Source organism: Spongiactinospora rosea, assembly GCF_003315795.1.
In the GTDB taxonomy this organism is placed as follows: Bacteria; Actinomycetota; Actinomycetes; order Streptosporangiales; family Streptosporangiaceae; genus Spongiactinospora; species Spongiactinospora rosea.
Window position 1 is genome coordinate 686,077 of sequence record NZ_QMEY01000003.1, and the last position, 55,455, is coordinate 741,531.

General features: G+C 72.0%; 55 protein-coding genes and 2 tRNA genes (1 of these 57 only partly in view). 27 read left to right on the forward strand and 30 right to left on the reverse strand.

Going from position 1 to position 55,455, the window contains the following annotated elements; genetic code table 11:
- The first annotated feature begins 192 nt into the window (after positions 1-192).
- Entirely contained in the window at positions 193-714 is a 522-nt protein-coding gene (locus DP939_RS46130) for a hypothetical protein (protein WP_158578543.1), read from the forward strand.
- A gap of 574 nt (positions 715-1,288) precedes the next feature.
- Here DP939_RS46130 and dhaM read toward each other — a convergent pair.
- Genes dhaM through dhaK form a run of 3 tightly spaced genes read right to left on the reverse strand, consistent with a single transcriptional unit; the run spans position 1,289 to position 3,327 of the window.
- Positions 1,289-1,693: a dihydroxyacetone kinase phosphoryl donor subunit DhaM gene (gene dhaM, locus DP939_RS11730; protein ID WP_225878174.1), complete on the reverse strand. Its 405-nt coding sequence runs from the start codon at positions 1,691-1,693 to the stop codon at positions 1,289-1,291.
- Positions 1,690-2,322: a dihydroxyacetone kinase subunit DhaL gene (gene dhaL / locus DP939_RS11735; protein ID WP_113980637.1), complete on the reverse strand. Its 633-nt coding sequence runs from the start codon at positions 2,320-2,322 to the stop codon at positions 1,690-1,692. Before dhaL ends, dhaM begins: the two co-directional genes overlap by 4 nt.
- A gap of 12 nt (positions 2,323-2,334) precedes the next feature.
- A complete protein-coding gene (dhaK, locus tag DP939_RS11740) occupies positions 2,335-3,327 on the reverse strand; it encodes a dihydroxyacetone kinase subunit DhaK (protein WP_113980638.1) in 993 nt (330 codons plus the stop codon).
- A gap of 112 nt (positions 3,328-3,439) precedes the next feature.
- On the opposite strand from dhaK, the gene DP939_RS11745 reads away from it, so the two are divergent.
- From DP939_RS11745 to DP939_RS11785, 9 genes are all read left to right on the forward strand, one after another.
- Entirely contained in the window at positions 3,440-4,225 is a 786-nt protein-coding gene (locus DP939_RS11745) for a cyclase family protein (protein WP_113980639.1), read from the forward strand.
- Positions 4,222-5,850 (forward strand): thiamine pyrophosphate-binding protein, encoded by a 1,629-nt coding sequence (locus tag DP939_RS11750; RefSeq protein WP_113980640.1) that lies wholly within the window; start codon positions 4,222-4,224, stop codon positions 5,848-5,850. The genes DP939_RS11745 and DP939_RS11750 overlap by 4 nt, the downstream gene beginning before the upstream one ends.
- A 27-nt stretch (positions 5,851-5,877) precedes the next feature.
- Positions 5,878-6,402: a GNAT family N-acetyltransferase gene (locus tag DP939_RS11755; RefSeq protein WP_113980641.1), complete on the forward strand. Its 525-nt coding sequence runs from the start codon at positions 5,878-5,880 to the stop codon at positions 6,400-6,402.
- 203 nt (positions 6,403-6,605) lie between these two features.
- Complete coding sequence (locus DP939_RS11760; RefSeq protein WP_113980642.1) at positions 6,606-7,766, forward strand: cytochrome P450; 1,161 nt, start codon at positions 6,606-6,608, stop codon at positions 7,764-7,766.
- Positions 7,767-7,827: 61 nt separating this feature from the next.
- Positions 7,828-8,568, forward strand: a complete 741-nt coding sequence (locus DP939_RS11765) for a lysophospholipid acyltransferase family protein (protein WP_113980643.1) — start codon at positions 7,828-7,830, stop codon at positions 8,566-8,568.
- Between the two features lie 57 nt (positions 8,569-8,625).
- Entirely contained in the window at positions 8,626-9,492 is an 867-nt protein-coding gene (locus DP939_RS11770) for a DUF4132 domain-containing protein (RefSeq protein ID WP_158578544.1), read from the forward strand.
- Positions 9,482-12,118, forward strand: coding sequence for a hypothetical protein (locus DP939_RS11775; RefSeq protein WP_147267957.1), 2,637 nt, complete (start codon positions 9,482-9,484; stop codon positions 12,116-12,118). Before DP939_RS11770 ends, DP939_RS11775 begins: the two co-directional genes overlap by 11 nt.
- A 66-nt stretch (positions 12,119-12,184) precedes the next feature.
- Positions 12,185-12,637, forward strand: a complete 453-nt coding sequence (locus DP939_RS11780; protein WP_113980756.1) for a helix-turn-helix domain-containing protein — start codon at positions 12,185-12,187, stop codon at positions 12,635-12,637.
- Between the two features lie 21 nt (positions 12,638-12,658).
- Positions 12,659-13,231, forward strand: coding sequence for a PIN domain-containing protein (locus tag DP939_RS11785; protein ID WP_113980646.1), 573 nt, complete (start codon positions 12,659-12,661; stop codon positions 13,229-13,231).
- Between the two features lie 70 nt (positions 13,232-13,301).
- On the opposite strand, the gene pruA is transcribed toward DP939_RS11785, so the two are convergent.
- Both pruA and DP939_RS11795 read right to left on the reverse strand, forming a co-directional pair.
- The gene (gene pruA, locus DP939_RS11790) at positions 13,302-14,927 is read right to left on the reverse strand and encodes an L-glutamate gamma-semialdehyde dehydrogenase (protein ID WP_113980647.1); all 1,626 of its coding nucleotides are present in this window, start codon (positions 14,925-14,927) and stop codon (positions 13,302-13,304) included.
- A 15-nt stretch (positions 14,928-14,942) separates the two neighbouring features.
- On the reverse strand, positions 14,943-15,869 hold the full coding sequence (locus tag DP939_RS11795) for a proline dehydrogenase family protein (protein WP_113980648.1): 927 nt from the start codon (positions 15,867-15,869) through the stop codon (positions 14,943-14,945).
- A gap of 81 nt (positions 15,870-15,950) precedes the next feature.
- On the opposite strand from DP939_RS11795, the gene DP939_RS11800 reads away from it, so the two are divergent.
- Positions 15,951-17,015 (forward strand): PucR family transcriptional regulator, encoded by a 1,065-nt coding sequence (locus DP939_RS11800; protein ID WP_225878175.1) that lies wholly within the window; start codon positions 15,951-15,953, stop codon positions 17,013-17,015.
- 19 nt (positions 17,016-17,034) lie between these two features.
- Here DP939_RS11800 and DP939_RS11805 read toward each other — a convergent pair whose 3' ends face one another.
- From DP939_RS11805 to DP939_RS11820, 4 genes are all read right to left on the reverse strand, one after another.
- The gene (locus tag DP939_RS11805) at positions 17,035-18,519 is read right to left on the reverse strand and encodes an AAA family ATPase (RefSeq protein WP_113980650.1); all 1,485 of its coding nucleotides are present in this window, start codon (positions 18,517-18,519) and stop codon (positions 17,035-17,037) included.
- A 98-nt stretch (positions 18,520-18,617) separates the two neighbouring features.
- Entirely contained in the window at positions 18,618-19,835 is a 1,218-nt protein-coding gene (locus DP939_RS11810) for a glycosyltransferase (RefSeq protein WP_225878176.1), read from the reverse strand.
- 166 nt (positions 19,836-20,001) lie between these two features.
- Complete coding sequence (locus tag DP939_RS11815) at positions 20,002-20,349, reverse strand: STAS domain-containing protein (RefSeq protein WP_113980652.1); 348 nt, start codon at positions 20,347-20,349, stop codon at positions 20,002-20,004.
- Positions 20,350-20,526: 177 nt separating this feature from the next.
- Positions 20,527-22,404: a SpoIIE family protein phosphatase gene (locus tag DP939_RS11820; protein WP_113980653.1), complete on the reverse strand. Its 1,878-nt coding sequence runs from the start codon at positions 22,402-22,404 to the stop codon at positions 20,527-20,529.
- Between the two features lie 108 nt (positions 22,405-22,512).
- On the opposite strand from DP939_RS11820, the gene DP939_RS11825 reads away from it, so the two are divergent.
- Positions 22,513-23,235, forward strand: a complete 723-nt coding sequence (locus DP939_RS11825) for an ANTAR domain-containing response regulator (protein ID WP_113980654.1) — start codon at positions 22,513-22,515, stop codon at positions 23,233-23,235.
- 10 nt (positions 23,236-23,245) lie between these two features.
- On the opposite strand, the gene DP939_RS11830 is transcribed toward DP939_RS11825, so the two are convergent.
- Positions 23,246-23,629 (reverse strand): STAS domain-containing protein, encoded by a 384-nt coding sequence (locus DP939_RS11830; protein ID WP_113980655.1) that lies wholly within the window; start codon positions 23,627-23,629, stop codon positions 23,246-23,248.
- Between the two features lie 275 nt (positions 23,630-23,904).
- Here DP939_RS11830 and DP939_RS11835 point away from each other — a divergent pair, with 275 nt between their 5' ends.
- From DP939_RS11835 to DP939_RS11850, 4 genes are all read left to right on the forward strand, one after another.
- The gene (locus tag DP939_RS11835; protein WP_113980656.1) at positions 23,905-24,690 is read left to right on the forward strand and encodes a SigB/SigF/SigG family RNA polymerase sigma factor; all 786 of its coding nucleotides are present in this window, start codon (positions 23,905-23,907) and stop codon (positions 24,688-24,690) included.
- Between the two features lie 164 nt (positions 24,691-24,854).
- Positions 24,855-25,277 (forward strand): ATP-binding protein, encoded by a 423-nt coding sequence (locus tag DP939_RS11840; protein WP_225878177.1) that lies wholly within the window; start codon positions 24,855-24,857, stop codon positions 25,275-25,277.
- Positions 25,278-25,318: 41 nt separating this feature from the next.
- A complete protein-coding gene (locus tag DP939_RS11845; protein WP_113980658.1) occupies positions 25,319-25,564 on the forward strand; it encodes a WhiB family transcriptional regulator in 246 nt (81 codons plus the stop codon).
- Positions 25,548-26,918 (forward strand): NAD(P)/FAD-dependent oxidoreductase, encoded by a 1,371-nt coding sequence (locus DP939_RS11850; protein WP_113980659.1) that lies wholly within the window; start codon positions 25,548-25,550, stop codon positions 26,916-26,918. The genes DP939_RS11845 and DP939_RS11850 overlap by 17 nt, the downstream gene beginning before the upstream one ends.
- Positions 26,919-27,036: 118 nt before the next feature.
- Here the strand turns inward: DP939_RS11850 and DP939_RS11855 are convergent, their stop codons facing one another.
- The 3 genes from DP939_RS11855 to DP939_RS11865 are packed head-to-tail and all read right to left on the reverse strand — an operon-like array spanning position 27,037 to position 28,694.
- Complete coding sequence (locus DP939_RS11855) at positions 27,037-27,234, reverse strand: hypothetical protein (RefSeq protein WP_113980757.1); 198 nt, start codon at positions 27,232-27,234, stop codon at positions 27,037-27,039.
- 53 nt (positions 27,235-27,287) lie between these two features.
- The gene (locus tag DP939_RS11860; RefSeq protein ID WP_147267958.1) at positions 27,288-27,971 is read right to left on the reverse strand and encodes a hypothetical protein; all 684 of its coding nucleotides are present in this window, start codon (positions 27,969-27,971) and stop codon (positions 27,288-27,290) included.
- A gap of 6 nt (positions 27,972-27,977) precedes the next feature.
- Complete coding sequence (locus tag DP939_RS11865; protein ID WP_225878178.1) at positions 27,978-28,694, reverse strand: hypothetical protein; 717 nt, start codon at positions 28,692-28,694, stop codon at positions 27,978-27,980.
- 151 nt (positions 28,695-28,845) lie between these two features.
- On the opposite strand from DP939_RS11865, the gene DP939_RS11870 reads away from it, so the two are divergent.
- Complete coding sequence (locus DP939_RS11870; RefSeq protein ID WP_113980661.1) at positions 28,846-29,184, forward strand: DUF6458 family protein; 339 nt, start codon at positions 28,846-28,848, stop codon at positions 29,182-29,184.
- Positions 29,185-29,199: 15 nt separating this feature from the next.
- Here the strand turns inward: DP939_RS11870 and DP939_RS11875 are convergent, their stop codons facing one another.
- The gene (locus DP939_RS11875) at positions 29,200-29,640 is read right to left on the reverse strand and encodes a helix-turn-helix domain-containing protein (protein WP_113980662.1); all 441 of its coding nucleotides are present in this window, start codon (positions 29,638-29,640) and stop codon (positions 29,200-29,202) included.
- A 217-nt stretch (positions 29,641-29,857) separates the two neighbouring features.
- On the opposite strand from DP939_RS11875, the gene DP939_RS11880 reads away from it, so the two are divergent.
- Positions 29,858-29,932, forward strand: a tRNA-Pro gene (locus DP939_RS11880).
- A 69-nt stretch (positions 29,933-30,001) separates the two neighbouring features.
- Here DP939_RS11880 and DP939_RS11885 read toward each other — a convergent pair.
- From DP939_RS11885 to DP939_RS11900, 4 genes are read right to left on the reverse strand one after another with little or no spacing between them, the layout of a single operon-like run.
- Positions 30,002-31,291, reverse strand: a complete 1,290-nt coding sequence (locus DP939_RS11885; RefSeq protein WP_113980663.1) for a site-specific integrase — start codon at positions 31,289-31,291, stop codon at positions 30,002-30,004.
- Positions 31,288-31,737, reverse strand: coding sequence for a hypothetical protein (locus DP939_RS11890; RefSeq protein WP_113980664.1), 450 nt, complete (start codon positions 31,735-31,737; stop codon positions 31,288-31,290). Before DP939_RS11890 ends, DP939_RS11885 begins: the two co-directional genes overlap by 4 nt.
- Positions 31,734-32,021 carry a helix-turn-helix domain-containing protein gene (locus tag DP939_RS11895; protein WP_225878179.1) on the reverse strand — a complete coding sequence of 96 codons (288 nt, stop codon included), beginning with the start codon at positions 32,019-32,021 and terminating at the stop codon, positions 31,734-31,736. Before DP939_RS11895 ends, DP939_RS11890 begins: the two co-directional genes overlap by 4 nt.
- Positions 32,018-32,461 (reverse strand): hypothetical protein, encoded by a 444-nt coding sequence (locus tag DP939_RS11900; protein ID WP_113980666.1) that lies wholly within the window; start codon positions 32,459-32,461, stop codon positions 32,018-32,020. Before DP939_RS11900 ends, DP939_RS11895 begins: the two co-directional genes overlap by 4 nt.
- 42 nt (positions 32,462-32,503) lie before the next feature.
- On the opposite strand from DP939_RS11900, the gene DP939_RS11905 reads away from it, so the two are divergent.
- Positions 32,504-32,800 (forward strand): hypothetical protein, encoded by a 297-nt coding sequence (locus DP939_RS11905; RefSeq protein WP_113980667.1) that lies wholly within the window; start codon positions 32,504-32,506, stop codon positions 32,798-32,800.
- Between the two features lie 158 nt (positions 32,801-32,958).
- Here DP939_RS11905 and DP939_RS11910 read toward each other — a convergent pair whose 3' ends face one another.
- The 5 genes from DP939_RS11910 to DP939_RS11930 form a co-directional block, all read right to left on the reverse strand.
- Positions 32,959-34,176 (reverse strand): AAA family ATPase, encoded by a 1,218-nt coding sequence (locus DP939_RS11910; RefSeq protein WP_199565088.1) that lies wholly within the window; start codon positions 34,174-34,176, stop codon positions 32,959-32,961.
- A gap of 91 nt (positions 34,177-34,267) precedes the next feature.
- Positions 34,268-34,456: a hypothetical protein gene (locus tag DP939_RS11915; protein WP_113980668.1), complete on the reverse strand. Its 189-nt coding sequence runs from the start codon at positions 34,454-34,456 to the stop codon at positions 34,268-34,270.
- Complete coding sequence (locus DP939_RS11920; protein WP_113980669.1) at positions 34,449-34,967, reverse strand: HNH endonuclease; 519 nt, start codon at positions 34,965-34,967, stop codon at positions 34,449-34,451. Before DP939_RS11920 ends, DP939_RS11915 begins: the two co-directional genes overlap by 8 nt.
- A complete protein-coding gene (locus DP939_RS11925; protein WP_113980670.1) occupies positions 34,967-35,293 on the reverse strand; it encodes a hypothetical protein in 327 nt (108 codons plus the stop codon). The genes DP939_RS11920 and DP939_RS11925 overlap by 1 nt, the downstream gene beginning before the upstream one ends.
- Positions 35,293-35,625 carry a hypothetical protein gene (locus DP939_RS11930; RefSeq protein ID WP_113980671.1) on the reverse strand — a complete coding sequence of 111 codons (333 nt, stop codon included), beginning with the start codon at positions 35,623-35,625 and terminating at the stop codon, positions 35,293-35,295. Before DP939_RS11930 ends, DP939_RS11925 begins: the two co-directional genes overlap by 1 nt.
- A 1,335-nt stretch (positions 35,626-36,960) precedes the next feature.
- On the opposite strand from DP939_RS11930, the gene DP939_RS45400 reads away from it, so the two are divergent.
- Complete coding sequence (locus tag DP939_RS45400) at positions 36,961-37,470, forward strand: hypothetical protein (RefSeq protein ID WP_147267959.1); 510 nt, start codon at positions 36,961-36,963, stop codon at positions 37,468-37,470.
- Positions 37,471-39,566: 2,096 nt separating this feature from the next.
- Positions 39,567-39,626: transfer RNA gene (locus DP939_RS46135), tRNA-OTHER, on the forward strand.
- A gap of 47 nt (positions 39,627-39,673) precedes the next feature.
- Here the strand turns inward: DP939_RS46135 and DP939_RS11935 are convergent.
- On the reverse strand, positions 39,674-40,654 hold the full coding sequence (locus DP939_RS11935; RefSeq protein WP_113980672.1) for a TAXI family TRAP transporter solute-binding subunit: 981 nt from the start codon (positions 40,652-40,654) through the stop codon (positions 39,674-39,676).
- Positions 40,651-42,639, reverse strand: a complete 1,989-nt coding sequence (locus DP939_RS11940) for a TRAP transporter permease (protein ID WP_113980759.1) — start codon at positions 42,637-42,639, stop codon at positions 40,651-40,653. The genes DP939_RS11935 and DP939_RS11940 overlap by 4 nt, the downstream gene beginning before the upstream one ends.
- A gap of 291 nt (positions 42,640-42,930) precedes the next feature.
- Between DP939_RS11940 and DP939_RS11945 the strand changes: the two genes are divergently transcribed.
- Together DP939_RS11945 and DP939_RS11950 are read left to right on the forward strand one after the other, a co-directional pair.
- Positions 42,931-43,602 (forward strand): response regulator transcription factor, encoded by a 672-nt coding sequence (locus DP939_RS11945; RefSeq protein WP_225878180.1) that lies wholly within the window; start codon positions 42,931-42,933, stop codon positions 43,600-43,602.
- A complete protein-coding gene (locus DP939_RS11950; protein ID WP_158578545.1) occupies positions 43,593-44,567 on the forward strand; it encodes a TAXI family TRAP transporter solute-binding subunit in 975 nt (324 codons plus the stop codon). Before DP939_RS11945 ends, DP939_RS11950 begins: the two co-directional genes overlap by 10 nt.
- Here the strand turns inward: DP939_RS11950 and DP939_RS11955 are convergent.
- The 5 genes from DP939_RS11955 to DP939_RS11975 all read right to left on the reverse strand — a co-directional run bounded on the left by DP939_RS11955 (position 44,503) and on the right by DP939_RS11975 (position 49,996).
- Positions 44,503-45,945 carry a sensor histidine kinase gene (locus DP939_RS11955; protein ID WP_113980674.1) on the reverse strand — a complete coding sequence of 481 codons (1,443 nt, stop codon included), beginning with the start codon at positions 45,943-45,945 and terminating at the stop codon, positions 44,503-44,505. The two genes, DP939_RS11950 and DP939_RS11955, sit on opposite strands and share 65 nt — an antisense overlap.
- A 158-nt stretch (positions 45,946-46,103) precedes the next feature.
- Positions 46,104-46,865, reverse strand: a complete 762-nt coding sequence (locus DP939_RS11960) for a DUF4097 family beta strand repeat-containing protein (RefSeq protein WP_158578546.1) — start codon at positions 46,863-46,865, stop codon at positions 46,104-46,106.
- A gap of 189 nt (positions 46,866-47,054) precedes the next feature.
- Positions 47,055-47,339 (reverse strand): Fe-S cluster assembly protein HesB, encoded by a 285-nt coding sequence (locus DP939_RS11965; RefSeq protein WP_113980676.1) that lies wholly within the window; start codon positions 47,337-47,339, stop codon positions 47,055-47,057.
- Between the two features lie 121 nt (positions 47,340-47,460).
- Positions 47,461-48,774 carry an aKG-HExxH-type peptide beta-hydroxylase gene (locus DP939_RS11970; protein ID WP_113980677.1) on the reverse strand — a complete coding sequence of 438 codons (1,314 nt, stop codon included), beginning with the start codon at positions 48,772-48,774 and terminating at the stop codon, positions 47,461-47,463.
- 13 nt (positions 48,775-48,787) lie between these two features.
- Positions 48,788-49,996, reverse strand: coding sequence for an FxsB family cyclophane-forming radical SAM/SPASM peptide maturase (locus DP939_RS11975; protein WP_113980678.1), 1,209 nt, complete (start codon positions 49,994-49,996; stop codon positions 48,788-48,790).
- Between the two features lie 162 nt (positions 49,997-50,158).
- Between DP939_RS11975 and DP939_RS11980 the strand changes: the two genes are divergently transcribed.
- The 4 genes from DP939_RS11980 to DP939_RS11995 all read left to right on the forward strand — a co-directional run.
- On the forward strand, positions 50,159-50,368 hold the full coding sequence (locus DP939_RS11980; protein WP_113980679.1) for a hypothetical protein: 210 nt from the start codon (positions 50,159-50,161) through the stop codon (positions 50,366-50,368).
- A 126-nt stretch (positions 50,369-50,494) separates the two neighbouring features.
- Positions 50,495-54,136, forward strand: a complete 3,642-nt coding sequence (gene fxsT / locus DP939_RS11985) for an FxSxx-COOH system tetratricopeptide repeat protein (protein ID WP_113980680.1) — start codon at positions 50,495-50,497, stop codon at positions 54,134-54,136.
- A 25-nt stretch (positions 54,137-54,161) separates the two neighbouring features.
- Complete coding sequence (locus tag DP939_RS11990; RefSeq protein WP_113980681.1) at positions 54,162-55,151, forward strand: hypothetical protein; 990 nt, start codon at positions 54,162-54,164, stop codon at positions 55,149-55,151.
- Positions 55,135-55,455: the 5' end (the start) of a cation:proton antiporter gene (locus DP939_RS11995; RefSeq protein WP_158578547.1), read on the forward strand. The gene runs 855 nt beyond the window's last position; 321 of the gene's 1,176 nt are visible here — the first part of the coding sequence; it begins with the start codon at positions 55,135-55,137; the stop codon falls past the right edge of the window. Before DP939_RS11990 ends, DP939_RS11995 begins: the two co-directional genes overlap by 17 nt.

Sequence of the window (55,455 nt, forward strand, 5' to 3'; positions counted from 1 at the left end):
GGCGGTGATCGGAGGGGCCGGGCCCACCGGATGTTCGGTGGGGCCGGCCCCTCCGCGTTTTTCGGTGCCGACGCCGTTGCCGGGCGTGTCCGTGCCCCCGTGGAACGGACCTGGCCACGTCACCGGTGCGCCGGATCTGTGTCCGGCCCGGTCGGTGTCGGCCGGCTCGGCGAGTGCCGATTTCATCTGCGGGTGTGCGCTCGGCGGGCGCCCGGCGCCGGGGCGGCCCGCGCCCGGGCGCCCGGCCGAGCCGCCGGTGACTACATGGCCGCGACGACGTCGCGCGTCATGCCGGGCCGGTCGTGGCCACCGGCCCGCCGGGTGACCCTGGTGCCCCCGCAGGTGACCCGGGTACCCGACGCCATGGTGTTCTGGCAGGTAACGAGTGTTCCGCGCATGGTCCAACTGGTGGACGCGCCGCAGGTGACGCGGGTGCCCCGGCGGTGCCTGGTCCAGCTCGTGGACGCCATGGTCCAGCTCGTGGACCGGGGGGCGCCGGCGGTCACCCGCGTGCCCCGCATGGTCCAGCTGGTGGAGCCGCCGCAGGTGACGCGGGTGCCCCGGCGGTGCCTCGTCCAACTGGTGGACGCGGTCACCCTGGTGCCCCCACGGGTGACGCGAGTGCCCGACGACACCGCCCCGGTGTACTGCTGCCTCTGTACGGATTCCCCCGTGATACTCACGATCTACCCCTTGTTCAGCTCGTTGTTATAGATAATATGTTCGATAGGATGAGCGCGCGGATTCCAGGGTCGCCGGAACCCGGCGCGTTCGGGTGGAGGGTCGTCCGCGGCGATGGCGGTCGCGTCCGGAGGACGCGACGGCTCATGCCCGCGGGCCGCCCCCGTGGCAGGCTGTGGTGGTGAGTGCGCCGCCGGCGCAGGGCGTCTTCGCCGGCCCTGCCGTACCGCGTGGCGCGTGTCCCCAGCGGGTCCCACGGCCTGGTGTGGCCGTGGGCCGATGATGTGGCCCGCTGCTCGCCCGTACCGGCGGCGAAGGCCGGTCGTGGTCGGTCAGCGGTCGATCGGCGTCATTCGCTGCCTCGCGTCCGATCGCCGTCGGTGTGCTCGCAAGCGGTCCCCCGACCGCTTCCGGGAAAGACTCCCCCGTCCCCCGGTGAACCCATCCGAACCGGTCGGCTCCTGCTCGGCCATCCGAATCGCCCCCTGTAGGTCACTCTCACCCCCTGCCGGCTTACATATGGTTCGACGCGGGCGACCGCGGGTTTGTTCGCCGAATCCGGCCGCCAATTTGATCAATATGTTCCCGGGCCCCGGGAGAGGGGCGGTCAGAGCTTGCGGAAGTCCCGGGCCTCCTCGGCCGCCGCCAGGACGTCGGCGAGCGCGGCCCCGCCGCCCGCCGTGGCCGCGGCGGCCACCGCGCCCTCCACGAACGGGGCGTCGGCGACCACGACGGAGCCGTGTTCCTCCATCAGGCGCGCGGTCAGCACCGAGCTTCCGATGTCGGGGATGAGCACCACGCCGCCGCCCCGGTCCGCCTTCTCGATCGCGGCGGCGATGCGGTCGGCGCTCGTACCGAGCCCGCCGTCCTCGTCGCCCCCGGCCGCGGCCACCGTGACCTCGCCGCCGCAGATCTGCGCGGCCATCGCCGCCGCCGCCTCCGCCAGCCCCGCGCTGTGCGACACCAGCACGATCCCCACCATCGGCCCGCTCACCTCGCCTGCCCCGCTCATCGTGAACCGCTCGCCGAGATGTGCAGCGCGCGCATGATCAGGGCGCTGGAGGCCGCACCGGGGTCGAGGTGGCCCATGCTGCGCTCGCCGAGGTAGCTGGCCCGGCCCTTGCGGGCGCGCAGCGGGACCGTGGCCCTGGCCCCCTCCTCGGCCGCGCGGGCCGCCGCGTCGAACGCCTTGCGCCTGCCCGCGCCGTCCTGGAGCGCCTGTTCCAGGGCCCGCACCGCCGGGGTCAGGGCGTCGACCATGGTCTTGTCGCCCTGCTCGGCCGACCCGAGCGCGCGTACCGCGGCGAGCCCGTCCGTGAGCGCCGCCGCCAGCTCGGCCGGGCTGACCTCGGGGGAGTCGCCGAGGCTCTTGCCCGCCTGCCGGAAGAAGGTCCCGTACAGGGGACCGGACGCCCCGCCCACCTTGCGGATCAGCGTGCCGCCGAGCAGTACGAGCGCGTCGCCGGGCGTGCCCGGCGGCCGGGCGGACAGCGCCGCGCGCACCGCGGCGAACCCCCGGTCCAGGTTGGCCCCGTGGTCGGCGTCGCCGATCGCCGCGTCCAGGGCGGTCAGGTGCTCGCGTTCGCCGGCGACCAGCCGGGTGATCTCATCGATCCAGTCGGTGATGAACGCCGCGTCCACCGGCGGGCCTCCTCAGTGTCCCCAGCGCAGCGCGGGTGTCCGCACGGGCGCGTCCCACAGCCGGGTGAGATCGTCGGTCAGCGCGCACACGCTGACCGAGAAGCCTTGCATGTCCAGGCTCGTCACATGGTTTCCGACCAGGCTGCGGGCCGCGGTCGCGCCGTGCTCACGCAGGTAGGCGTCCACCTCCGCGAAGGCGATGTACAGCTCGATCAGTGGGGTGCCGCCCATGCCGTTGACCAGCACCAGCGTGTCACCCGACAGCGGCAGGTCGGCCTGGAGGGCGTCCATCGCCACCCGTACCAGCTCGCGGGCGGTGCCCGCGGGCCCGCGGGAGCGGCCGGGCTCGCCGTGGATGCCGATGCCCAGCTCGACCTCGTTCCCGGCCAGCTCGAAGGTCGGCTTGCCCGCGGCGGGCGTGGTACAGGCCGACAGCGCCACCCCGAACGAGCGGCTGCGCGCGTTGACCTCGTCGCCGATCGCGGCCACCTCGGCGAGCGGCGCGCCCTCCTCGGCCAGCGCCCCGGCGATCTTCTCCACGAAAAGCGTCGCGCCGGTGCCCCTGCGCCCGGCCGTGTAGAGCGAGTCGCGTACCGCCACGTCGTCGTCGACCAGCACGCGGGCCACCTCCACGCCCTCGTCCGCGCACAGCTCGGCGGCCATCTCGAAGTTGAGCACGTCGCCCGTGTAGTTCTTGACGATGTGCAGCACGCCCGCGCCGCCGCTGACCGCGGTCGTGGCCTCGACGATCTGGTCGGGCACGGGGGAGGTGAAGATCTCTCCGGGGCAGGCCGCGTCGAGCATGCCGTACCCCACGAAGCCGGCGTGCAGCGGCTCGTGACCCGAACCGCCGCCGGAGACCAGGCCCACCTTGCCCGGCCGAGGGCCGTCCGCGCGGTAGACGACGCGGGCGTCCAGGTCCACGCGCAGCTCGCGGTGGGCGGCGGCGAGGCCGGTGAGCGCGTCGGTCACCACGGTGTCCACGGCATTGATGATCTTTTTCATCGGGCTTCCTCGTCCGGGGATGCTGCCTCACCGACCACCCTGTGCCCGCGGGAGTAATCGCGCAACCGTGTCACGATGTGCGTATCGGAACGTTCCGCGCGAGGAGGCGGCGATGTCGGTACTCAAGAGCCTGGTAGGGGCCATCGGCGACGGCACGGTCGAGGTGATCGACCTCACCGCGCCCCTGTCGCCCGCGACACCGGTGCTGCGGCTGCCCGAGCCGTTCGCCAACACGATCGGTTTCCGGCTGGAGGAGATCAGCCGCTACGACGACCGCGGCCCCGCCTGGTACTGGAACGACATCCACACCGGCGAGCACACCGGCACGCACTTCGACGCGCCCGTCCACTGGGCCACCGCCAAGGACGGCCAGGACGTCTCCCAGGTCCCGGTGACCCGGCTGATCGCCCCCGCCGTGGTCCTCGACTTCGCCGCCGAGGCCGCCCGCGACCCCGACTTCCTGCTCCAGATCGACCATGTGGCCGCCTGGGAGAAGGAGCACGGCCCGCTGCCCGAGGGCGGCTGGCTGCTCTACCGGACCGGCTGGGACGCCCGGGCCGGTGACCAGGAGGCGTTCCTGAACGGCGGGCACGCGCCCGGCATCTCCGCCGAGTGCGCCAGGTGGCTGGCCGAGCGTTCGCCGATCGGCGGGCTCGGCGTGGAGACCGTCGGCACCGACGCGGGCGCGGCGCACTCCTTCGACCCGCCCTTCCCGTGCCATTCGTTCCTGCTCGGCGCGGGCAAGTACGGCCTGACCCAGCTTCGCAACCTGGACCGGCTGCCGGCCACCGGCTCGGTCGTGGTGGCCCCGCCGCTGCCCATCGTCGGCGGGTCGGGCAGCCCGGTGCGCGTCCTCGCGCTGGTGGAGTCCGAGAGCGGCCCGGGGGAGTCGCGTTGATCGTCGCCGAGGCCGTCGGGCGCGCGCTCGCCGGGCTGGGCGTGGACACCGTCTTCGGCGTGGTGGGCAGCGGTAACTTCCATGTGACGAACGCCCTGGTCGCGGCCGGGGCCCGATACATCGCGGCGCGGCACGAGGGCGGCGCGGCGACCATGGCCGACGCCTACGCCCGCACCGGCGGCGGTCTGGGCGTGCTCAGCGTCCACCAGGGGCCGGGGCTGACCAACGCGATGACCGGCATCGCCGAGGCGGCCAAGAGCCGCACCCCGCTGCTGGTCCTGGCCGGGGAGGCCACCGAGGCCGCCTCCAACTTCCACATCGACCAGGCGGCCATGGTGGCGGCGGTGGGAGCGGTCGCGGCGCGGGTCCGGTCGGCGGAGTCGGCGGTGGCCGACGCGGCGGCGGCGGCCCGCCTGGCGCTGCGCGAGCGGCGTACGGTGCTGCTCAACCTGCCGCTGGACGTCCAGGCCCAGCCCGTACGTCAGGCCGATCCGCCGGCCCCCGGCCCCGCGCCGGAGAGCGCGCCGCCCTGCCCTGAGCAGGTCGCCGCGCTGGCGGAGGCGCTGGCCGCCGCGCGCCGCCCGGTGTTCGTGGCCGGGCGGGGCGCGCGGCACGCCCGCGACGCCCTCACGGCGCTGGCCGACCGGGCCGGGGCGCTGCCGGCCACGTCCGCCGTGGCCAAGGGCCTGTTCCGCGGCGACCCGTGGGACCTCGACGTGAGCGGCGGCTTCGCCTCACCGCTCGCCGCCGAACTGATCCGCGGCGCGGACCTGCTGGTGTCCTGGGGCTGCGCGCTCAACATGTGGACCACCCGGCACGGCGCGCTGATCGGTCCGCGCACGACTCTCGTCCAGGTGGACATCGAGCGGGACGCGATCGGCCGGCACCGCGCCGTCGATCTCGGCGTCGTGGGCGACGTACGCGAGACCGCGACGCTCACCGCCGCCCGCCTGCCGGAGATCCGGCCCGGGTACCGGTCGCCGGGGCTGGCCGAGCGGATCGAGCGGGAGGTCCGGTGGCGCGACGTGCCGTACAAGGACGCGGGCGGCGACGGGCGGATCGACCCGCGGACCCTGACGGCGGAACTGGACGACGTGCTGCCCCGGGAACGGGTCGTCGCCGTTGACTCAGGAAATTTCATGGGCTATCCGTCGATGTACCTCTCGGTGCCGGACGAGCGGGGCTTCTGCTTCACCCAGGCGTTCCAGGCCGTCGGCCTGGGCCTCGCCACCGCGATCGGGGCGGCGCTGGCCCAGCCGGACCGGCTGCCGGTCGCGGCGCTCGGCGACGGCGGCGCGCTGATGGGCATCGCCGAGCTGGAGACGGTGGTGCGCCTCGGCCTGCCGATGGTGATCGTCGTCTACGACGACGAGGCGTACGGCGCGGAGGTCCACCACTTCGGTCCTGACGGCCACCCGCTCGCCACCGTGACCTTCCCGCCCGCCGACCTGGCGGCCATCGCCCGCGGCCACGGCTGCGCCGCGGTCACCGTACGCGAGCCCGCCGACATCGCCGCCGTGGCCGAATGGGTGACGGGCCCGCGGGACCGCCCGCTGCTCGTCCACGCGAAGATCGCCCCAGGCCCGGCGGCATGGTGGCTGGAGGAGGCGTTCCGCGGCCACTGAAAACCCCTGAAGGAGTGAAACCACCCGATGAATGTCGAACTGCGTCCGCTGCGGGAATCGGATGTGGCGCGTATGGAACACGTTCTCTCCACGCCGGAAGGCACCGGCGAACTCCAGTGGTTCGGTCACCGCAACCTCGCGCACATCAGAGAGAAGGTCGCGGCGAGCGGATACCTGGGCCCCGACGACGGCGGGCTGGCCGTGGAGGCCGATGGGGCCTTCGCCGGCTGGGTGACCTGGAACAAGCACTTCTGGGGCCCGCGGACCACCTCGTGGAGCTGGAACGTCGGCGTGATGATCGCCTCCGCGTTCCGCGGCAAGGGCGTCGGGACCGCCGCCCAGCGCGGACTCGTCGGCTATCTGTTCGCGCACACGCCCGTGCAGCGCGTCCAAGCGGGCACGGACGTCAGGAATCTCGCCGAGCAGCGCGTTCTCGAGAAAATCGGATTCCAGCGCGAAGGGGTGATCCGGCGGGCGCAGTGGCGAATGGGAGAATGGCACGACCAGATCCTCTATTCCATTCTTCGTGAAGAATGGAATACGACCGGGTAATGGAAACAGGGTCATCCGGCGCCGTGCGGGCGGGGGCCGGGGCTCCGGCCGGATCCGCCCGCCCGCACGGGCCGTACGGGCGCTGCCGTCCCCGGGCCGGGTTTGACATGATGTGGTCAGATCGCTGGTCAAGGATCGCATCTCTAGACATGTCCCGTTAGGCTCGCCTGGTCGATGTGCTTTTCGCTAGGGAGTAGTGCCCAATGGGGGTAAAGTACAGCCCGTTCGATTACGCGATCCACGACGACCCGTTTCCGGTCTATGCCAGGCTCCTGGAAGAAGCGCCTCTCTACCGCAACGACGAGGCCGACTTCTGGGCGCTGAGCAGGCATGCCGACGTGACGGCGGCGCTGGCGGACCACGCGCGTTACTCCAGTTCGCACGGGCCGCTGCTGGACCGGCCGCCGTGGGGCCCCGACGCCTCGGCCGCCCTGTCCTTCGTCGCGATGGACCCGCCCGGGCACACGGAGCTGCGCACGCCGGTCTCCCGGGGCTTCACCGCCCGCCGTGTCGCCGCCATGGAGCCGCGCATCCGTGAGATCGCCCGCCGCCACCTCGCGGAGGCGTTGCAACACGGCACGTTCGACTTCATCGAGGACTTCGCCGTCCGCGTGCCCCTCGACGTCGTCTCCGAGCTGGTCGGCGTGCCCGAGTCCGACCGCGACGAGGTGCGCAGGCTGGCCGCCCGCTCGCTGCACCGCGAGGACAGCACCCAGGAGGTCACCGCCGACGGCGCGGCGGCCGGGGCCGCGCTGCTGGAGTACTACAGCGGGCTGATCGCGCGCCGCCGGGCCGAGCCCGCCGACGACATGATCTCGGTGCTCACCGCGAGCCTGCGCGACGAGGAGATCGTGCCGATCCTGTTCGTCCTGCTGGCGGCGGGCAGCGAGACCACCACCAACCTGCTCGGCCACGCCTGGTACTGGGCCTGGCGCTACCCCGAGCAGCGGGAGATCGCCTTCGGCGGAGATGTCACCGGCTGGATCGAGGAGAGCCTGCGCTACGACCCGCCCGCGGTCGGGGTGGCCCGCCTGCTGACCGAGGACACCGAGCTGTACGGCACACGCGTCCCCGCCGGGTCGCGGATGTGGCTCATCATCGCCGCGGCCAACCGCGACCCGCGCGTCTTCCCCGACCCGGGCCGATACGACCTGCGCAGGGACACCACCGACCTGCTGAGCTTCAGCGGCGGCCGGCACTACTGCATGGGCGCGACCCTCGGGCGCATGGAGGCGCGGATCGCCCTGGAGGAGCTGGTCGCCGCCGTCGCGGAGTACGAGATCGACCCCTCCGGGCTGCGCCGCTCCCATATGGGCAACGTCCGCGGCTTCGCCACCATGCCGACCACGGTGAAGCCCCGCTGACCTCGCCAGCGCCGCCGGACCGTGTGCCCGCGGATACGTTGCCGTAGGTTACGGTTGCTCCATGTCGGAGATCGTGTATCCGCCGGTCATCGTGACGGCGTTGACCTTGTTCCGCGCCCTCGACCTCAAGCTGCACATCGAGGGCGCGGACCACGTGCCCCGGCAGGGCGGTGCGGTGCTGGTGAGCAACCACATCAGCTACCTCGACTTCATCTTCGCGGGCATGGGGGCACGCCGGTCGCGGCGGCTGGTCCGGTTCCTGGCCAAGAAGGAGGTCTTCGACCACCGGATCTCCGGGCCGCTGATGCGCGGCATGCACCACATCCCGGTCGATCGCGCGGCGGGCGCGGGCTCCTACGCCGCCTCGCTGCGCGCGCTCAAGGCGGGCGAGGTCGTCGGGGTGTTCGCGGAGGGCACGATCAGCAGGTCGTTCACGGTCAAGGAGATCAAGAACGGCGCGATCAGGATGGCCGCGGCCAGCGGCGTGCCGATCATCCCGGTCGGGCTGTGGGGCACCCAGCGGCTGTGGACCAAGGGCCGCCCGCGCAACCTGCTGCAGCGGCACGTCCCGATCACGATCCTGGTCGGCGAGCCCATCCACCCCAAGCGCGGCGACGACATGGCGGCCCGTACCGGCGAGCTGCACACCCGGCTGACCGAGCTGCTCGACCGCGCCCAGCGCACCTACCCGGAGATCCCGCAGGGGGTCTGGTGGCAGCCCCGCCACCTCGGCGGCACCGCCCCCACCCCGGAGGAGGCCGCGGCGATGGACGAGGCGGAGGCCGCCAAATCCGGCGACTGAGCGTGCGCCTGGTGTGATCGGTGTTGCCCGTGGTGCCGCCGTGACAGGATGTGCGGCATGCCGCATGCCTCCGGGACGGGCGACGACGAGTACGTCTGGGTGCCCGCCACCGCCGGTCATGAGCTGGCGCTGGACGGCGACCGGCTGATCTGCCGCGACTGTGACGGCAGGCCGCGCAAGGCGGTGCCCAAGGCGGTCAGGGAGAGCCGGGCCGCCGAGGAGCTGACCGCGTTGCGCGACCACCTCCAGCGGCACGCGGCCGGCTGCCGCGCCGAGGTGGAGCGCTGGATGCTCGGCGCGCGGCCGGTGCCCGCGGGCCTGCTGTGCGAGCTGTGGCCCGACCCGGCCTGGCGGGACGCGCTCACCGGCCTGGTGGTGGCGGGCGACCGGACCGCGTTGTTCACCGGGATCGACGAGACCGGCCGGATCGGCACGGTGAGCCTGGACGGCGAGCCCGGCGGCCTCGCCCCCGGCGCGGTGGTGCGGATCGCCCACCCGCTCACCCTCGGCGACCTCGCCGGAGCCCGCGAACTGGCCGCCAAGCTCGGCCTCTCCCAGGGCGTACCGCAGCTCGCCCGCACCCTGCACGGCAAGCCGGACGACGTGACCGGGACGGCCTGCCACACCTACGCCGACGCCAGGTTCGCCGAACTTCGCCAGGCCACCGGCCGCGCGACCCGCCTCGGGTTCACCCTGTCCGGCGGCTATGCCACCTGCGCGGTGTCCGAGGGAGGGGAGTGGGTACGGGCCTGGTTCTGGCTCGGCGCGGGCCCACCCGAGGCCGCCACCTGGACCGGGGAACTGATCTGGACCATCGAGCCCGGCGAGCCGATCCCCCTGCCCCGCGTCGGCCCCATCGCCTGGTCCGAAGGACTCCGCATGGCCGAACTCCTGCACGCCGGCCGGGTGACCGATGCCGACTGACCCCCCGCCCGAACCGACCAGTACCCGCACCTACCGCCACCCCCGCCTGGGCGGCGGCCGGGTCGTGATCAGACCATCCGGACAAATCAGCCCCCCGGCCCTGGACCACGAAATGTCCACCCTCGGCTTCACCCCACCCCCACCACCCCGGGGCTCGGTGCCGGAGGGTGGGGCAGGGGTGGTGGCGGCGGCCGGGCTGGCGCATGTCGTATGGCGGGGGGATGTGCGGCCTGCGGCCCTCGTGGAGCGGGCCGAGGCGATCGCCCGCGGTCTTGCCGTCGCCGATCTGCCCGCTTTCTGGGACCAGGTGGCCAGATACCACCTGGAGGCCGGGCATCCGCAGCGGGCCGCGGTGATGTTCCTGCGTGCCAGGCGGGCCGAGGACGAGCACGGCCTGGCCGTGCAGGAGTCCGCCCGGCGGGCGGCGTACCTGCGGTTCGCGCTCGCCGGGGCGCTGCCCACCAAGGCCGTCGCCGCCTACGCGGCCGGGCTGGCCGAGCGTCATCCCCCCGCCCGCGCCCACGCCGAGCTGCTGGAACTGGTCGCCGGCTACACCGGAGGCGGCCTGCCGCCCTGGCCCGCGCTGCCCCGGCAGCTTCGCGCGCTGGCCAAGGCCGCCGGGCTGGACCCGGCGGAGGAGGAGCGCCGCGCGTTCGCCCTGCTGCTGCGCGCCCCCGCGACCCGCCACGCCTCCGCCGCCTTCTGGAACGCCAACCGGGCCCGGCTGGTACGCCTGGCCAAGCGGTACGCCGAGCTGCGGCACGCCCTGCTCTACCTGTTCCCCGACGCCGACATGGACGAGTGGTGGCTGGCCCTGCTCGATGAGACCGGCGCGCTCGCCGACCTGGCTCGCGCCGAGGCCGCGGGCTGGCTCACCCGCATGGCCGCGCACCTGGAACGAGGCAGGCGCACCGGCCGCACCCCGCCCCTTCTGCTCGACCTCGTCACCCGGCTGAAGCCGGGCGCGGAGCCGGTACGCCCGGCCGGCTCCTCGCGTGCTGGAGTCATCGACGCCGATTTGCTGGACGCCTGCCTGGCCGCCGGGCTCCCGGTGGCCGACCCCGCCCCCGGCCACACCATCGACCTGGACCGCTGGCTGGAACACCGGCAACGCGACCTCGCCGCCATCGGCGCCGACCCGCGCCACGCCCGGCTGCTGAGCACCGCGGTGGGCGCGTTCGCCGCCCGGCACGGCGTCGGCGCGCTCCTGGACGTGGCCGCGCTGCGCCCGCTGGTCAGGGACTGGGTGGCCGCCGAGGTGGGCGAGATCGCCCGGGGCGGGCTGGCCGACGCCCGTGAGGCCGTACAGCGCCTTTCCAGCGGGCTGCCGCCGGGCGCGGCGGGCATGGCGGCGATGCCCGAGGGCGTACGCGAGGCCATCGAACGGGCGGACGTGGCGGTCCCCCTCACCCGCACCCTGCGCGCGGGCATCCTGGACGAACTGGGCTGGGACGACCTGGACACCGTCGCCGACGAACTCGGGCCGGACGCCGAGATCACCCCGAGCTGGCCGGTGCTCACCGTCTACAACCGGCGGCGCGCGGTGGCGGTCGGCCCGTCCGGGCGGATCGCCGAGCACGACCTGCGGCTGCCCGCCACGGCCGAGTCCTTCACGGTGGTCTACTCGGCGGGGGAGTTCCTGGTGGCCTGGGACGACCACCGCACGGCCCGCGGCCACTGGACGTCGGGCCCGTCACGGACCGCCCCAGGCCCGGTGACCTGCGTGGGCGGCGCACTGCGGCCGAGGGCCGGGTACGGCTACGCGTTCCTCGACGCGTCCGGCGCGCGGGTCACCGGAAGGCGGGCGCTGCGCCCGGGGGATCTGCGCCTGGCCGACACCCCGCGGCTGCTGTGCGACGGCGTGACGTACTGGTCCCAGCCGGAGGCGTGGCGTCCGGAACTACGCGAACTGGACCCGGCCACCGGCGAACTGGGCCGCGCCTCGCTGCCGGGCTTCCTGGAACGCGCCCCGCTCCCGCCGGGCCGCGCCTGGGCCGTCGAGGCGTGCACGCTCGCCCCGCTGCCTGAGGGGGTGCGGCGGACGCCGCTCGGCACGGACGGCACGCTGGTGGGCTTCCGCGTCAGCAAGGGCACCGACACCGAAGGCCGCTATGTCATCGAGGGCGTGGACGGCCGCAGGGCCGAGCCGCGCGGCCGGGCGGGCGCGGTGCCCTGGGGCCTGATCGAACTCCCGCACGCGGGCCGCCACGGCGTCGGCGTACTGGCCGGTGACACGCTGGTGTGGCTGGCCGACCGGACGGGCGAGGCCGCCCACTGGCAGGTCGCGGCGGGCACCGGCGACCGCTGGGTCCCGCCCGCCGCGAGGCTCGCCGCCCGCGGCACGCCGATCGTCCCACCGCCCGCCTTCTGGCACTTCCTCTCCCCACGCGACCCGGCCGCCTCCGCCCGCCTGAGGACCATCCCCGAAGCCGCCGTACGCGCCCTCCTCGACGCCGCCACCACCGACCTCACCACCGCCCCGGCCCGCGCCGAACTGCCCCGCACGGCCCGCCTCATCGAGAAACTGGCCACCCACCCCCGCCTGCGCGCCGGCCTGACCGGTTTCATCCGCCACGCCGCCGACCTCCACCTCCGCCTATCGGCCCTGGCCACAGGAGGCGGGTAGCGAGGCCACCGCACTCGACGCCGCGGAGGTTACACTTATTTCAGATATCAAGGGGTGGAGGTGGCCATGCCTCGCAAGGGAGCGTTGGCCGGCGCGACACGCGTCGAAGCGGGAAGCGGTGACCGTGAGCTGCTTGAGCACCTTGAGAAGACCGCTTCCGCCGCGGAAGCGTCGCTCGTCCTGCGCGGACCTGATGGGACCGAGATCGAGTTGCCGCCGCTGCTGGTGGGACTCCTGGCGGCGGCAGCGCATGACCTTGCCAAGGGCAACGCGGTGTTCACCTTGCCCGTCGAGACCCGGTTGACCCCCAATGAGGTCGCCGAGGTGCTTGGGCTCTCGCGGCCTTTTGTCGCGCGATTGCTCGACGAGGGCGAGATCCCCTCGCAGAACCTGCCGCACAGTCGTCACCGCCGGGTCCGCCTGGTGGACGTCCTGGAATTCCAGGCTCGTCGGGAGCGTCGCGCCGAAGGCCGTCGCCGGATCATGGAAGCCGCCGAAGAGGCAGAGCTGCCTTACTAGTCTTCCGGAGGACAGTGGCCGATGGCGCGGGTCTTCGTCGACACGAACGTGCTGTTCCCCTTCTCCTTGATGGACCTGATGCTCGCACTGACCGAGGACGCCGTGCACACCGTGGTCTGGAGCGATCATCTGCTTGAGGAGTGGGAACGTGTCATCGTGCGCGAGCAGCGCCGCTCCGCGGCGACGGCTGCGCGAATCGGGACGCAGATTCGGGACTTCTTCGCTGATTGCCGCGTTCCGGAGGATGACTACAAGCATCTGGTCGATCAGATGGAAGGTCCCGATCTCGACGACCGTCATCACATGGCCGCCGCCATCGCAGGCCGTGCCCAGACTCTGGTCACATGGAACACCGTGGACTTCCCCGCGGCCTTCCTCGGCCGCCACGGGCTGACCGTTGCCGAACCCGACACCTACCTGTGCTCACTGCTGAGCCAGAGTCCTCACGAGGTGATGGACGTACTGGCCCGGATGGCGTCCGGAAAGCGCCGTCCGCCGATGACCGCCATGGACATCGTCGATGCCCTGGACAGAGCAGGGGTTCCCGCTTTCGCGCGACGTGCGCGTGGCCGCATGTACGGAGTGGCGGAATAAGGGTGACCGGCGTCGATGCGGTTCGATGCCCCGGCGCCCGGTTGGGAGCGCCGGGGCGTCTTGCAGGATGTCACCCCATGTGCGGGTAGCGGTGGTCGGTCGGGGGGATGAGGTTCTCCTTGATGGCGCGGGCGTTGACCCAGCGGATCAGGTTGAAGATGGACCCGGCCTTGTCGTTGGTGCCGGAGGCGCGGGCGCCGCCGAAGGGTTGCTGGCCGACGACGGCGCCGGTGGGCTTGTCGTTGATGTAGAAGTTGCCCGCGGCGAAGCGGAGGCGTTCGGCGGTGGCGGCGATGGCATGGCGGTCCTGGGCGATGACCGCGCCGGTCAGGGCGTACGGGGCGATGCCCTCCATCTGGTTCAGCATGGCGTCGTAGTCGGCGTCGTCGTAGACGTGGACGGCCAGGATCGGGCCGAAGTACTCCTTGACGAAGATCTCGTCGGTGGGGTCGGCGCACTCCAGTACCGTGGGCCGCACGAAGTAGCCGGTGGAGTCGTCGTAGGAGCCGGTGAGCACGTTGACCGCGTCCGCGGCGCGGGCCCGGTCGATGGCGGCCTTGTGCTTGGCGAAGGCCCGCTCGTCGATCACCGCGCCCATGAACAGCGACAGGTCGGTGGTGACGTCGCCGATCGTCAGGGACTCCGCGGTGGCGATGAAGTCGTCGCGGATGCGGTCCCACACTGAGCGCGGCACGTACGCGCGCGAGGCCGCCGAGCACTTCTGCCCCTGGTACTCGAAGGCGCCCCTGATCAGCGCGGTGGAGAGCACGGCCGGGTCGGCGGAGGGGTGGGCCACCACGAAGTCCTTGCCGCCGGTCTCGCCCACCAGGCGCGGGTAGCCGTGGTACCCGGTGATGCCCGAGCCCACCGTGGACCACAGGTGCTGGAAGGTGGCGGTGGAGCCGGTGAAGTGGATGCCCGCCAGCCGCGGGTCGCGCAGCGCGACCTCGGAGACGGCCTCGCCGTTGCCGGTGACCAGGTTGATCACGCCCGGCGGCAGGCCCGCCTCCTCCAGCAGGCGCATGATGAAGTGCGCGGAGAACTGCTGGGTCGGCGAGGGCTTCCAGACGACGACGTTGCCCATCAGGGCCGGGGCGGTCGGCAGGTTGGCCGCGATGGAGGTGAAGTTGAACGGCGTGATCGCCAGCACGAACCCTTCGAGCGGCCGGTACTCCATCCGGTTCCACACCCCGGGGGAGGAGATGGGCTGCTCGGCCAGCAGGGCCCGCGCGTACGCGACGTTGAACCGGAAGAAGTCGATCAGCTCGCAGGCCGCGTCGATCTCCGCCTGGTAGGCGGTCTTGGACTGGGCCAGCATGGTGGCGGCGTTCAGCGTCTGCCGCCACGGACCGGCCAGCAGGTCGGCCGCCCGGAGCAGTACGGCGGCGCGGTCGTCGAAGGACAGCGCCCGCCACGCCGGGGCCGCCTCGGTGGCCGCGTCGATGGCCGCCCGCACGTCGGACGGCGTCGCCTCGGCCAGCCGGCCGAGCACCGCGGCCCGGTTGTGCGGCTGCACCGCCTCGATCTCGGCGCCGCCGCCCATCCGCCGCTCACCACCGATGGTCATGGTCATGTCGAGCCGCGTGCCGCCGAGCTCCTTGAGCCGGCTCTCCAGCGCGGCGCGCTCGGGGCTGCCCGGCGCGTAGCCGTACACCGGCTCGTTGGCCGGGACCGGGACGTTGCTGATCGCATCCATGTTCGTGGAACCTCTTCACTTGGACGTGAGCGAGCGCAGGAAGAAGGCCAGGTTGGCCGGGCGCTCGGCGAGCCTGCGCATGAAGTAGCCGTACCAGTCGTCGCCGTAGGGCACGTAGACCCGGACGGTGTGCCCCGCCCCCGCCAGTGCCGTCTGCCGGTCGGTCCGGATGCCGTACAGCATCTGGTACTCGTAGTCGCCGCGCTCACGGCCGTAGCGGGCGGCGAGCGACTCGCTGATCGAGATCAGCCGGTCGTCGTGCGTGGCCACCATGGGATACCCCTTCCCCGCCATGAGGATCCGCAGGCATCGCACGTACGCCCGATCGACGTCTTCCTTCTTCTGGTGGGCGACCCCGGGCGGCTCGGCGTAGGCGCCCTTCACCAGGCGCACCCGCGAGCCCTCCCCGGCCAGGTCGTGGCAGTCGCCCTCGGTGCGGAACAGGTAGGACTGCACGGCGACGCCGGTGCCGGGGAAGTCGGCGCGCAGCTCGCGCAGGATGCCGAGGGTGGAGTCGACCGTGGTGTGGTCCTCCATGTCCAGGGTGACCGTCGTACCGGCGGCGCGGGCCGCGGAGCAGATCTCCCTGGCGTGGTCGAGCGCGATGGCGTCGCCGTCCGCGCCGAGGGCCTGGCCGACGGCGGACAGCTTGACCGACACCTCCGTGCCGTGCCCCTGGCCGAGCCCGGCGAGGCCCTCCAGCAGGATGACGTACGCCTTGGCGGCCTGCGCCGCCGCGCCCGCGTCGCGGGTCTCCTCGCCGAGATGGTCGATGGTCACGGTGAGACCGGAGCCGGTCAGCCGCCGCGAGGCCGCGACCGCCGCCTCCGTGTCGTCACCGGCGACGAAGCGTTTGACGACCCGGCGGCTCGGCGGGAAGCCGGAGACGGCGCGCCGTACGAGCCGGCTGCGCGAGCCGGCCAGAAGCAGTGAACCGAGCATGTCCCCAAGGTTAGAAAGGTGGCTCCGCCCGGCACCATGGACAAGCGCACCGGGTCGTTCATACAAATGTATGATGAGGGGGTGGACCTCCAGGAGACAGTGGACGAGGTCGCGCGGGTGCTCGGCGCGTCGGCGACCCTGGAGGACCGTTCCTTCCAGCTCCTGGCCTACGCGGCGCAGAGCGGCGACATCGACGCCATCCGCCGCGACTCCATCCTGCGCCGCCGGGCCACCGACGAGGTGCGGGCCTACTTCGAGGGGTACGGCATCGCCACCGCCCCCGGTCCGATCCGCATCCCCGCCGACGACGCGCTCGGCGTGCTGGCCCGCGTCTGTGTCCCGCTGCGCCGCGCCGGGGTGACCTACGGCTACCTGTGGCTGCTCGACCCGGCCGACGGCGGCGGCGTCCCCGACGCGATGCTCGCGCGGATCGCCCCGCTGGCCGAAGACGCCGCCGACCTGCTGGCCCTGGAGGCGCGCAACCGCCAGGAGCTGGGCCGCGGCCTGCGCGAGCTGCTCTCGGCCGATCCGGAGCGCAGGGCCGCCGCGCTGGCCAGGCTCGACATCGAGGGGCCGGTGGCGGTCGTCGCGGTGCGCGGCGCCCCCGAGCGGGTCGCCGCGCTGTGGACGCTGCCGCGCGGCGTGCTGGCAGAGCCGGGCGACCCGGTGGCGCTGCTGGTGCCCGCCCACCTGGCGGCCGAGGTCGCCGCGCGGGCGCACGCGATGTACCGCGCTCCCGCCGGAGTCGGCGGCCCGAGGAAGGACCCGGCCGACGCGTGGCGAAGCTGGCGGGAGGCGCGGCAGGCGCTGCGGGTCGCCGAGCGGGTCGGGCGGTTCGGCCCGGTGGCCTCCTGGGCCGACCTGGGCGTCTACCGGATGCTCGCCCGGCTGCCCGCCGCCGACCTGGCCGAGCTGGCCGCCGAGGCCGCCGACCTGCTCGCCGATCCCGAGCTGGCGCACACCGTGGAGATCTACCTCGACCGGGGCGGCCACGCGCAGCAGGCCGCGGCGGCGCTCGGGGTGCACCGGCAGACCCTCTACTACCGCCTGTCCAAGGCCGAACGCGCGGTGGCGGCCGACCTGTCGGACGGCGAGACGCGGCTGCGGCTGCACCTCGCGCTCAAGGCGGCCCGGATGACCGCCTGAGCCCGCGGCGGCCCCGGGGTCAGTCGTCGGCCTCGCCGTACACCACGAAGCTGGTGCCGTGGCCGCCCGCCCGCGCCGCCATGGGCACGGGCCGCCCTTCCTGAGCGGGATCGCCCTCACCCGGGGCGGACCCCAGCAGCGCGCGGGTCAGCGCCTGCCGTTCGCCCAGCATCTCCGAGAGCGCGGCGGTCAGGTGGGCGTCGGTCAGGACGCTCGCGTCGTCTCCCGCCATGATCGTCCGCAGCACGGCGCGGCGCAGCAGCTCCTTGAAGAACGACGCGGTCGCGCCCTCGGTGCGGGACACGATCGCGTCGGTGTCGGCGGCGAGCCGCTGGCCGCGGGAGTAGAGCCGCAGCAGCGCCGACCGGCCCGCGGCGTCCGGCTTGGGGATCTCCACGGCCAGGTCGATCCGGCCGGGCCGGTCGGCGAGCGCGCGTTCCAGCACGTCCGCCCGGTTGGTGGTGAGCACGAACGCCACGTCGGCGTCGGACCCGATGCCGTCCATCGCGTCGAGCAGCATGAACAGCAGCGGATTGCCCTCGGGAGTGAACGAGCGGTCCATCGCCACCAGATCGACGTCCTCAAGCACCACCATCGCCGGCTGCAGCCGCCTGGCCAGCGCCGCGGCCTGCTCGATGTGGCGGATCGCCATGCCGGTCATGACGATCACCGTGCAGCCGGTCATCCGGCCCATCAGGTAGCGCACGGTGTGGGTCTTGCCGCTGCCCGGCGGGCCGTGCAGCAGCAGGCCGCGCTTGAGGTGGCGGCCGTGCGCGCGCAGCCGGTCGGCCAGCTCGCCGACCTCGATCACGTGCCGCTCCACCACATCGAGCAGCCCGGCGGGCAGGATCACCTCATCGGCCGCGACCTGCGGCCGGGGCAGGAAGCTGACCAGCTCGTTGCCGCGGTGCTCGGTCCAGGTGAAGGAGAGGATGCGCCCGCGGAAGACGTCGTGCTCGTGCATCAGGCGGGTGATCTCGTCCCTGGCCGCCCGCGCGCCGTCCCTGGAGGCGGCGAGCACCTCGATCCGGCACTCCGGCGGGCCGTGCTCCATCCAGGTACGCAGGCCGAGCACCAGCGGCGTGCCGTCCGGGGCGTACGCGCAGACCAGCCCGGCGCTCACCACCTCCATGGTGTCGCTCGGCCCGATCGCCGCGGTGGCGTAGCCGACCGTCCCCAGGTCGAACTGGTCCCAGCCGCGCGCCATCATGGTCAGCATGTCGGCGTAGTCGTACCCGTGCCTGCTCTCGCCCGCGATGCCGAACCACTCGGCGCCGGGGGCGTGCCCGGCCAGGTAGGCGTCCACGCCGCGCTGCAGGTTGGCGTGCTCCCAGCGGGGAAAGGTCTCGCTCACACTGATCACCTCGGTGAGCGCGCACCCGAGGTGGCCGGTGACGCGGGAGACGAGCGGAGCCTCCGGTCGCTCCTCCCGCAGCCGCCGGTTCGCGTTGGACAGTAGATCGCTTAACTCCCGCGCCAGATGCCGCGCGTCGCTGGAATCCATGCCGCCTCCCGTGGGTGCAAGCCTGTCAGACTCGGGCCCGTTACGGGAGGGGCATGTCCGGCGATGTGCCGTTTCCGCGCGAGTGCGTCGCGAGTGTGTCAAGTCTGGACGGGCACCTCCGGCTCGCCCATCGTCTCGGCGTACACCCGCAGCAGTTCCTGGCTGATCCGCTCGTAGGAGTAGCGCGAGCGAACCCGGTCGGCGCCGGCGAACCCGAGCGCGGACCGCTTGGTCGGGTCGGTCAGCAGCTCGCGCGCCAGCCTGGCGGTGAGCGCGGGGCGGCGGGGCGGGACCAGCATCCCGGTCACCCCGTCCAGGACGGAGTCCAGGTGCGCGCCCACGGCGGAGGCGATGACCGGCACACCGCAGGCCATGGCCTCCAGGGCGACCACCCCGGCGCTGGCGTCGTCGGGCAGCGTGAGCACCACGTCGGCGCTGCGCATCAGCTTGGCCACGGTCGCGGACGGCACCTGGCCGAGGAAGGTGACCCGGCCGTCCACGCCGGTCTCCTTGGCGAGCAGGCGCAGGTGGTGGGCGTCGGGGTCCTGGGCGAGCGCGTCGGCGGGCGGGCCGCCGGCGAGCACGAGTTCGGCGTCAGGGACGCCTTCCAGGGCGCGGATGGCGGTGGCCGCGCCGCCCTGCGGGCCGAGCGGGCCGACGTGCAGCAGCCGGGGCCGCTTGCCGCGCTGGGCGGCCGGGCCGTGCCTGCGGAAGCGCTCGACGTCGAGCCCGCAGGGGACCACGGTGATGCTCCTGCGCGGCACGCCGAGGCGGATCAGTTCGGCCTCCTCGTCGCCGCAGCCGGCGATGACGGCGCTGGCGGTACGGCCGATGGCGCGGGCCAGCCGCACCCGGGCGGCGCTGTCGGTGCCGCCCGCCTTGGCGGGCGCGGTCTTGCGGGCGGGGAGGGGCAGCGGGCGCAGCCGGGGCAGCGTCTGGGCGACCGGTACGTTCAGGCCGTCGGCCCCGGCGATGGCGGCCAGGCCGCCGGCCCAGGAGTGCGCGTGGATGACGTCGGGTCGTTCGGCGCCCCAGCGGCGGGTCAACTCCGCGCCGAGGTCGCCGGCGTAGCGCAGGACGCCCTCTTCGGAGAGTTCCTCGGGCGGGCCCGCGGGCAGGAGTTCGATGGTCACGCCGTGGGCCAGACGGGCCTTGGGACGGCGCTCGGGCGAGTCGAGCCTGCCGTAGATCGTGACGTGGTGGCTGCGGCCGAGCTCGCGGGCCACGGCCAGGAGATGCGCACGCTGGGCGGCGCGGTCGGAGTCGTCTACGGCACCTGCGGTCACTGCGTCGGACGCGACGATTGCTATGTTCACGGCACACCTCGGGGAGCCGGGCCGATTGAGAACAGCCCTAGGAATCCGTCAGGTGTGCCTGTGTCTTAAGCACCTCGACGCTCAAGACCATACCCGGCACCGCGCGATATGCAAACCTCGGATCTGTCGGGTTCGGAGGTGTATGTCGGGTTATTTGCAACCGATTCTACGGACGGGTTTCGTCCGCGGGCAGGCTCAGCCCCGGCGCGGTGTCCCAGCCGATGATCTGGATGAGCTGCCGGACGTGCGGGGCCACCGGCGCGAGCACCAGGTGGCGGCCCTCCGCGTCGATCTCCCCGGCCACCTCGACGATCGCGCGCAGCCCGCCGAGGTCGATGAAGGACAGCTCGCCGAGATCGAGCCTGATGTCACCGCGCAACGACCGCGCCCCGGCGCGCAGCGCGGCCAGGAAGCGCTCGGCGGAGTTGGCGTCGATCTCGCCCTCGACGCGCAGCAGCGGCGGGTGCGGCGTGGCGTGGATGCGAAAGAGCGCACCCTCGTATTCCACGCCCATGCTCGCTCTCCTCTGGCGCCCGGGCAGGCCGCCCCGCGCCGTGGATCGTCTCGGTTCCGTAGAAGATCGTCATCTTAGTCCACCCCCCGTCCGCTGGCGCCTTCCAAGGACGAGCGGCCTCATCGCGACTCCATCGCGACCTCATCACGAGCCGGTCGCGAACGCATGGCGGGCCGGTCAGGCGACCCGCAGCGCCAAGATCACGATTTCGTCATAGAACCGGCCGCCGGAGAACGCGCTGCGATCCTCCTCGACGGTCTTGACCAGCGTCGCCGGGGACTGCGCGACGCATCGGCCGAGCACGTCGCCGAGCCGGGTCTCGCCGTACGGCTCGCCGTGCTCGTCCCGGGACGCCACCAGCCCGTCGGAGTAGAAGACCAGCGTCTCACCGGGCGTCAGCTCCAGGTCCTCGGCGGCCAGATCGGCGGCGTCGTCGATGCCCAGCGGCACGCCGCCGCCCGCCAGGAAGCGGACGCTGCCATCGGGCCGCAGCAGCGCCGCGGGATGGTGCCCGGCGGAGGCGATGCGGATCCTCCGCCCCGGATCGCCCGCGGGCACGTAGCCGGTCAGCGCCATCACGAACATGCCGCTGCCCTGCATCAGCAGCGCCTGGTTCACCTTGCGGATCGCCTCGGCCGGATCGGACTCGAACGCGCCGAGCACCCGCAGGCCGTTCCTGACCAGGGCGCTCACCGCCGCCGCCGTCTCGCCCTTGCCGCAGGCCCCGCCCAGCGCGATCCCCCAGCCGTCCTTGACCGGGAAGACGTCGTAGAACTCCGCGCCCACGGTCACCGGCCCGGACCCCGAATGGTAGATCGCCGCCGCCTCGAACCCGGGGATGTCCGGCAGGCTCCTCGGCACCACGCTGCTGCGCAGCGCCTCGGCGGCATCGCTCCTGGACTGGAAGGCCCGCTGGGCGCGCAGCGCCAGCCCCAGATGCGTGCCGATCTCCTCCATCAGCCCCAGGTCGGCCAGGGTGAACGGCTCGTGCTCGCCCAGGCGCAGCAGCGTCACCGCGCCCTCGGCCGCCTGGCCGGTCTGTATCGGCACGCACATCAGCGATCCCGCGCCGAGCGTGCGCAGCAGCGGCGTGCCGTCCGGGGTGAGGCCCAGCGACTTCTCGTCCTCCACCATCTCCTGGACCACTCCGGACCCCTGGGCCAGCACCTGCGCCACGACCGGCGCCGCCGCCGGGTCCAGCCGCTCGGCCACCCGCAGCCGGTCGCCCACGGGCTGCTCGGCCGGGCCCAGCACGGTGACGCGTACCGGCACGCCGTCGCGCACCACGTCGATCAGCACCCAGTCGGCCGACTCGGCGGCCAGCAGCCGCGCCGCCCGCGACAGCGCGACCGGCTCGCGGAGGTTCTCCACGTCCAGCAGCAGGCGGGTCATCCGCGCCAGCAGCTCCTTGCGCCGGGCCGAGGCCATCAGCAGGGCCGCGTCGGACATCTCGACCCGCCCGGCGGGCCGTTCGGGAAGCTGTACCTCCGTCGGCAGCGCGACCGCCACCACCATGTCCTGTGGCTCGCCCGGCAGGGACAGGCGGGTCAGCGCGAGCTGAACGGTGTGCGCCCGGCCCTGGTGGGCCAGCCTGGTCTGGAACGAGGCCGGCTGCCCGCTCTGCTGCACGGCGCTCAGGTGCGAGCGGAACGCCGCCCGCCGCGCCACGTCCACCAGCAGCGGGAACGGCCGGCCGATCAGGTAGCCCGCCGGGCTGCCCAGCAGCCGCGCCGTCTCCCCGTTTATCCTGCGGACCACGCCCGCGCTGTCCATGACCACCGTGGGGATCGGCAGCGAACGGAAGATCTGCCGCATGAGCTTCTGCTCGCGCAGCGTACCGCCGTCCCGCTCGCCGCCGCGCCGCTGCTTCCTGCGCAGCTCGCCGAGCGCCGTACCGAGCAACTCGGCCGCGGTGTCCAGCTCGGCGAGGGCCGCGTCGAGTGTGGTGCCCAGGTCCTTGGGGTAGGTGGACCTGGCTTCGCGCAGGGATGTGACGCGCGCGGCGAGATCCGCCACCGCGTGCTCAAGCGAGGTAAGGGCACCCAGTTCCGTCAAAGCACATCCTTGCCGCTGAAGGATCCTTCTTCATAGACGCTACGACACTTGGCCGAGCGCTTCGATGCTGGGATTAATGTAGGCACACCGGGAAGGAGGTCGCGCTCGTTGAACGGCTCAGGATTGATCAGCCCGGCGCTCGCCGGCGAACTGGCGGCGCTGGCCAGGGTGAGTGACGACACGTCCAGTGAGAGTGTGCTGCGCGGGCTGACGGAGACCCTGGTGCGCGGCATCTCCGGATGCTCGGGCGGGTCGGCGGAGCTGTGGCGGTCCGAGCGCGTCCTGCTGTCGGCCTCGCACAGCGAGCTGATCGTGCTCGCCGAGAGCGAGGACACCCTGAACGAGAGCCCCGCCAGGGAGGCCAGGTCCACCGGCGCGCCGGTGCTGGTGCCCGACGTGCTCAGCGACCGCAGGTGGGCCCGGTGGGCCGGGATGGCCACCCGCTGCGGGGTCCGCTCGGTGCTGGTGATCCCGATCACCGTGGAGTCGTCGATGCTCGTCGTCGCCCTGTACTCCGTGCGCCCCGGCGTCTTCCCCGCCAACGCGGTGGCCCCGCTCGCCGGCATGCTCGCCGACCAGGTGACGGTCGCCCTGCGCAACGTCTGGGACTTCGACGAGGTCCGCACCGACGCCGCGCAGATGCACGAGGCGCTGGCCGGGCGGGCCGTGATCGACCAGGCCAAGGGCATCATCATGCAGGCCAGCGGGTGCTCGGCCGAGGCCGCCTTCGACGAGCTGCGCCGGGTCTCCCAGCACCACCAGATCAAGGTGGTGGAGCTGGCCAGGCTGCTGGTGAGCGAGCACCAGCGCAACGAACGCCCGGCGAGCTGACCGCGCGCGCTCAGCTTTCCCGCAGCCCGGCGAGCGCGTCGTCCAGCGAGTCGTACAGCGGCAGGCGACCGGCCAGGCCGGTGACCCACATCACCTTCGACCGGGAGTACTGGACCCCGACGAGCGCGAAGCGCGTCCCGGCCCCCGTGCTCGCCTGCCAGTAGTGGACGATCAGGCCCAGGGCCCGGGAGTCCATGAACGACACGCCGCCCAGATCGAGGATCATGCCCTCGCGGTGCCGCGCCGCGGTGTCGGCCAGGAAAGCGGCGAACTGCTCGCGCGTCGTGGCGTCCAGGATGCCGTGGATCTCCACCACCGCGATGTCGCCCACCGTGCGGGCGGTGAGTGAGAGGGCCGGAGCGCCTTCCACATCGCCCGGCAAGTTGCCCGACATGCCCACCCGTGCGTCTCCTCGCCATCCGGTCCATGGCGCATGGCGCCAGCGCCGCTCGCGCGGGCCAAGAGCAACCTTACTGTCACCCCGAAGTGTGGCGTACGCTTGACGAAGCGGGAATGCATCACCCGAGGTCCAGCAGCGGGCCTCGTCTTCGACTTCGCGCGAGGCGAGCGTGTCCGGATGGGCCGGTCCGAAAGGCCCGACCTTGGGCCCTTCTCTTCCCAGAGCTCCTTGCCGGCCGCGCGCCCGCTGTCCATATCGAGGAGCGAGCGATGACCGTTCACGCGCGCGACATCACCGAGCTGACCGCTGAGGAACTGCTGACCGAGGCCGCCGCCCCCCGGATCGATCCGGCGCTTCGGGAACGGCTTCGCGAGCGGATCGTGGAGATGCACAGGCCGCTGGCCATGGAGATCGCCCGCCGCTACCGCTACCGCGGCGAGCCGCTGGAGGATCTGCTCCAGGCCGCCTACGTCGGCCTGATGAAGGCCGTCAACGGCTTCGACCCCGCCCTCGGCCACGCCTTCCGCGGCTATGCCGTGGTCACCATGACCGGCGAGGTCAAACGTCACTTCAGAGATCGCACCTGGGCCATCCGCGTACCGCGCCTGTACCAGGAACGCCGCTCCGAGCTGAACCGCCTCGTCGCCGACCTCAGCCAGGAGCTGGGCCGCTCGCCGACGGTCCCGGAACTGGCCACCCGGATGAACATCTCAGAAGAGGACGTCCTGCTCACCCTGGACGCCTCCGCCGCCTACAGCACCCTGTCCCTGGACGCCCCGCTGGGCACCGACGACGACGCCGCCGCGCTCGGCGACGTGATCCCGGAAGAGGGCGACGAACTGAGCAGCCTGGTGGACCGCGAGGCGGTCAAACCGCTGATCGACGAACTGCCCCCCAGGGAGAAGAAGATCCTGCTGCTGCGGTTCTTCGGCAACATGACCCAGGCGGAGATCGCCGCCGAGTTCGACATCTCGCAGATGCACGTCTCGCGCATCCTGCGGAAGGTGCTCGACCGGCTCCGCGGCGAACTTCTCTCCGGGCCCGACCGGCCCTGACCCGCCCCTTGCCGTACTTCCGTCCTTGCGACCGAGTAATCTGCCGCAAACAGGGCACCCAACGAACCTGAGGGCGGAGGTGAGGGCAAACGGCTGTCACAAGCAGGATGACGCAGGCAGGGGGCGCAGGCGGCGCCCGCCTCGCAGGTGGGAGGCGATCCCGGGTGAACGAGGATTCACGTCCTCATGAAAGGCCGCTGAACGGCGGTGCGGCCGAGCAGATCGCCTTCGGCCTGCCCGGCCTGCCCGGCGCCCGCGATTTCGCCGCCGCCTACGCCCATCGGCAGGGCATGCCCGATGACCGGGTGGGCGAACTCCTCCTCGCCGTCAACGAGGTCGCCACCAACGCCGTCACCCACGGGGACGGCCGGGCCACCATGCGCGTCTGGTGCGCCGGCGACCACGTCATGGTCGAAGTCCACGACGAGGGCCGCTGGCCGCTCGACGGCACGACCCCCGGCGTGACACCGCCCGGCCCCTACGCCACCAGCGGGATGGGCCTGTGGGTCGCCCGCAGGCTCAGCTCCGCCATCGACTTCGCGACCGGCGCTTCCGGCACCACCGTGACGATGAGCTTCAAGGTTTAGCCGGGACACCCACGGTTAGCTGCGTCAGCGTGACGAAGCACATGGGTAGCTGGATAGAGCACGCAGCCTGCAGGGACGCCGATCCGGAACTCTTCTTCCCGATCGGCGCCGTCCCCTCGCCGGAACAGCTCAAGGCCGCCCGCCGAGTCTGTGCGGGCTGCCCGGTACACGGGCCGTGCCTGCGATTCGCGGTGGAATCCGGCCAGTCGGGCGGGATCTGGGCGGGCACCACCGAACGCGAACGCCGCGCGATGCGGGAGGAGGTGCTGCATGGCGCGAGGACCTAGGACGCCCGGCGGTTCCCCACCCCGCATCCTGATCATCGGAGGCGGATACGTCGGGCTGAACACCGCGATGCGCCTGCAGCGCCGGCTGCGCCCCGGGGAGGCCGAGATCACCGTTCTCGACTCCGACTCCTACATGACCTACCAGCCGTTCCTGCCCGAGGCGGCGGCCGGCAGCCTCGAACCGCGCCACGTCGTGGTCCCGCTGCGCCGGGTGCTCTCCCGGTGCAGGATCCTCAACGGCTGGGTCGTCCGCGTGGACAGCGCCAGGCGGTCGGTGGAGTTCCGGCCGCACGAGGGGGAGTCCTACGAGATCGGTTACGACATCCTCGTCGTCTCGCCCGGCTCGGTCTCCCGCATCCTGCCCATCCCGGGCCTGGCCGACTGCGGCATCGGGTTCAAGACCGTCGAAGAGGCCATCCACCTGCGCAACCACGTCCTGGGCCAGCTCGACCTGGCCGCCTCCACCCGTCGGGCGGACGTCCGCCGCCGGGCGCTGACGTTCGTCTTCGTCGGCGCGGGCTTCGCCGGTGTGGAGGCGCTGGCCGAACTGGAGGACATGGCCGGGTACGCCTGCCGCCGCTACTACCCCGGCATCAGCCGCGAGGACATGCGCTGGGTGCTGGTGGAGGCCACCGGCCGCATCCTGCCGGAGGTCGGCGAGGAGATGGGCCGCTGGACGCTGGAGCAGCTTCGCGCCCGCGGCATCGACGTCCGCCTGAACACCCGCGTGGACACCGCCGAGCACGGCGACATCGTGCTCAGCGACGGCGGGCGGTTCCCGTCCGACACGCTGGTGTGGACGGCGGGCGTACGGCCGCACCCGCTGATGCGCGCCACCGACCTGCCGGTGGACGACAAGGACCGGCTCAAGGTCACCCCCCGGCTCAACGTCGAGGGCAGGGACGACGTCTTCAGCGCGGGCGACTGCGCGGCCGTACCGGACCTCACCAGGCCGGGGGAGTACTGCGCGCCGAACGCCCAGCACGCCGTGCGGCAGGCGCGGCGGCTGGCCGCCAACATCATCGCCACCCTGCGCGGCACGCCGCTGGCCGACTACCGGCACGCGTACGCCGGGTCGGTGGCGAGCCTGGGGCTGCACAAGGGCGTGGCCCAGATCTACGGGCACAAGCTGCGCGGCCCGCTGGCCTGGTTCGTCCACCGGACGTACCACCTGTCGCGGGTCCCGACGGTCAACAAGAAGGTCCGCGTGCTGAGCGACTGGACGCTCGCGCTGTTCTTCCGCAGGGAGATCGTGTCCTTCGGGGCGATGTCCCGGCCGCGCGCCGAGTTCGAGTTCGCGGCCCGCTCCACCGTCCACGCCGGACGCCTCGACGGCGACCTTCCCCCGGCCTGACACCTGCCGAACACCTACTGAATCCGGTACTGAATCCGGCCTGACATCTGCCGGGCGCGCCGAAGGGCCGCCCTTCCTTTCCGGAAGGGCGGCCCTTTTCGCGGTTACCGCCGGTGGGTCAGCGCCTGGTGCGGCTCCGCCAGTTCCCGCCCCAGCTCCGGACGCCCGCCGTGCCCACGCCCGCCTGGTGCAGGGCCAGCAGGAGCAGGCCGAGCAGCATGAACGTGGTCGCGTTGATGCCCGCTCCGAGGCTGACGCCGACGAGGTCGAGCAGCAGGCCGAGTCCGAAGACGATGGCGGCGACGACTGCTAACACGGGGGCCACCTCCTATTTCTGGCTGTTTCTGGCTGTTCTATGGCTCTCTTCGGCTATTTCTGGTCGGTCAGGTGGAGCAGGTGTTCCAGCGTGGCGCGGTAGTCGCGCAGCGCCAGCCGGAGCCGTTCGGTGTCGGCCTCGCCGGCGTTGGTCCACTGCTCGTGCAGCCGGTCGGCGCGCGAGTCGAGCGCCTCCCGCATCGCCGCGACCACCTCGCCGAACAGCCCGTCGGCCCGTTCCACGGCCAGCCGCGGGTCGTCCACGAAGGTCGCCTGGACGTCGCGCCAGCGGCGCTGGATCTCGGTGGCGTCCTGGCCGAACAGGTCGGCGGCGGTCAGACCGGCGTCCGGCTGGCCGTGTTCCCCCGGCTCGGCGGGCTCGGGGATCTCACCGTCCTGCGCGGACGTCGCCGCCGGGCCCATCGCGTGCGCCCCGGGCCGCGGCTCCTCGCCGGGCACCGGCACCCCCGCTTCCTCGCCCACGGTCTCGGTGCGGCCGGGGGCCTCGAACCGGTCCGGCGGGACCTGGGTCTCCGGCTCCACGCCCTGGCGTACCTCGCCCGGGGTGTCCTCGGGCAGCCCCGTGGCGTCCTCCTCGGGCCGGTACACCGGCCCCGGGCCCTCCCGCCTGTCCCGCTCGGCGGCCTCCGGCGGGAGGTCGTCACGCTGCCTGGGCACCAGCGGGTCTTCCTTCTCCTCGCCCACGAGCGGGGCGTTCCTGTCGTGTCGCCTTTCCACGTTCGTTCACCGTCCTCGTGATTCGCGGTTGGCCGTGCGCTCGGCGACGAAGTCGTCCGGCTCGGCGTCCCCCCGGCCGCCGGAGCGGCCGCTCGCCGCGCCCGCCGGCCCCTGCTGGGGCCTTCGCTGCTGCGCCGGTACGCGGGGCCGATCCGCGGTGTCCTCTGTGTTCGTCGTCTGGGGGCCGCCCTCCGAGAGGAGTTCGTCGAACAGCGCCCGGTAGTGCACCATCGCCTGACGAAGTTCCTCGGTGGACGCCCGCTGCTTGGCCGCGCGGCCGCTGATCTCGTGCGCCTTGCGGTAGTGGTCGAGCGTGCGGCCGTGCGTGACCGAAAGGTCGGAAAGCCGCTGCTCGAACCGCTCGGTCGGGTATCCCCGATCCCGCATCACGGAGGTGACGAGCTGGTCGGCCGCCGTCACCGCGAAGCCGGGGGAGTCGACGAAGCGTTCCTGCACCTCTGTCCACTTCGCGGCGTATCCCTGACGGGCCTCCGGAGATAGCGGACGGATGTCCAGTTCGGCGACGCGTTCCTCGCGGGCGCGCAGTTCCCGTTCGGCGTCACGCCTGCTCTCGCGCTCGGTGATGGTCCGTTCGTACTCGGGGCCGAAGCGTTCGCGCAGACGGTGCCGGCGCTGATGCTGCAGTACGACGTAGCCGACTGCGATGATCGCCACCACCACGGCGACGACGACGGCCACCCAGATCAAGGTCTCGGTGGACATGTCCTGCCTCCGGGTCGATTTCTGCCTTCGTCGGGCGCACTGCCCTGGGGAAAGGGGTCGAAACCGGGTCGGGTCACGGGGAGGTCACGGAGGCGTAATCAATCGATCGAGGGGTAGAGGGTTCGCGCGTCGAAATAGGAGGGAGTTCGCGATGGGCTTTGGAGCCGCGCTGACCTTCATTGCGATAGGGGCGGTGCTCGCCTTTGCCGTCCGGTGGGACGTTCCTGGTATCGATCTTCAGATGATCGGCTGGATCCTCATGGGGGTGGGTGTCGTCGCCGGAGTCATCACCCGGATGTACACCCGCAAGCCTGGTGAAGAAACCGTAGAGGTGGTGGAACCGGACATCGTGTACACCACGGACCCTGCGCCGGAGAACGACCCGCACCATGTCCATGTCCACGACCACAGGCAGGCGCCGGTGGAGGAGCACCGCGGCGAGGACCAGACCCGCCCGCACCCCCACTTGTACCGTGACGGGCCCGCCTGACCCCCGCCCGGGGGTTCAGGCGTCCTGCGCGCCGCCGGAGAGGGCCTGCCTCGCGCGGGCCAGGACGCCCGCGATGTGCGAGTCGTCCGGGGCGGCGGGCACCTCGGTGAAACCGGCCACGGGGTCGTAGGTGACGTCGGAGCCCGCGTCGATGAGGCGCTGCGCCCAGCGCAGCGCGGTGTTCACCTTCTCCGGCGGTACGCTGCCGCCCTGCGCGACGGCCGAGAGGTTGCGCAGGTTGGTGGCCGGGCCGGACTGGACGTGCTCGCGTTTGACCGTCCAGGGGATCGCGGCCCGGTGGTCGAGGGTCGGCCTGGCCAGCCCCGCGGCCCGCTTGGCCTGGAGCACGCCCGACTCCGACACCCCGAAGTGCTCGGCGATCCGGCGCACCGTCCAGCCCTCGGCGACGAGCCGGGACAACTCCTGCCGGTCGATCTGCGCCCTGCGCCCCGCCACGCTCGCCTCTCGTTCTTGCCCGCGACCTCGCAAAACCGCTCCCAATATAGCGAACCTCGCCGATCTCAAGCTCCCTGTTCAGGGAGGGGGCGCGAGGCGGAGGGCGGCGGGCCCGCCGGTGGCCCGCGCCCGCCCGGACGCGAGCCAGATCGGGTGGTCCGCCGCCCGTGGTAAGGTTTCTAACGCGCGCCAGGGGGAACACCTCCGCACCGCGCGGCGGGACGTGGCCTAGTTTGGTTAGGGCACTTGACTGGGGGTCAAGAGGTCGCCGGTTCGAATCCGGCCGTCCCGACCGAGGTCAAAGGCCGCTACCGAGTCATCGGAAGCGGCCTTTGTGTGTTCGTACAGCAGCGAAGTACAGCTACGGGGCGGTAGGCGAGCCTTCCGGTTGGTGATCAGTAGGGCCGCTGAGCCGGTCTCCGAGCCGCTTTAACGCCTCTCTGGTGACCTCGGCAGGCACTTGAGTGTAGATGTCCATGGTGATGCTGATCTGGCTGTGTCGGAGGATCTGCATCGCGGTCCGAGGATGTACATCAAGGGCTGCAAGTAGCGACCCGCACGTATGCCGGGTGTCGTGCACGCGGATGATCCGGACGCCAGCACGCGTGGTTCGGTGAGCGAAGCTGCGGTTGACGTTTCTGGGCTCGATCGCCCGGCCGGTCCGGGTTGTGAAGACCAGACCCTCGCCGGTCCATGGCTGCTCACGGGCCGCGCATTCGGCTTCCTGCCGCTTCTGCCGGATGCGAAGCGCGGTCACGCAGATGGCCGGGAGAGGTAGAACATCGGTCGAGTCTTCGGTCTTGGTGCGCTCCTTGTGAATGAGCTGGCCCCGTACTCGTTGAAGCTGCATGCTGACCGACAGCTCGCCGCCGTCCAGGTCCACATCTTCCCACCGCAGGCCCAGGACTTCACCCTTCCGCAGGCCCAGAATGAGAATCAGGACCCACGCGGCATATAACGGGTCCTCGTGTTCCCGTGCCGACTCCAGGAACTGCCGCGCCTCGTCTACGCTCCACGACGACCGCGCCCGTGGGCGCTTTCGCATCGTGGGGAGCTTCACCATCTTGGCAACATTGCGGGAAAGGATTTCTTCGGCCTGAGCCTGGCTGAGAGCCGCCCGAAGGGTGTTACGTGCCGCCTGAATCGTTCTTCTACTCGGATACGACTTACAGCACTTCCCGACAGCGCAGCATCGTTGCCGTTTACGGGGGTCGCTGTGCCGTTCCGGGCGAGCCGCATCCTTGCCCTGTTCGCAGCACTGGCACACGGTGGGCAGTTTGTTGACCCACTGCTGGACATCGCGGACGGTCAGCCGGTCCAGCCGTCTATTGCCTAGTGCCGGAATCACGTACAAGCGGCCGAGTGTCTCGTACTGGGCGTAGGTCTGCGGTTCTCGATTCGGTTCGATCACCTCACTCAGCCAGTACTTTATGTATTTCTCCACGGTCGGTATCGTCGTGGCCACCGGCCCTTTCTTTGCCTCATTGAGGAGCTTCACGTACTTGTCGTGAACCTCCTCGCGGCTCTTGCCGTAGGCCCACTTCTTCTTGCGCTCTCCGCTTGGTGTGGTGACCCAGACGTAGGCCGCGTAGCCGTTGCGATAGGGGAAAATGGAGCCTTCGCCGTTGGCTCGCGTGCGTGGTTTGGTCATGGCCGCCTTCCGAAGCGGTATCGGATGACCGGGGGTCCGGAGTGATCGATGGTGTGGGAATGGCACACGCCGTTGCGGATGAGGTCATCCAGGGTGGCCGTGATGACGTCGGGGGGAACGGTCACGCCGTGGTGAGCGAACATGCGGCACAGTTCGGCGTGGCTGAGCCCTCGGGCGGCTGCGATCTCCAGGGCGTCAAGGATGGTGCCGCGGACCTCGTTGGGGCTGGGCGGGGTAGTGTCGTCGCTCACGGCCAACGAGTCGAGCCAGCGGCCGTAGCTCAAGACGCTGATCCGGACTTGGCCGTCTGGCCAGACGACCCCGGCGGGAACGTTGCCGGCGGTTTCCCACTCCTGCCAGTCGGCAAGCGGAATGCCCAGGTCGGCGAGGATGTCCGGGACGGTGAGCCAGTCGAACGGGCTACGGCCGGGCACGGCGAGCATCATCGGGCGCTCACTCCCGCTTCGCGCTTGAGGTCGGCAATGTAGTCGGCAATGGCGGTTCCGGGTACGAGCGCCGTGCGGCCCTCGTGGACGACGTACAGACGCCCGGCGTTGATGAGCTGGTAGAGCTTGGCGCGGCTCTGCCCGATCGCCCGCGCGGCGTCCGCGATGCGGTACAGGCGGTGTTCGGCGGGGATCTGATCGATTGCCGGTGCGGGGGTCATGGTGGTCTCCGGGCCGGTTTCGGGTGGTGTGGCACGACCGGTGGGCCGCTGTGGGGTGTTCATGCCGGAGTGGTGGGGTGATGGGCGGTCAGGCCGGTACGGCGGGCGCAGCGTGGGCACAGCCCGTACTGAAGGACGATGGGTCCGGCCGAGTACAGGCCGGTGTGCAGGGCGCGGGCGGGTTTGCGGCATCGGTCGCAGCGCATGTCCTCGGCCGGGTCGGGCCGTAGTTCGGCGATGCAGCCGGAGCAGGTCACGCGGTCGGGTGCCCACGCGGCGACGTGGAGCACGGTAGGCGCGTCCAGGTGCGGGCAGCACAGCGCGGTGCCGGTGTGCAGCGCGCGGGCGACGGCGCGGGCCTGCCCGTCCAGCCAGGGCACGTTCACCTTGCGCGCCGGGGTGCGGCATGCGGTGGCGGCGAATCGATCGATGATCGTGTTCGCCTCCTTCGTCGCGGCCCACAACTGGTCGTTCAGGGCGGTGATGTGCGAAGGGGCGGTCATGAGAGGGTCCTTTGCGGAGATCGGAGAACCAGGAGGCGGTTCATGACGACGGGCGAGGGACAGCGCCGGTGTTTCGAGCCGGGCTTCGTGGTGGCGTTGCGTGTGCGTGAAGGTGCCGCGCCGCTGCGGAGCTATGTGGGCAAGGTGCAGGCGGCAGACGAGCACGGGGTGCGGGTCACCCTGGCGGACTGGCTGGTCGGCGGGTTCGTCAGCCACGACCTGTTCGTGCCGTGGGCCAACATCGAAGTGGCCTACATCGCGACGGAGGACTACACCCCGGGTGAGGGTGAGCTGGGCCGGTGGCAGGAAGCGTTGAAGGCCGACAGCGGCCAGGAGTGAGACGGCTTCGGCTTCCCCGGACGGCAGGCAGAGCGCCGAAGGGAGCCAAGGGAGCGAAGGGAGCGGGTTTTCGGAAGGCACACCCTTCGCTCCCTTTGCACCGCGCGGGAAGGTCGCGCGGCGGGCTTGCGCGGCGAAGGGCGTGAAGGGCGTACTCCTCACAGAGCCGCTCCCTTCGCGCTCTTGGCTCCCTTGGCGCTGCCGGTGGCGTGCAGTGCCCAGACCCAGCCGCCCCCGAAGTCGGACTTACGGGAGGCGACGCGGGCCTTGGCTTTTGCGCGCTTGAGCTGGTCGCGGGAGAACCCGGCGGCGCTGCCTTCCTGAAACACCTCTAAGGCGGTGGCCTCCTGGTTGGGCTGGCCGGTGAGGTAGCCGGTCAGCCACAAGGCCGCCTCATCGCGTTCGGCACGCTCGGACGGGTCGCCGCTCCCTTCGGCAAGGATGTCGTCCACACTGCGGTCGGATTCGCCGGTGAAGTCGAGCTTGCCGACGTAGGCCGGTCCTTCCTCGGTGGCCACTTCCGCCGTGCTCACCACGTACCGCAGGGACGGCAGGTCCAGGCGGCCCAGGTTGTTCTTGGCCTGACTCAAGACGCACGAGCCGTCATCGGCCTGCGGGTCGCGGGCGATGGCGAGTACGGCCCGCGCCACGGCGGAAAACGCCCGCGAGCCGGTGATGAGGTTCAGCGCGTCGGTGTTGGCCGACTTGTTGAAGTGGGCCAGCCCGACCACCGAGCATCCGGTCGTGTCGGCCAGGCGCACCAGTGGTTCCAGCGCTGTGCGTAGTTGCTGGTCTTTGAAGCTGTCGATCTGGGAGGAGATCAGCGACAGCAGGGGATCGGCGGCCAGCAGGGACACCCCGATCTCGGTGATGACCTCGGCCAGCTCATCGCAGTCACGGGGCAAGGTGAGCTGATCGAAGCCGCCGGGCCGTTCGACATCGACGCGGAAGACCTTCTCCAGGTCGGCCCCGGCCGCGTGCAGGCGCGGGCCGATGGTGTGCTCCCAGGAGTCCTCGGTGGCGGCGTAGATGACCGGCCGGGGCGTGCCCTGGTGGAGACCGGGCAACTCACCGCGAGTGAGGCGGGCGGTCAGCCACGCCAGGATCAGTGACTTGCCGATGCCCTCCCGCCCCGGGATCAAGGTGAGTGCTCCGGCGGGGATGCGGTCGGCCCACAGCCAGCGGACCGGGCGGAGCCGGACCGCCGATGCCGGGGTGAGTTTCAGGCGGCGGGGCGTGCCGTCGAAGGCGTCGAAGGTGTTGCCGGTGGCGGGCGGCTGATGGGTCGCCCCGGTCGTCTCGGGTGGGGTGAGGTTCTTGAGCGGGGGCGCGTCCTGGGGCGGGTGCCCGTTGAGCGCGCCGTTGAGGTGAGACAAGGGTGGCTCCTTGCACGGTTGGACCGCCGGACCACCGGCCGGGGGCGGGCGGTCCGGGCGAGGGCGAGCAAGCGGGGTGTGGCCGGTCCGGTCAGTCCGGTAGGGCGGCGGGGGCGATGCCGAACGCGGTCAGCAGGTCGTGCGCGGCCTGCCGGGCGTCGCCCATCTCGTGGCCCTCAAAGCGGGCCTTGACGCCCCGGCGGCTCAGCTCGTGCATGACCAGCACGACCACGCCCCAAGCGTCGAACCCGGACTCGGCGGGGCCGGTGGGCTCAGCCATGGGTCACCACCGTCCAGGCCAGCACCAGCAGGGCGGGCAGTACCGGCACCAGCGGGCGGAACGGCCGGAACGGGCCGCGGCGGTGGTCCGGCGCGCGGGCGGGGAGTCCTGCCCTACTGTCCCCACTATCGGGCTTACTGGGCTTACGTACAGGGCGAACGCAGCGCGCCAGCAGCGCGCGGGCGGCGGCGGACCGGTCACCGGCGAGGGCGGCCAGATGCCGGCGGAACGCGTCGGCACGGCGGGGCCGAAGCCCCGGCCGGAACCCGCAGGTCCGCACGAACGCGGTCGGCGGGCGGTCGGCTTTGGCCTGGTTGCATGGCTCGCAGGCCAGCACCAGGTTTGCCCGCGCCCACGTCCCGCCCAACGCGGTCGGCACCAGGTGATCCAAGGTGGCTTCGGTCGCCGGGTCGGCGAAGCGGTGGCGGCAGTAGAAGCACCGCGCGCCATCCCGGGCGGCCAGTTGGCGGCGGTAGCGCTGCCGCTTGTCGGAGTTGGGGCGGGTGGTCATCAGGCCACCCGTTCGGGCGTGGCGGTGGCCATGGCGCTGGCGAGGGTTCTGGCCAACATCCACGCCCGGACACGCGCGGTGCCCTCGCGGCGGGAGTCGGACCACAAACCGGCCCGGTCGGCGCTGTGGTCGCCGGGGGTGGTGTTCTGCTTTTCGTCCTGGAAGGCGTACCACTTCACCGAAGCCCGTCCGCCCAGACGGGCGGTCCCCTGAGCGATCCAGGCGGCCATCTGCTCTATGGAGGTGGCTCGCGCGCCGGTCGGCATGTCGGAGGCGTACAGCGCCACGGCCAGCTCGGTGTAGGTCATCTCAGCGGGCGAGAGCATCAGGCCACCACCGGACCGGCCAGCGTGCGAACGATGGCGCGGTACCACTCCAGGTGCGCTTCGCCGCTCGGGTCCGGGCCGCCGTTATCGGCGGACAGCATGGCCATGGTCTCGTAGATCTCGCTGGCGGGGTTCTCGGTCAAGATGGTCTTCAGCTCGGCCTGGACCTCGGCGGCGGTCGGGACGGTGCGGGTCTGCCACTTGGAGATGAAGCTCACCGACAGACCGGTCAGGAGCATGGCCGCCTCGTCCACAGTCAGGCCCATCAGGGCCGCGTGCCGCTCGAAGCTCATTGGGACCTGCTCCTCGACCGGGATAGCGTAGAGGTACATCGAGAGGTCTCCTTAACTGATCGATGTCCGGCCCTGGCGGGGTGCCACCCGCCGGGGCCTTCCTTGTGTCCGGGGCCCAACCTCGCTTGCGTTAGCCCCCTTACGCAAGGACGGTAACCCCGGCTCTCAGAGACCGTCAAGGGGTTCGACTAGATTCCCGTAACCCCCCTTACTAGACTGTCGGAGACCGCCGACAGAAGGGTGACGCGGTGCACGAACTGAGAAAGATCAAGGAGACCGCAGACCCGTTGGAGCGGGTCCGGCTAGCGACGGAAGCGCTTGCCGAGTACCAAGAGGCCATCTCCGATCTCGGGCGCATCCGCCGTGATGCGGTCGAGTACCTGCGCAGCCAGGGAATGACGCTCACGGAAATCGCAGACCGGGCGGGGGTCAGTCGTGCCCGACTCTCCCAGCTTGGGACGACACGCCGGGCGGTTGAGCGTGCACTCTTTTCCGAGGGTGCGCCGATCACTATTGCTGTGGACACCAAACAGGAGTCCGAATCGGGTCGCCCGGTAGTGCATCAGGAACACACTGCTGCAATCGAAATCATCACTCGAACGGCTCGAAAGGTGGGGCTTGAGGCTGGCTCTGTTGAATACATTACGCCACCCGGAATTATCGACCTGAATCGGGACGGGCTAGTGGTAGTTTGCGGCCCCCGCCGTTCACCACTAATCGCGCAGGTTCTCGCCGCCGATGAACGATACGGTTTCGAGAAAGATGAGCAGGGTTGGCTCCTGGTCGATAAGGCAACGGGCCGAGAGTACCGTTCTCCGGAGGATTCTGGAAAGCCTGGTGACTATGCCTATTTGGGGCGCCTCCCTCGCCCTGACGGGCGTGGCCACTGGCTGTATATGGCCGGTATTCACGCGCCGGGGGGACAGGGGGCCGCTATGTATCTCGAACGAGAGCTAGCCGACCTGTATCGGAACGTTCGCGCTGGCCGTTGGTCTTGCCTTATCGAGTGCGAATGGGACCCTGAGAGTCTGGGGTTGGTACGGGCCGAGCTACTTGCTCCCATACATCAGCCAGGGAGGTCAAGTGCGCGTCAGCGTCGCAAGTGAGTCCGGACGCGAGGACGGGCGTAACGAGGATTGGGCGGGCGCTACAGCAACAAGCGCCGTTGTGCTTGACGGCCTATCGGAGGGACCTGAAACGGGCTGTGTTCATGGCACCCCCTGGTATGTTCGCCAGCTCGGTGAGCGGCTGCTTGCCCTCGCAGGCAACTTTTCCTTGCCTCTCGCGGACGCCCTTTCGGAAGCAATTAGGGGAGTGGCGAGACTCCATGAAGAGTCCTGCGACTTGAACCACCCCGGGTCTCCGTGTTCGACCGTGGCCTTGTTGCGCCAGCGTCGGGATGCGGTGGACTATTTGGTTCTCTCAGACTCCACGATTGTTATTGACCGCGCAAGCGACCCTGTCGTTATCACAGACAAGTCGGTTGATTCCGTTGCGCAAGAGAAGGCGGCGGCGGCAACGGCGGTCACGGACAAGAATGACAAGAAGGCGCTAAATGCGCTCATTGAGGAGCAGCAACGCGTACGTAATCGCGAGGGTGGATATTGGGTCGCACAGGTCGATCCGGCTGCATCTGATCACGCCCGTACGGGAACGCTCGGCGATGTGCGGGGTGCCGCGCTTTTGTCCGATGGTGCCGCACTCTTGGTCACAGACTTTCATGTCTTAGACTGGGGAACTCTACTCACGTTGGGCTATGAACGTGGGCCAAGCGAGATAATCGCCATGACTCGTGAGTTTGAGGATCGGGACCCTAACGGCGCTATCTGGCCGCGATACAAGCATCGGGACGACGCAAGTGCCGTCATCTGCATGATGCCTTGACCGCACAGCCTGAGGAAGCGTCGAGGCGTCCAATGGGGGGGGGCCGGTTGGCACGGCAGGCCCGGCGAGTGGCACGGCCACCCTCGCCACACCCTCAGACAGGGCGGGCAGACGGGCCGCATGAAGCGGGCACTGTTCCACCCCGGCCCGCGCTCGCGGCGGTTGCCGGCAGACCGGGGCAACGTCTCCAACTGGTGGCCCCGATCGGCCACCCGCAGGGCCACCAGTTGGATGGGCGCGTGCCGGTCGCAGCAAGACCGGCACGCCGCGGCACATGGAGTGCCTTGAAGGGCGAAGAAGGCGCTTCGCGCGTCTTTTGGCGCTTCGCGCGGAGCTGGCGCCCACTCTGCCGGTCTAGCATGCCCGCGCCCTGCTCTGGCTGGCCTTCCCAGCGGCTTGACCGGGGGTCTGCGGGAACGGCCTCTAGGCGCTAGATCCCTGCCCAGAGACGGTCTGGGGGTCTAGAGGACGCTCTAGACCTAGAGGGGTCCACCTCTAGACCTAGAGCCCCCGCCCCCTCCTGTCCAAGCGTCCGTGCCCCGACCGCCCCCCTGGTGTTCCAGCAGGGCCCCGCCACCACCGCAAGGCCAACTCAAACGGCGCACCAGGTCAGGGCGTACCCGGCCGGGCGTGCCACGTCCGGAGGGCTGTACCTCGTCCCCCGGTGACCGCAGGCAGACCGTACCTGGACCCGACCCCTTGGGAAGGGATCACCAACCATTTGGTGGCCTGCTGGGACTCTGGGGCTACAGCCACCAAATGGTGCTTCAGCGCTCTTTCCTGGTCCGAGCCTGACCGCCCCCCTTGGACGCTTCCCCTGTGGCGTCGCCGCGCCCGCCGTTCTCGCCGCCTGACCGCACGGCGGGTCTTCCGCTCGCTGACCAACCGGGGGGCGTGCTCCTTTGAGTTGGTCCGGTGGTGGTGGCGGGGCCGTGCTGGAACACCAGGAAAGGTCGGGGCCACGGACGCTTGGACAGTGGGGGGTGTGTTTGAACAGGGTCGGGGAAGCGCTGAAGCACCTTCGGCTCCAACTCCTGGCGGGCGCGTAGCGGTAGCGGGCGGGCGGGTCACACCATGCACCGATCGGGCTGGTTGCAGAGGCGACGGCCGGATTCCGCTACCCGCATGTATCCGGGCTGGTCAAGGGACGGGCGGGCGGTAGCGGCGATGGGCGGTATGCGTGGGCAGACCGGTCAACGTGGGCGCCAGCTCCGCGCGAAGCGCCAAAGGGGCGTGCGAAGCGCCTTCGTGGAGCCGTCGGCCCCGGCCTACCGCGACGCGTCGCGCATGGCCCTGCCCGACGCGTGGGAGGTCGGCGGGAACCATCCGTCGCGTCCCGCCGGTGGCGGGCGACGGATCGGGCCGGGGGTGCGCCGGGCGGGGGCGTGGCCCCCCTCGGGGGGCCACGGGCGGGGGGTTGGGGGGAGGGTTACAGGTCAGGCCGGGGGCCACGGTCCGTGGCCCCCTCTCGTGGCCCCCTGTGGCCCCCCTCGTGGCGGGGGGCGTGGCCCCCCGTGGCACCCTCTACGGTCTGGTGTGGCACCGTACGTGGCAGCTTGATCAACTAGTGTTCGGGCGTTCTCCCACGCGCAGCCGTACGAGGGCGCGGCGGTCGCCACGGGCTTCGCCGCCGGGGGCCGCCGCACGCTGTCGCTAGCGGGGCCGCGCTGTGCCCGCGTACGGGGCTGAACCGGCCGTCTGGACCCGTGGCGACTGAGGGGGGTGCTAGGCGCTAGGGCGCACGTGGGGCCGCCTGCGGGGTGCTAGTGGGGGTGCTAGGTCTAGCACCGCCCCCCGCTAGACCTAGCGGCCCCCGGCGGGTTGTCACGGGCGGGGGCCGGGGGAGAGAGTTACAGGTCGGCGGGAGCGTGACAGCGTGACAAGCCCCCGTGACACGGGCCGTGACAGTGAGCGTGACACGCGCTGTGACAAGATCATTAGCGGGTCGGGCGTGTCTCCCACGCGCAGCCGTGCGGGAGTGAGTGCCCCACCCGCTCCTAGCGTGCGGTACAGCCGCGAAGTACAGCAACAGGAGTAGACGCTGGTGGACGTCCATGGACGTCAGGACACGCCTGATCGGATGCTTAGCGAGATGGCGGGATGTGTGCCGCTAGCTGGGGGTCAAGAGGTCGCCGGTTCGAATCCGGCCGTCCCGACGGTCACCCGGATCGCACGCAGCGATCCGGGTTTTTCACTTTCACGCTCATGGCTTGGCGTAGTACCGCTCGGCCCCCGGGTGCGGCGGCACCGGCGCGGTCTTCTGCGCCTCCGTCTTGACGATGTTCGCCGCCTCGGGGTGCACCTTGGTCAGGTCGGCCCGGTGGTCGAACAGCAGCGCCGTGAGGCTCGTGGCCAGGGCGTCCGGCATGTCGGCGGAGACGATCAGCAGGTTCGGCACGGCGATGCCCGGTACGTCCGCGGGAGTGCCGTAGACCTCCTTCTTCAGCGGCGCGGCCTGGTAGACCTCCCCGTACTGCGCGCGCAGCCGGGGCAGCAGGTCGTCCAGCGGTACGAAGGCGACCTTGTCCCGCATGCTGACGGTCAGGTCGGTGACGCCGCCGGTGGGCAGGCCGCCGGACCAGAAGAACGCGTCCAGGGTGCCGTCCTTCATGCCCTGCACCGTCTCGGGCAGCGACAGCGACTGGGCGGCGATGCCGGTCCGCGGGTCGATCCCGGCGGCGGTGAGCAGCCGCCGGGCGATCACCTCGGTGCCGGAGTTGGGCGAGCCGACGGAGATCCGCTTGCCGCGCATCGCGGCCACCGAGCCGATCCCGGCGTCGGTGCGGGCGATGACGTGCGTGTGGTTGGCGTACAGCCGGGCCAGGGCGCGGATGGGCTGCGGGCCGGAGAACCCGTTCTTGCCCTGCGCGGCGTCCGCGGCGACGTCGGCCAGGGTGAAGGCGATGTCGGAGTCGCCGCGCGCGACCCGCTGGATGTTCTCCACCGAGGCGGCGGTGGTCTCCGCGGTGGCCTGGTAGCCCGGCACGAACCTGCCGACCAGGTCGGCGTACCCGCCGCCGAGCTGGTAGTAGACGCCGGTGGTGTTACCGGTGGCGATGGACAGCCGGCCGCCCTTGTAGAGGGCAGTGCCGCCGGAGCCGCCGGTGCCACCCGTGCCGCCTCCGCCGCAGCCGGCGGCGACGATGATGACGATCAACAGCAGCGCGCGGAACGAGAGTTTCATCGTGCTTCCTTCTGGTCGGGTCGGGTACGCCGGAGCGTCAGGTGGATCAGTACGGCCAGAGCCAGCAGGGCCAGGCCGATGGCCGCGCTCGCCGATTCGAGGTACAGCAGGAAGACCGCCGCGAGCGCGCACAGCACCCGCTCCGGCCACCGGGCAGGGCCGGTCAGCCACCCGCCGGTCGCCGCCGCCAGCGCGGCCACGGCGACCGCCGAGAGCGCCAGCGCCACCAGCACGGCGGGCAGCGGGGCCCGCCACAGCAGCGCCTCCCCGGCCGGGGCGAGCACGAAGGCGAACGGCACGAGGAACGCGGGAAGCGTGTACTTCCAGGTCTGCATCATGGTCTTGAAGGCGTTGCCGCCGGTCACGGCCGCGGCGGCGACCGCCGCCAGCGCGGTCGGCGGGGTGACCTCCGACAGCACCGCGTAGTAGAAGACGAACATGTTCGTCGCCTCCGGCGACACGCCCAGCGACTGCAGCGCGGGCCCGATGACCACCGCGGCGATGATGAACGACGCGGTCACCGGCACGGCCAGCCCGAGCAGCAGTACGGCCACCGCGGCCAGCACCGCCGTCAGCGCCGGGACGCCGCCCGCCAGGTCCACGATGATGCGCGAGGTCTTCAGCCCCAGCCCGGTCAGCGTGACCACCGCGACGATGATCCCAGCCGCGGCCGTGGTGGCAGCCACCGGCAGTACGCCGAGCGTCCCCTCGGTCAGCGCCCGGGCGAGGCGGCGCGGCCCGAGCCTGCGGCGGCGGTCCAGGAACGACAGCGCGACGGCCATCACGGTGGCGTAGACGACGGCGCGGAACGGCGAGACGCCCACCATCATCAGCACCACGATCGCGATCAGCGACGAGAAGTGATAGCCGGACCGGACCAGCAACCGCCAGGCGGAGGGCAGGTCCACGGCGACCGAGCGGGTGCCGTACCTGCGGGCGTCGATCTCGACGGCGAGGATGATCCCCAGGTAGTACAGGATCGTGGGCACGATCGCGTACAGCAGCACCGTCACGTAGGAGACCTGGAGATACTCGGCGATGATGAACGCCGCCGCGCCCAGCGTGGGCGGCGAGAGCAGCGCGCCGATCCCGGCCGCGGCGAGCACCCCGCCGCCCTGCGCGGGCGGGTAACCGGCCCGCCGCAGGATCGGCCAGGCCACACTGCCCAGCGACACCGCCGTCGCGGTGCCGGACCCGGAGACCGTGCCCATCAGGAACCCGGCCAGCGTCACGGTACGACCGGGCGCGGCCGTCGAACGGCGGAAGGCGGCGAACGAGATCTCCACGAAGAACGCGCCCGCGCCGGAGTGTTCGAGCACCGCGCCGTAGATCGTGAACAGCACGATGTAGGTCGCGGCCACGTCCAGGGGGACGCCGAACAGGCCCTCGGTGCCCATGTAGAGCTGCACCAGGAGGCGGTCCAGGCCGTAGCCGGGATGGCCGAGCAGCGAGTCGACCGGCAGGTTGCCGCCGAGCAGGGCGTAGCCGAGGAACAGCACGCAGATGATCGGGAGCGCGAGGCCGACCGTACGGCGGGTGGCCTCCAGCACCAGCAGCACGCACGCGCCGGCCATCACCAGGTCGAGGGTGGCGGGGTCGAAGGTCCGCCGGATGAAGTCGTCGAAGGACAGCAGCGGGTACGCGCACACCGCGGCGGACGCCGCGGCCAGCACCCAGTCGACGATCCCGGGCCGGGCGCCGCCGGTCAGGACGGGCCGGTAGACCAGGAAGGTGAGCGGCAGGACGAGGGCCAGGAAGCTCATCCGGTACGGCAGTACGGGCACCGGGCTGAACACGGCGTACAACGCGTACACCGACACCCCGAACGCCACCACCGCCACCACCCGCGCCGGCCCCCCACCAAGCCGCCGCCCCACCCGCTCCCCGTCCTGCACCGCCAGGACCTCTGGAGGCGGGGGCTCGTCGGGTGGGGGTGCGGGGCCTGCTGGGGTAGGGTCGGCCTTTTCGTGCTGGGGAAACGTCATCAGTGCCTCCTGGGTGTCCGGGCCGCGTCGCGGGCGGCCGGTGTGGTCGTGCCGGTTGCCGGTGGCCGGTTGCCGGAAACGTAAGCGTGACCTGGGCCACATCAGAAGGCGTGGCGGAGATCCTTGATGGGCGCTTAACGAAGACGCCGGGGGCGCGTCCGATCCGTGGCGCAGCGCCGGAAAAGTCCAGTGTTAAGCGGCCATCAAATCCGCGCCATGTCCTGGGTGGGGGCGCTGCCCGCGGCTTACCATGCCCCTATGCATGGGAGCGCTCCACCGGGGCGGACACGCGTGCTCGTCGTCGAAGACGACCTCGGAGTGGCCGAGGCCCTCGTCTCCGGACTGCGCCGCCTGGGCCTGCAGGTGGTCCCCGCGCACAGCGCGGCCGAGGCGCTGGCCGCGCCCCCCGCCGACCTGGTGCTGCTGGACCTCAACCTCCCCGACGCCAAGGGCGTGGACCTGTGCCGCAGGTTGCGCGCCAAGGCCGCCGACATGGGCATCATCGCCGTCACCTGCCTGGGGGAGACCCACCATCGGATCGCGGGCCTGCACGCGGGCGCCGACGACTACGTCGTCAAACCGTTCTCGCTCGCCGAGCTGTGCGCGCGCATGGAGGCGGTGCTGCGCCGCGTACGCCCCCGCCCGGAGGAGCCCATCGTGCTCGGCGGCCTGCGGATCGATCCGGCCGCTCGCGCCGTCATCAGGGACGACCGCCCGATCGGGCTGGCCCCCAAGGAGTTCGACCTGCTGCTGTGCCTGGCCCGCGCGGCCGGCACGGTGGTACCGCGCAAGCGGTTGTACCTGGAGGGCTGGGACACCATCGGGCAGGGGATGGGCCGCACCCTGGACGTCCACATCGCGACGCTGCGCGCCAAGCTCGGCGAGCCCCCTCTGATCGAGACCGTGCGCAGCATCGGATACCGGCTGCCCCTCCCCGGCGACTGGGGGCGTCCGTGTCCGTAGCGCGGGTCCGCGCTCCCCGGTGGCGTACGGCGGTCGTGCTCGCCGCCGTACTGACCACGATCGTCACCGCGTGCGCGAACCCCGCCCTCCCCGCCGCGCCACGAGGCCCGATCCGGATCGCGTCCGGCAGCGCCGGGGGCGTCTACGCCCTGTACGGCGGCGCGCTGGCGCACCTGGTCAGGCAGCGCTTCCCGGAGACTGCGGCCGAGCCGATCACCACCGTCGGCAGCGTCGAGAACATCGAGCTGATCACCGCGGGCAAGGCCGAGGCCGGTTTCGTGCTCGCCGACATCGCCTCCGACGCCGTGACCGGCCGCGAGGCGTTCCCCGGCGGCCGCCCCATCGTCGCCCTGGCCCGGCTGTACGACAACTACGTGCAGCTCGTCGTACGCGCCAACGGCCCGATACGCACCATGGCCGACCTCGCCGGGCGGCGGGTGTCGATCGGCGCCAAGGGCTCGGGCACGGCGGTCGTCAGCGAGCGCGTCCTGCGGCTCGCCGGGCTGTACGACGACGTCGTACTCGCCCACGAGGAGATCAGCCCCTCCGCACGCGCCCTAGAACTGGGCGAACTGGACGCCTTCTTCTGGAGCGGCGGCCTGCCGAGCGAGGGCATCACCGGCCTGCGCGCCTCGACCCCGGTACGGCTCATCGACCTCGGCCAGACCGCGGGCATGCTCACCCGGCAGTACGGCGAGCTGTACACCGAGACGACCGTCCCGGCCTCGGTGTACGGCCTCGCCGACGAGGTGGGCACCGTGAGCGTGCCCAACTACCTCGTCGTCCACCGCGACCTGCCAGAGCCCGCCGCCTACTGGCTCACCAGGACCCTCTTCGAGGAACAGCCCCGCCTCGCCGACGTCCACGGCGAGGCCCGCCGCCTGGACGCCGGTTCGGCGATCATGACTTATCCGCTGGATCTGCATCCGGGTGCGGCTCGCTGGTATCGGCGGCAGCATCGCTGAGCGGTAGCCGGAGCAGTGCCTGCAATCCGCGAGGCCGCAGCGGCGTCAGTTCCAGTGACCCCCCGCTGCGCTGCGCGAGCGTGCGGGTGCCGGCCAGGCCGAGGCCGGTGCCGGGTGTGTTCTGGTGCCGGGGGCTGCGCCAGAAGCGGCCCCCCGCCTGGGCGAACTCCTCTTCGGTCAGCCCGTCGCCGCGGTCGCGTACGGCGATCGTGACCCAGCCCGCGCCGGGGCCCCCGTTCTCGGAGCCGACCGACACCTCCACGGGGGCGCCGCCGCCGAACTTCAGCGCATTGTCCAGCAGCACGTCCAGGGCGTGCCCCGGCAGGTCCGGGGGGCACAGCGCGGTGACCGGATCGGCGGCGTCCACGGTGAGCGGGGTCGCCGCCTTCTGGTAGGCGGCCCGCCAGGCTTCGGCGCGCCGCCGTACCTCGGCGGAGACGTCGACGGGCTCCGGCCGGGAGTCATGGGCCTCGGCCCGGGCCAGGCGCAGCAGGCCGTCCACCGTCACCCCGAGCCGGTCGGTCTCCTCCAGCGCGCGGCTCAGGTCCTCGCGCCCATGCTCGTCGGCGGCGAACGCCTTGGCGTTCTCCAGCCGCAGCCGCAGTGCCGTCAGCGGGTTGCGCAACTGGTGGGAGGCGTTGGCGACGAACTCCCGCTGCGCCCGCGCCGCCGCGGCCAGGTCGTCGGCCATGGCGTTGAAGCTGGCCGCGAGCCTGCGCAGCTCGGGCGGGCCGATGCGGTCGGAGACGTGCGCGGCCAGCGCGCCGGAGCCGACGGCGTGCGCGGCCTCGTCGAGGTCGCGGACCGGGCGCAGCACCCACCGCACCAGCGGCACGGCCACCGCCAGGGCCACCAGAACGAGCGCGAGCAGGCCGCCCGCGGCGAGGTAGCCCAGCAGTACGGCGAGTTCGCCGCGCGCCGCGTCGGTGGGGGAGACGGTCACCGCCGCGCCGAGTACGCGGTTGTCCCTGACCACCGGCTCCACCACGACGTAGGGGCGGCCGTCCCACGGCCACAGGACGTGCGGCCGCTGCGGCGGCCGTCCCGCGAGGCCCCTTTGCAGCGGGCGGGCCACCTCGGGGTCGTTGAGCGAGACCGCGGTACGCGAGGCGGCGAAGACCTTGCCGTCGGCGTCCACGACGAAGGCCGGGCTGTCGAAGAGCTCGTCGTAGCGGCGCAGGTCGGCGCGGAGCCGCTGGGTGCTACCGGTGGACAGGGCCGACTCGGCGGCGTCGGCGAACCGGCCGGTGTCGTCGGCCCGGCTGATGAACACCGCATGCGAGGTCTGCTCGGCCCCGGTGATGGCGAGCGGCAGCCCGAGCGCGGCCACCAGCCCGGAGACCAGCGCGATGACGATCACCAGCAGCCGCCTGCGCATGACGCCTCACCTCGCGCCAAGCGTACGAGCCGCCGACCCTCCGTGCACCCCCGTTAGCCGACCATGTATCCCCGTAGACCTGCGTGCACCTTCATTGACCGAGTGTGCGTCTCGGTCGGTCCTCCATGTATCCCTCGTTTTGTCGGCTGGGCGGGCCGTCAGGATTTGGTTGGAGGTCCCTTTCGGATGCGTACGTCCTCGGAGACGCTGCGGAGGACCAGGGTGCGTTCGCTGCGTGGGGCGTCGCGGACTTCGGAGCGTTGGGTGCCGTGGCGGGAGGTGGCCTTGACCCGGTAGGAGCCGTCGACCTCGGGGACCGTGGTGACGACTCTGCCGTCGTTGGACAGGGCGCGGACCTCGGCGGGTGGGGTGGCGAAGGAGAGGTCGATGTCGCCGCTGCCGGTGCGGGCGCGCACGATGCCCGAGCGGGCCCCGACCATGGTCAGGTCGCCGTCGGCGCTGTTCATCCGCACCGTGCCGGTTGCGGCCTCGACGTGGACGTTGCCCGAGTGCGTGGTGACGTTGAGCTCGCCGGCCAGGCCGGTCACGCGGACGTCGTCGTCGCTGACGTCCACGCTCACCTTGGGCGTGCCGGGGACGCGCACCACGTAACGCGCGCCGCAGTCGCCGAAGACCATGTTGCAGTCGGCGCCGAGCGTGAGCGTGTCGCCGCGCAGGGACCAGGTGGCCATGCCCTCCCCGGCCGCCTTGCCGCGCACCCAGCGCTCGACCCGTAGGGACGACCCCGTGGCCGGGACCACGTTGACGCGCACGCCCGACTTGATGGACAGGGCCTGGCCCCGGCCGTCGAACGGGAAGTCGCGCACGTCGTGCCGCTCCTTGGCGTCCAGTTCGACCCCGCAGGACGCCAGGGCGCCCACCGCCGTGAGCACGCCCGCCAGTAGCAGAATCCTCCTCATGCCCCTGAGCATCCCGCGCCGGGCGGCGGGCCGGTATCGTCCAGCGGGCCGATCATTCGGCCGATGGCATCGGCCGATCGGTCGATGCCGCCGGCCGGCACGTCCCCGGCCGCGGCGGCGCGCGGGCCGCCGCGGGCAGAGGCGTTATGTGTCGCCGGGCCGGTTCATCCCGGCCCGTTCGTCAGCGTGTCAGCCCTGTTCCGCGAGGCGGAAGGAGGGGCTGCCCTGGGCGTCCACGTCGGCGTCGAGGGACTTGGTCTCCAGGGCGTCGGCCGCCACCGGGTCCAGGAACACGCGAGCGCCTTCGACCTCGATGACCTGGTCCTGGTTGGCCGGGCCTTCGGAGATCGACAGGACCAGCGAACCCGCCTGGTCGGCCTGGGAGGCGATGCGGATCCCCGTGTCCTGCGAACCGCTCGACTGCGCGGTCAGGTCGCGGATCACCTGGACGGCGTTGTCGGTCAGCGTGAGCACTATGACTCCTCGTCAACTTGATTGAGGTACCCGACCCGCCCTGCCCGCTTCCGCCGGGCTCAATCACGAGGGCCTTCGGAAATCTCGGTTTTTTACACTCGCGGGGCCGCGCGAGGGGGTTTCAGGCGTGTTCGCTCAGCCAGCGGGCGCGGTGCCGCGACGCCGTACGGCGGGCGTGCCGCAGCGCGTCCGCGGGCACCGGGTCGTCCCGCCAGGAGTCCAGTACGGCGCGCATCTCGGTGACGAACTCCGTGCCGACTGCGGTGAGCCGCCCCGAGCCGAGCAGCACCTCCGACACCTCCGCCGCCGCGTCCCGCCACCGGACATAACCGGCGTGCGCGTCGAAGGCCGCGCCGGGATCGCGTTCCAGCTCCCGCTGCCGCCGCCAGAACCGGGCGATGCCGAGGTGCGCGTACGCCCCTTGGAGCAGACCGCCCGCCGGGCGCGGGTCGGGCCGCCAGGGGGCGTAGAAGCCGCCTCCTGCGGGGGTCCGCTCGACCAGGTCGAACATGTCCGTCAGAGCGGCCAGCTTGACGTGCTGCACCTCGTGCGCCAGCGCTTCCGCGACCTGCACCGGGCCGGGCGGCGCGGACATGGCCAGGCAGCCGTAGGCGGCCCGCGAGGTCGCGCTGCGGTATCCGGACGGCGGGCCGGCCAGCGGGACCAGCACGGTGAACGCCTCCGCGCACTCGGCCGCCGCCCAGCCGTGGTGGCGGGACAGGAACAGCCAGCCCGCCTGCAGCCGTTCGTGCCAGGCGCGCAACTCGGGGAGGGGGAGCCGGGGGAGGCGTTCCAGGGCGCCAGGGAAGCGGTGGGGATCGAGGTCGTCGGCGAGCAGGGTCACCCGGTGCCCGGGGGCGCGCAGCTGCAGGCGGCGCAGGCCCTGCCAGCGGGGGCCGTCCTGGTAGAGGTCGGGCGGCAGCCGGACGTGGCGGCGGCCCGCCGACAGCAGGGCCGGCTCGCCGCCTGGGCCGCCCGCCCGGAAGGTCACCGGCCCGGGCGGGAGCGCGGCCCTGCCGAGCCCGGGGAGCGTGAGGCCCCCAGGGTCCGCCGTCAGCTCCAGTTCGGCCTGGACGCGGCCGAGCGCCGCCGCCCCGGCGGTGATGGCCGCCAGGCGTCCGGGGCGCGCGTCCGGGCGGCCATTGATCATGTCGTGCAGCGTCGCCAGGGCCCAGGAACCCACGGCGGGGTTGCGCAGGACCGTCTCGGCGGCGGCGGGCGCGGCCCGTCGTACGGCGTGCAGCGCGGACAACGCCGCAGCGGCCTGCCGCGCCTGCGGGTGACCGCGCTCGGCCGCCTGGGCGACCACCGCGGTGAGCAGCAGCAGATGTTTGCTGAGCTGCGCCGGGGCCAGCTCCCGCAGCGCCGCGGCCCCGTCCTCCCCGCGTGCCAGGGCCACCAGTGTCCGCCGCGCCAGCCGATGCCCCCGCGTCATCGTCCCGCCACGCTCATGTGCCGGTGCGGAGGGCCATGATGTCGCCGGACACGCGGGTGCGGATGTGCCCGATGAGCCGGTAGAGATCGGGGCAGTACACCGACGGGTTGGCGAAGCCGGTGCCCTCCCGGTAGCGGTGCGCGTAGTGCCCGCCGCCGCACACCCGGACCACCGGGCAGGCCCGGCAGCGCGGGGCGAGGGCCGCCGCGCCGATCTGCCTGGCGGCGATCCCGGGCACCAGCAGCGCCGCGTCGAACGGGTCGCGGGCCACGTGCAGCCCGGTGTACGCGGCGCCGTCGTGGACGGACTTGAGCGCGTCGGTCTGCTCGATCGTCCCGTCGGTCTCCACCACGGCGACCCCCACGGGCGTGAGCCCCAGGCCCTCGGTCCGGGCGTGCCCGCCGAGCAGCAGGTGGATGATCTCGTCGAAGAGCCGGACGGAGGTGGGCCGGGGGACGGCGGCGTACCACTCCTCGAAGATCGCGATGAGCCAGTCCGCGTACGGCGTGCCGCTCCCGTCGCCTCCCGCGGGCGGGGCGGACCAGTTGGCGTGCGGAAGCAGGAAGTCCACCACGGGCGGGGCGTGGCGCAGCAGCTCCCGGTAGACGCCGAGCGGGTCGGCGCGCACGTCGATCGTGCACAGCAGCCCACGGAACAGCGGGCGGAAGGCCGCGCCGCCCAGCCGCCGCAGCGCCGCCGAGACCGCCGCGTGGCTGCCCCGGCCCCCGGCGGTACGCCGCCGCCCGTCGTGGACCCGCGCGGGACCGTCCAGGCTGACGCCGACGCCGACCCCGAGGTCCTTGAACAGCCGCAGGAACGTCTCGTCCAGGCGCACGCCGTTGGTCTGGACGGTCAGTGACGCGCGCACGGGAGCACGGACGGCCGCGCGGATCTCCCGCACCAGCGCCGCCACGTGCCCGGGCGGGCACAGCAGCGGCTCGCCGCCGTGCAGCACCACCTGTACGCCCCGCAACCCGTGCCCGGCGGCGTGCTCGGCGATCCGCGCCGCCGCCCGCGCCGCCACCGCGGTGGACATCATCCGGGGCCGGTCGCGCCAGGAGCGGTCCGGCCCGGAGTAGACGTAGCAGTAGTCGCAGGCCAGGTCGCACCGGCTGTGGATCTTCAAAACGAACGTGCGGAAAGGCCGTGGCCGCCGGCCTCCGGCCGGCGGTGCCGCCACGTCACTCGAATCCGGCCAAGGATCCGGCGGGGCGGCTGGCATGGATCCGCACCTCACATGATGAGGAATGTGGAATGTCTAGGATCATACAGGGATGTGGTCGCTTGGGAAGCGGCTCGATAATATAAGAACATTGATCGGAGTTATCTGGTGATATGCGATATAACACCGTATTGCCCGAGTTAATCGGAGGAAGCGGCGGCTGTGACTGACGCGGCGGAAAACGGCGACGAGCTTCGGTCCGACCTGATCGACATCGGCGGCATCGATCCGGCGGCCCTCGACGCCCTGCCGCGGGACGGCGTGCTGGCCATCGCGCTGCGCCGCCTGTACCGGGATGCCGAGGAGTCGCCCGAGCTGTACTGCTCCGGATTCGGGTCCGGCCTGGCCGCCACGGATGAAACGTATGACTGATGGCCGTTCCGGGGTAAGTTCACACCGCGCCGCGCTTTGCGAACAACCGTATCCGGGTGCGCCGGAATGTGGCAGAGTGGTGGCCGGGCGGCTGTCGCCGTCCGTCGGTGGCAAAATGGGGCGGCGATGAACGGCGGATCCAATCAGCCCGGAATCATCATCTCCTTCCATTCGCTGCGCGGGGGCATCGGCAGCACCATGACGCTGGCCAACGTCGCGGTCATTCTCGCGACCGCGGGAAAACGCGTCCTGGTGGCCGACACCGGGCCGTCCGCGCCCGCGCTGCGGCGCTACCTGCACAGGTTCCTGCCGCCCGCCCCCGAGCCCGGCGCCGTGCCGATCCGCCTCGACCTCGGCCCGCTCGCCGACCAGGGCGGCCGCCTCGACCTCGCCGTGACGGTGGACGACGAGGCCGCGGGCCCCGCCGGATGGGGCGAGCCGGCGACCGTGCGCAAGCGGCTGCGCGACAGCGGATACGACTACGTGCTGGTCAGGGTCCCCACCCGGACGGGCGCCGCGGCGCTGCGCTGGTCGGCGCTGCTGTCCGACATCGCGGTCATCGGTTTCCCGCTGAGCCCGTCGGCCATCGCCGAGGTCGCCGACGCCGTCGCCCAGATCGGCATCATGGGCGGCGCGGCGCGGGTGCTCCCGCTGCCGATGATGGTCGATCGCACCCGTGCCGCGCAGTTGCAGGAGGCCCGGCGGCGGGTGCGCGAGGAGCTGGGGGAGTCCGAGCTGGTCCTCGACACCGGCGTGGAGATCCCCTACAGCGGCGACCACTACTTCACCGACGCGCTCGCCGTGCTCAGCGAGCCCGCGGGCGGCGACGGCCTGCGCGACGCCTACGAGGGCGTGGCCGCGCGGATCACCGGCGGCCTGGTCACCGGAGTGCGCCGCGTCTCGGTCGTGTACACCGCCCGCTACCGCACCTGGGCGGAGTGGCTGACGACCCAGATCGCCGGGGCGGGCCTGCGGGTCAGGGAGATCCCCCTGGGCGGCCTCGCCGACGAGGCCCCCGACGGCCTGAGCGGCGACTCCCTCGTCCTGGTCGTCTCGCCCACCCGGATGAGCCTGGACGAGACCGACCGGCTCGACGTACTGGTCGGCCTGTGGCGCGACGGCGGGAGCGGACACACCGAGAACGGCCTGGTCTTCGTCAGGGTGGACGACCACACGCTCGCCGGGCCCCCCGAAGGCGTGCAGGAGCTCGACCTCCGGGGCGAGGAGGAGGCCGAGATCAAGGCCGACCTGCGCCGGCGGCTGCGCATCCGCGACCCGCTCCCCGTCGGCGCCGGCGGCACCCGCTTCCCCCGCCTGCCCACGACCCACAATCTGCCCTCCGCCGAGCGCGACTTCGTCGGCAGGGAGCGGCTGCTCCTCCAGTTACGCGACCGGATGCTCGACTCGCCCGACGGGCGCTGCATGATCCACGGCGGCCCGGGCGCGGGAAAGAGCGAGCTGGCGCTGGAGTACGCCGAGCGCTTTCTCGGCGGCTACGACATCGTCTGGTGGATCCAGGCCCGCAACGAGGACAAGACCCGCGAGGGCCTGAGCGCCCTCGCCCACCGGCTGGAGCTGCCCGAGGGCGGCGACGCGGTGGCCGCCGCGCTGCGCTACCTCACCGCCGCCGCCGAGACGCGGTGGCTGCTCGTCTACGACGACTTCGGCCAGGACGAGGAGCTACCCGGCCTGGTCCCCGCCGAGGGTGGGCACGTCATCTTCACCACCCGCGCCCGGCCCCCCGCCGACCGCGCCTCCCACCTGCAGGTCGGCCCGCTGTCCCTGGAGGAGAGCGCCACGCTGCTGCGCCGCGGCGACCCGCACATCACCACCGACGACGCGCGCCAGGTGGCCGGCATGCTCGGCGGGATGCCGCTCGCGATGGAGATGGGACGGGCCTGGCTGGCCAGGGCCGCGAGCGATCCCAGCCGGGCACGCGTGCCGCTGCGCGACCGCGCGGCCCAGGCCGTCGCGGAGCTGCGCGTCACGTACCGCAGGGTCGTGGCGGGCCTGGAGGCGGACCGCAGGGTTCACGCCGAGCCCGGGACGACCCCCGACCCGGTGGCCTCGCACGAGGCGATGGTCGGCGCCGCGCTCGCCGCCCTCGACCCCGCCGAGCTGTGGATCATGCAGGCGATCTCGTTCCTCAGCTTCGACGGGGTCTCCCTCGACCTGCTGCGCTCGCCCGCCTTCCTGGGCGCGCTGTGCGGCGAGGGCGGGCCGTTCGCCGACCCGCTGGACATCGACGTGACGATGGAGAGCCTGCGCGGGTACGGCCTGGTCAGGATCGAGCACGGCGACGCCGGTTCGCTGCGCGCCCACCGGCTGATCCGCGACTCCGTTCTGGCGTCCATGCGCGGCCCGGCCGAGGAGCTGCGCCGGGAGGAGGTCCTGCACGGCCTGGCGCGGTTCGCCCCCGCCGAGAACGAAGGCCCCGAAGACCTGCGCGCCCGCAGGTTCGCCGAGCTCAACCGGCATGTGGTCACCAGCGACGCGATCAGGTGCCCGCACCGGCCGGTGCGCCGCTGGGTGATCGACCAGGTCCGCCACCTCTTCCAGCTCCAGGACTACAGCGCCTGGCGGCGGGCCCGGCGGCTCGGCGAGCGGGCCCTTGCCGAGTGGGGCGCGAGCCCCGACCCCTCGATGGTCCCCGAGCTGCGCGTGCAGATCGCCAACGTGCTGCGCGAGCTGGGCGAGCACTCCGCCGCCGTCCGGCACAGCGAGGCCGCGCTGCGGGTCCTGGTACGCCGCGGCGAAAAGTCCTTCAGGGCCCTCAACGCCGCCATGGTGCACGGCGCGGACCTGCGCGCCAAGGGCGACTTCGGGCTGGCCTACCTGCGCAGCAGCGCCGCCTGGTCCGGCTTCGAGCGGCTGCTCGGCGCGCAGAGCCCGCACACCGGGCGGGCCCTCAACAACCTGGCGGTCTCCGCCTCGCTGGCCGGCAAGCCGTACGAGGCCGAGGAACTGGCCCGGCGCTGCCACCTCGACCGGCTGACCCTGTACGGCGAGACGTCCCCCGCCGCCTGGTGGACCGGCTGCAACCTGGCCTACTTCATGCGCGAGCTGGGCGATGTGGAGGGCTCACTCGACCTGCTGCGGCGCGGCCTCGGGCTGCTCGCGCCCGCCCAGGCCAAGGCGGCCGGTCCGCGCAGCCTGCTGCTCCTGCGGATCGAGTGCGGGATCGCGGTGTGCGAACGCAGGCTCGGCCGTTCCTTCGAGGCGCTGAGCCGCGACACCGAGGCGCTGGAAGAGCTGCGCGAGGTCGCCGGCGAACGGCACGCCGAGACCATACTGTGCTCCGCCGCCGTCGCCGCCGACCTGCACGCCGAGGGCGACCACGCGGGGGCCGTGATCCGCGCCCAGCGGGCGGTGGCCGCCTTCCGCGAGGTGTTCGGCCGCGACCACCCGCAGGCCTACGCGCTGCAGGCCAACCTCGGCGTCTACCTGCGCGCCGCGGGCGACGCGGAGGAGGCCGAGCGGCTGGGCGCGGAAGCCTGCGCGGCGCTGGCCGACCGGCTCGGCCCGCGCCACCCGCTGACGCTCGCCGCCGAGGTCGATCACGCCAACAGCCTCGCCCCCAGGGACAGGAATCTGGCCGTCGACCGGATGGCGACGGCCCTCGAACGCCTGCTGTACTTCTACGGGCCCGGCCATCCGCATGTGCGGATCTGTGAGCGCAACCTCGCCGACCTGCGCAGAGAGGGCCTCGGGGGACGCCGCGACCCCGGTCGCCGGCGTGACATCGACATCGAGGTCATGCGGTACTGAGCCGTATCGAAACGGAAGGACGCAGATGACCGCGAAGGAGGATCCGCCCGCGTGCGTGATCCGGCGCTCCTCGTACGGCGGCGCCGCCTACGAGAACATCATCGCGTTGTGCCAGGACGAGTTCCGCGACCCGCAGGGCCTGCACACCGTGAGCTACTTCGACCACGGCTTCCACGGCTTCTCCGCAGACCTGTTCCACAAGATGACCGGCCGGTTCGGCGGGCGCGACATCGAGGCGGTGCGCGAGGGCTACGAGAACGCGTTCCATGAGTTCGTCATCAACGTCGAGCGGATGGACCGGCTGCTCGCCGACCTGGAGACCGGCGACCTCATCCGCACGGTGGTGGAGACCTCCGAGGGGGCCATCCACTGCGGCTGGGTCTACTCCGGCGAGTACGTCGTCGGGGCGACCCTGGACACCTCCGCCGTGGAGTCCATGGACTGGAAGATGTCCGCGCTGGCGACGAAGATCAGGGACATGGCGTTCAGCCTGCCGGGACGGATGCCCGGCGGCGACGTCGAGGCGGAGGCCGCAGGGCTGGCCGAGCCGGTCACGCCCTTCCTCGCGCGGGGCGAGCCGCTGAGCGAGGCCGCCGAGCGCGGGCTGCGCGAGGTCTGCGTCCCCCGGCTTGCCGCGGGCGAGCTGCACTACGTCGCCCTGCACATCGACTGGGAGTTCCGCTTCTCCGCCGATGTCTTCGACAACCCCGCCCTGGACTCCTGGTTCCACCGGCTGACCAGGGACCTGCGGCGCAAGCAGTACCTGGAGGTGGCGCGGCGGCTGCAGCGCGACCTCGCGGAGCTGACGCACGCGCTGTGGAGGTTCACCCATGAGCCGTTCCGGCGCGTGGTGCTGGACGTGGAGTCCGGCGCGATCTACGTGTACCCCTTGAACCGCAGCGGAGCCTTCCTGCTCGGTGTCACCTTGTTCCAGCCATTGGTGCCGCATGCCGAGGAACGGATGCGCGAACTGCTGCCCGATGTGGAGCGGGTGCTGGATGAAACGCCCCCCTGAGGACCGCCCTCCTGACGAGGCCGGTTCCGTCCTGCGGCGGCCCCGCGCGGCCCCGCGGCTCTCACCCGCCGTGGCCCGGCTCGCGGTGGCCGTCACCGTGGTCGCCGCGGGCGCGGCGGCGGCCGGCGCGGTGCCGGGCGTCGCGCAGTCCGTCGGCTCGCCGCTGTACATGTACGCGGTGACCGCCCTGCTCTCGATCGGCCTGTACAGCAGCGCCCACGGCATCTCCCGCGAGGTCACCAAGGATCTGCGCACGGTGGTGCTCGCGGTCACCGTCGGGGTGCTGCTGAAGGCCGTGCTGATC

Bases quoted from the DNA above. Each gene is read 5' to 3' on its own strand.
- dhaM (WP_225878174.1), bottom strand. From the start codon at position 1,693: ATGAGCGGGGCAGGCGAGGTGAGCGGGCCGATGGTGGGGATCGTGCTG.
- dhaK (WP_113980638.1), bottom strand. From the start codon at position 3,327: ATGAAAAAGATCATCAATGCCGTGGACACCGTGGTGACCGACGCGCTC.
- DP939_RS11745 (WP_113980639.1), top strand. From the start codon at position 3,440: ATGTCGGTACTCAAGAGCCTGGTAGGGGCCATCGGCGACGGCACGGTC.
- DP939_RS11755 (WP_113980641.1), top strand. From the start codon at position 5,878: ATGAATGTCGAACTGCGTCCGCTGCGGGAATCGGATGTGGCGCGTATG.
- DP939_RS11760 (WP_113980642.1), top strand. From the start codon at position 6,606: ATGGGGGTAAAGTACAGCCCGTTCGATTACGCGATCCACGACGACCCG.
- DP939_RS11765 (WP_113980643.1), top strand. From the start codon at position 7,828: ATGTCGGAGATCGTGTATCCGCCGGTCATCGTGACGGCGTTGACCTTG.
- DP939_RS11770 (WP_158578544.1), top strand. From the start codon at position 8,626: ATGCCGCATGCCTCCGGGACGGGCGACGACGAGTACGTCTGGGTGCCC.
- DP939_RS11775 (WP_147267957.1), top strand. From the start codon at position 9,482: ATGCCGACTGACCCCCCGCCCGAACCGACCAGTACCCGCACCTACCGC.
- DP939_RS11780 (WP_113980756.1), top strand. From the start codon at position 12,185: ATGCCTCGCAAGGGAGCGTTGGCCGGCGCGACACGCGTCGAAGCGGGA.
- DP939_RS11785 (WP_113980646.1), top strand. From the start codon at position 12,659: ATGGCGCGGGTCTTCGTCGACACGAACGTGCTGTTCCCCTTCTCCTTG.
- pruA (WP_113980647.1), bottom strand. From the start codon at position 14,927: ATGGATGCGATCAGCAACGTCCCGGTCCCGGCCAACGAGCCGGTGTAC.
- DP939_RS11795 (WP_113980648.1), bottom strand. From the start codon at position 15,869: ATGCTCGGTTCACTGCTTCTGGCCGGCTCGCGCAGCCGGCTCGTACGG.
- DP939_RS11805 (WP_113980650.1), bottom strand. From the start codon at position 18,519: ATGGATTCCAGCGACGCGCGGCATCTGGCGCGGGAGTTAAGCGATCTA.
- DP939_RS11815 (WP_113980652.1), bottom strand. From the start codon at position 20,349: ATGGGCGTGGAATACGAGGGTGCGCTCTTTCGCATCCACGCCACGCCG.
- DP939_RS11830 (WP_113980655.1), bottom strand. From the start codon at position 23,629: ATGTCGGGCAACTTGCCGGGCGATGTGGAAGGCGCTCCGGCCCTCTCA.
- DP939_RS11835 (WP_113980656.1), top strand. From the start codon at position 23,905: ATGACCGTTCACGCGCGCGACATCACCGAGCTGACCGCTGAGGAACTG.
- DP939_RS11845 (WP_113980658.1), top strand. From the start codon at position 25,319: ATGGGTAGCTGGATAGAGCACGCAGCCTGCAGGGACGCCGATCCGGAA.
- DP939_RS11850 (WP_113980659.1), top strand. From the start codon at position 25,548: ATGGCGCGAGGACCTAGGACGCCCGGCGGTTCCCCACCCCGCATCCTG.
- DP939_RS11865 (WP_225878178.1), bottom strand. From the start codon at position 28,694: ATGTCCACCGAGACCTTGATCTGGGTGGCCGTCGTCGTCGCCGTGGTG.
- DP939_RS11870 (WP_113980661.1), top strand. From the start codon at position 28,846: ATGGGCTTTGGAGCCGCGCTGACCTTCATTGCGATAGGGGCGGTGCTC.
- DP939_RS11885 (WP_113980663.1), bottom strand. From the start codon at position 31,291: ATGACCAAACCACGCACGCGAGCCAACGGCGAAGGCTCCATTTTCCCC.
- DP939_RS11890 (WP_113980664.1), bottom strand. From the start codon at position 31,737: ATGATGCTCGCCGTGCCCGGCCGTAGCCCGTTCGACTGGCTCACCGTC.
- DP939_RS11895 (WP_225878179.1), bottom strand. From the start codon at position 32,021: ATGAACACCCCACAGCGGCCCACCGGTCGTGCCACACCACCCGAAACC.
- DP939_RS11900 (WP_113980666.1), bottom strand. From the start codon at position 32,461: ATGACCGCCCCTTCGCACATCACCGCCCTGAACGACCAGTTGTGGGCC.
- DP939_RS11905 (WP_113980667.1), top strand. From the start codon at position 32,504: ATGACGACGGGCGAGGGACAGCGCCGGTGTTTCGAGCCGGGCTTCGTG.
- DP939_RS11915 (WP_113980668.1), bottom strand. From the start codon at position 34,456: ATGGCTGAGCCCACCGGCCCCGCCGAGTCCGGGTTCGACGCTTGGGGC.
- DP939_RS11920 (WP_113980669.1), bottom strand. From the start codon at position 34,967: ATGACCACCCGCCCCAACTCCGACAAGCGGCAGCGCTACCGCCGCCAA.
- DP939_RS11925 (WP_113980670.1), bottom strand. From the start codon at position 35,293: ATGCTCTCGCCCGCTGAGATGACCTACACCGAGCTGGCCGTGGCGCTG.
- DP939_RS11930 (WP_113980671.1), bottom strand. From the start codon at position 35,625: ATGTACCTCTACGCTATCCCGGTCGAGGAGCAGGTCCCAATGAGCTTC.
- DP939_RS11935 (WP_113980672.1), bottom strand. From the start codon at position 40,654: ATGAAACTCTCGTTCCGCGCGCTGCTGTTGATCGTCATCATCGTCGCC.
- DP939_RS11940 (WP_113980759.1), bottom strand. From the start codon at position 42,639: ATGACGTTTCCCCAGCACGAAAAGGCCGACCCTACCCCAGCAGGCCCC.
- DP939_RS11955 (WP_113980674.1), bottom strand. From the start codon at position 45,945: ATGCGCAGGCGGCTGCTGGTGATCGTCATCGCGCTGGTCTCCGGGCTG.
- DP939_RS11960 (WP_158578546.1), bottom strand. From the start codon at position 46,865: ATGAGGAGGATTCTGCTACTGGCGGGCGTGCTCACGGCGGTGGGCGCC.
- DP939_RS11970 (WP_113980677.1), bottom strand. From the start codon at position 48,774: ATGACGCGGGGGCATCGGCTGGCGCGGCGGACACTGGTGGCCCTGGCA.
- DP939_RS11975 (WP_113980678.1), bottom strand. From the start codon at position 49,996: ATGCCAGCCGCCCCGCCGGATCCTTGGCCGGATTCGAGTGACGTGGCG.
- fxsT (WP_113980680.1), top strand. From the start codon at position 50,495: ATGAACGGCGGATCCAATCAGCCCGGAATCATCATCTCCTTCCATTCG.
- DP939_RS11990 (WP_113980681.1), top strand. From the start codon at position 54,162: ATGACCGCGAAGGAGGATCCGCCCGCGTGCGTGATCCGGCGCTCCTCG.